The 55,599-nt window shown below is 67.1% G+C and carries 54 protein-coding genes (2 of these 54 cut by a window edge); 19 read left to right on the plus strand and 35 right to left on the minus strand.

Annotated features, from left to right (window positions below):
* The 4 genes from ABB30_RS09015 to ABB30_RS09030 form a co-directional block, all read left to right on the plus strand.
* Positions 1-489 carry the 3' portion of a hypothetical protein gene (locus tag ABB30_RS09015; protein ID WP_152980664.1) on the plus strand. The gene continues 99 nt to the left of window position 1, outside the view, so the window shows 489 of its 588 coding nt (coding positions 100-588); the start codon falls outside the window, past its left edge; it ends in the stop codon at positions 487-489.
* On the plus strand, positions 486-1,814 hold the full coding sequence (locus ABB30_RS09020) for an XVIPCD domain-containing protein (RefSeq protein WP_152980665.1): 1,329 nt from the start codon (positions 486-488) through the stop codon (positions 1,812-1,814). Before ABB30_RS09015 ends, ABB30_RS09020 begins: the two co-directional genes overlap by 4 nt.
* A gap of 149 nt (positions 1,815-1,963) precedes the next feature.
* Positions 1,964-3,178: a leucine-rich repeat-containing protein kinase family protein gene (locus tag ABB30_RS09025; protein ID WP_057637969.1), complete on the plus strand. Its 1,215-nt coding sequence runs from the start codon at positions 1,964-1,966 to the stop codon at positions 3,176-3,178.
* Positions 3,179-3,316: 138 nt separating this feature from the next.
* Positions 3,317-4,084, plus strand: a complete 768-nt coding sequence (locus ABB30_RS09030; RefSeq protein WP_057638028.1) for a nuclease-related domain-containing protein — start codon at positions 3,317-3,319, stop codon at positions 4,082-4,084.
* A 60-nt stretch (positions 4,085-4,144) separates the two neighbouring features.
* Here ABB30_RS09030 and ABB30_RS09035 read toward each other — a convergent pair whose 3' ends face one another.
* The 3 genes from ABB30_RS09035 to ABB30_RS09045 form a co-directional block, all read right to left on the minus strand.
* Positions 4,145-4,702, minus strand: a complete 558-nt coding sequence (locus tag ABB30_RS09035; protein ID WP_057637970.1) for an ankyrin repeat domain-containing protein — start codon at positions 4,700-4,702, stop codon at positions 4,145-4,147.
* A 55-nt stretch (positions 4,703-4,757) separates the two neighbouring features.
* Positions 4,758-6,284 (minus strand): catalase, encoded by a 1,527-nt coding sequence (locus ABB30_RS09040; RefSeq protein ID WP_057637971.1) that lies wholly within the window; start codon positions 6,282-6,284, stop codon positions 4,758-4,760.
* 152 nt (positions 6,285-6,436) lie between these two features.
* Complete coding sequence (locus ABB30_RS09045; protein ID WP_057637972.1) at positions 6,437-7,012, minus strand: DUF2058 domain-containing protein; 576 nt, start codon at positions 7,010-7,012, stop codon at positions 6,437-6,439.
* A gap of 71 nt (positions 7,013-7,083) precedes the next feature.
* Here ABB30_RS09045 and ABB30_RS09050 point away from each other — a divergent pair, with 71 nt between their 5' ends.
* Both ABB30_RS09050 and ABB30_RS09055 read left to right on the plus strand, forming a co-directional pair.
* On the plus strand, positions 7,084-7,590 hold the full coding sequence (locus ABB30_RS09050; protein ID WP_057637973.1) for a M48 family metallopeptidase: 507 nt from the start codon (positions 7,084-7,086) through the stop codon (positions 7,588-7,590).
* Positions 7,591-7,652: 62 nt separating this feature from the next.
* On the plus strand, positions 7,653-8,357 hold the full coding sequence (locus ABB30_RS09055; RefSeq protein WP_057637974.1) for an RNA pseudouridine synthase: 705 nt from the start codon (positions 7,653-7,655) through the stop codon (positions 8,355-8,357).
* Between the two features lie 34 nt (positions 8,358-8,391).
* Here the strand turns inward: ABB30_RS09055 and ABB30_RS09060 are convergent, their stop codons facing one another.
* Both ABB30_RS09060 and ABB30_RS09065 read right to left on the minus strand, forming a co-directional pair.
* On the minus strand, positions 8,392-8,706 hold the full coding sequence (locus ABB30_RS09060) for an AzlD domain-containing protein (protein ID WP_057637975.1): 315 nt from the start codon (positions 8,704-8,706) through the stop codon (positions 8,392-8,394).
* Positions 8,706-9,377, minus strand: a complete 672-nt coding sequence (locus ABB30_RS09065) for an AzlC family ABC transporter permease (RefSeq protein ID WP_083489779.1) — start codon at positions 9,375-9,377, stop codon at positions 8,706-8,708. The genes ABB30_RS09060 and ABB30_RS09065 overlap by 1 nt, the downstream gene beginning before the upstream one ends.
* 85 nt (positions 9,378-9,462) lie before the next feature.
* Between ABB30_RS09065 and ABB30_RS09070 the strand changes: the two genes are divergently transcribed.
* Both ABB30_RS09070 and ABB30_RS09075 read left to right on the plus strand, forming a co-directional pair.
* Positions 9,463-11,016, plus strand: a complete 1,554-nt coding sequence (locus tag ABB30_RS09070; protein WP_057637976.1) for a phospholipase D family protein — start codon at positions 9,463-9,465, stop codon at positions 11,014-11,016.
* A gap of 66 nt (positions 11,017-11,082) precedes the next feature.
* Complete coding sequence (locus ABB30_RS09075; protein ID WP_057637977.1) at positions 11,083-11,907, plus strand: proteasome-type protease; 825 nt, start codon at positions 11,083-11,085, stop codon at positions 11,905-11,907.
* Between the two features lie 12 nt (positions 11,908-11,919).
* Here ABB30_RS09075 and ABB30_RS09080 read toward each other — a convergent pair whose 3' ends face one another.
* From ABB30_RS09080 to ABB30_RS09100, 5 genes are all read right to left on the minus strand, one after another.
* Entirely contained in the window at positions 11,920-12,861 is a 942-nt protein-coding gene (locus tag ABB30_RS09080; protein WP_057637978.1) for an alpha-E domain-containing protein, read from the minus strand.
* Entirely contained in the window at positions 12,861-14,309 is a 1,449-nt protein-coding gene (locus ABB30_RS09085; RefSeq protein WP_057637979.1) for a circularly permuted type 2 ATP-grasp protein, read from the minus strand. The genes ABB30_RS09080 and ABB30_RS09085 overlap by 1 nt, the downstream gene beginning before the upstream one ends.
* A gap of 100 nt (positions 14,310-14,409) precedes the next feature.
* Positions 14,410-15,441, minus strand: coding sequence for an HDOD domain-containing protein (locus ABB30_RS09090; RefSeq protein WP_152980666.1), 1,032 nt, complete (start codon positions 15,439-15,441; stop codon positions 14,410-14,412).
* 68 nt (positions 15,442-15,509) lie between these two features.
* A complete protein-coding gene (locus tag ABB30_RS09095; RefSeq protein ID WP_083489780.1) occupies positions 15,510-16,682 on the minus strand; it encodes an MFS transporter in 1,173 nt (390 codons plus the stop codon).
* Between the two features lie 173 nt (positions 16,683-16,855).
* Positions 16,856-18,982: a M13 family metallopeptidase gene (locus tag ABB30_RS09100; RefSeq protein WP_057637982.1), complete on the minus strand. Its 2,127-nt coding sequence runs from the start codon at positions 18,980-18,982 to the stop codon at positions 16,856-16,858.
* A 223-nt stretch (positions 18,983-19,205) separates the two neighbouring features.
* Between ABB30_RS09100 and ABB30_RS09105 the strand changes: the two genes are divergently transcribed.
* Positions 19,206-21,008, plus strand: coding sequence for a DUF885 domain-containing protein (locus ABB30_RS09105; RefSeq protein ID WP_057637983.1), 1,803 nt, complete (start codon positions 19,206-19,208; stop codon positions 21,006-21,008).
* Between the two features lie 67 nt (positions 21,009-21,075).
* Here the strand turns inward: ABB30_RS09105 and ABB30_RS09110 are convergent, their stop codons facing one another.
* Positions 21,076-21,702 (minus strand): YiiX/YebB-like N1pC/P60 family cysteine hydrolase, encoded by a 627-nt coding sequence (locus ABB30_RS09110; protein WP_057637984.1) that lies wholly within the window; start codon positions 21,700-21,702, stop codon positions 21,076-21,078.
* Between the two features lie 25 nt (positions 21,703-21,727).
* Positions 21,728-22,108, minus strand: a complete 381-nt coding sequence (locus ABB30_RS09115) for a nuclear transport factor 2 family protein (protein WP_152980667.1) — start codon at positions 22,106-22,108, stop codon at positions 21,728-21,730.
* 225 nt (positions 22,109-22,333) lie between these two features.
* Here ABB30_RS09115 and phaZ7 point away from each other — a divergent pair, with 225 nt between their 5' ends.
* Both phaZ7 and ABB30_RS09125 read left to right on the plus strand, forming a co-directional pair.
* Positions 22,334-23,482, plus strand: a complete 1,149-nt coding sequence (gene phaZ7 / locus ABB30_RS09120; protein ID WP_083489790.1) for an extracellular native short-chain-length polyhydroxyalkanoate depolymerase PhaZ7 — start codon at positions 22,334-22,336, stop codon at positions 23,480-23,482.
* A gap of 62 nt (positions 23,483-23,544) precedes the next feature.
* Positions 23,545-24,594 carry a GGDEF domain-containing protein gene (locus tag ABB30_RS09125; RefSeq protein WP_275452399.1) on the plus strand — a complete coding sequence of 350 codons (1,050 nt, stop codon included), beginning with the start codon at positions 23,545-23,547 and terminating at the stop codon, positions 24,592-24,594.
* Positions 24,595-24,600: 6 nt separating this feature from the next.
* Here ABB30_RS09125 and ABB30_RS09130 read toward each other — a convergent pair whose 3' ends face one another.
* Together ABB30_RS09130 and ABB30_RS09135 are read right to left on the minus strand one after the other, a co-directional pair.
* Complete coding sequence (locus tag ABB30_RS09130; protein WP_057637985.1) at positions 24,601-25,710, minus strand: DUF1615 domain-containing protein; 1,110 nt, start codon at positions 25,708-25,710, stop codon at positions 24,601-24,603.
* 86 nt (positions 25,711-25,796) lie between these two features.
* Positions 25,797-26,456 (minus strand): LysE/ArgO family amino acid transporter, encoded by a 660-nt coding sequence (locus tag ABB30_RS09135; RefSeq protein ID WP_057637986.1) that lies wholly within the window; start codon positions 26,454-26,456, stop codon positions 25,797-25,799.
* Positions 26,457-26,578: 122 nt separating this feature from the next.
* On the opposite strand from ABB30_RS09135, the gene ABB30_RS09140 reads away from it, so the two are divergent.
* Positions 26,579-27,484 (plus strand): LysR family transcriptional regulator ArgP, encoded by a 906-nt coding sequence (locus ABB30_RS09140; RefSeq protein WP_057637987.1) that lies wholly within the window; start codon positions 26,579-26,581, stop codon positions 27,482-27,484.
* A 57-nt stretch (positions 27,485-27,541) separates the two neighbouring features.
* Here the strand turns inward: ABB30_RS09140 and sstT are convergent, their stop codons facing one another.
* On the minus strand, positions 27,542-28,750 hold the full coding sequence (gene sstT, locus ABB30_RS09145; RefSeq protein ID WP_057637988.1) for a serine/threonine transporter SstT: 1,209 nt from the start codon (positions 28,748-28,750) through the stop codon (positions 27,542-27,544).
* 106 nt (positions 28,751-28,856) lie between these two features.
* Positions 28,857-29,783: a M14 family metallopeptidase gene (locus ABB30_RS09150; protein ID WP_057637989.1), complete on the minus strand. Its 927-nt coding sequence runs from the start codon at positions 29,781-29,783 to the stop codon at positions 28,857-28,859.
* A gap of 115 nt (positions 29,784-29,898) precedes the next feature.
* On the opposite strand from ABB30_RS09150, the gene ABB30_RS09155 reads away from it, so the two are divergent.
* On the plus strand, positions 29,899-30,672 hold the full coding sequence (locus ABB30_RS09155; RefSeq protein ID WP_057637990.1) for a hypothetical protein: 774 nt from the start codon (positions 29,899-29,901) through the stop codon (positions 30,670-30,672).
* A 91-nt stretch (positions 30,673-30,763) separates the two neighbouring features.
* Here the strand turns inward: ABB30_RS09155 and ABB30_RS09160 are convergent, their stop codons facing one another.
* The 3 genes from ABB30_RS09160 to ABB30_RS09170 form a co-directional block, all read right to left on the minus strand.
* The gene (locus tag ABB30_RS09160; RefSeq protein ID WP_057637991.1) at positions 30,764-32,443 is read right to left on the minus strand and encodes a PA domain-containing protein; all 1,680 of its coding nucleotides are present in this window, start codon (positions 32,441-32,443) and stop codon (positions 30,764-30,766) included.
* Positions 32,440-32,859, minus strand: coding sequence for a post-PEP-CTERM-1 domain-containing protein (locus tag ABB30_RS09165; protein ID WP_057637992.1), 420 nt, complete (start codon positions 32,857-32,859; stop codon positions 32,440-32,442). Before ABB30_RS09165 ends, ABB30_RS09160 begins: the two co-directional genes overlap by 4 nt.
* A gap of 203 nt (positions 32,860-33,062) precedes the next feature.
* A complete protein-coding gene (locus ABB30_RS09170) occupies positions 33,063-33,938 on the minus strand; it encodes an acyltransferase (RefSeq protein ID WP_057637993.1) in 876 nt (291 codons plus the stop codon).
* A gap of 438 nt (positions 33,939-34,376) precedes the next feature.
* Here ABB30_RS09170 and ABB30_RS09175 point away from each other — a divergent pair, with 438 nt between their 5' ends.
* Complete coding sequence (locus ABB30_RS09175; protein ID WP_057637994.1) at positions 34,377-35,474, plus strand: Glu/Leu/Phe/Val dehydrogenase dimerization domain-containing protein; 1,098 nt, start codon at positions 34,377-34,379, stop codon at positions 35,472-35,474.
* A 59-nt stretch (positions 35,475-35,533) separates the two neighbouring features.
* On the opposite strand, the gene ABB30_RS16505 is transcribed toward ABB30_RS09175, so the two are convergent.
* Positions 35,534-38,344 carry an autotransporter serine protease gene (locus ABB30_RS16505; protein WP_057637995.1) on the minus strand — a complete coding sequence of 937 codons (2,811 nt, stop codon included), beginning with the start codon at positions 38,342-38,344 and terminating at the stop codon, positions 35,534-35,536.
* A 185-nt stretch (positions 38,345-38,529) separates the two neighbouring features.
* On the opposite strand from ABB30_RS16505, the gene ABB30_RS09185 reads away from it, so the two are divergent.
* From ABB30_RS09185 to ABB30_RS09200, 4 genes are all read left to right on the plus strand, one after another.
* Complete coding sequence (locus ABB30_RS09185) at positions 38,530-39,705, plus strand: thiolase family protein (RefSeq protein ID WP_057637996.1); 1,176 nt, start codon at positions 38,530-38,532, stop codon at positions 39,703-39,705.
* 124 nt (positions 39,706-39,829) lie between these two features.
* A complete protein-coding gene (locus ABB30_RS09190; protein ID WP_083489784.1) occupies positions 39,830-40,099 on the plus strand; it encodes a hypothetical protein in 270 nt (89 codons plus the stop codon).
* 154 nt (positions 40,100-40,253) lie between these two features.
* Positions 40,254-40,595: a hypothetical protein gene (locus tag ABB30_RS09195; protein WP_057637997.1), complete on the plus strand. Its 342-nt coding sequence runs from the start codon at positions 40,254-40,256 to the stop codon at positions 40,593-40,595.
* A 90-nt stretch (positions 40,596-40,685) separates the two neighbouring features.
* A complete protein-coding gene (locus ABB30_RS09200) occupies positions 40,686-41,078 on the plus strand; it encodes a hypothetical protein (protein ID WP_152980668.1) in 393 nt (130 codons plus the stop codon).
* A 55-nt stretch (positions 41,079-41,133) separates the two neighbouring features.
* Here ABB30_RS09200 and ABB30_RS09205 read toward each other — a convergent pair whose 3' ends face one another.
* From ABB30_RS09205 to rlmD, 8 genes are all read right to left on the minus strand, one after another.
* Positions 41,134-42,375, minus strand: a complete 1,242-nt coding sequence (locus ABB30_RS09205; RefSeq protein WP_057637999.1) for an FAD-dependent oxidoreductase — start codon at positions 42,373-42,375, stop codon at positions 41,134-41,136.
* Positions 42,376-42,459: 84 nt separating this feature from the next.
* Positions 42,460-42,666 carry a cold-shock protein gene (locus ABB30_RS09210; protein WP_057638000.1) on the minus strand — a complete coding sequence of 69 codons (207 nt, stop codon included), beginning with the start codon at positions 42,664-42,666 and terminating at the stop codon, positions 42,460-42,462.
* Between the two features lie 87 nt (positions 42,667-42,753).
* Positions 42,754-43,500, minus strand: a complete 747-nt coding sequence (locus ABB30_RS09215; RefSeq protein WP_057638001.1) for an S-methyl-5'-thioinosine phosphorylase — start codon at positions 43,498-43,500, stop codon at positions 42,754-42,756.
* Between the two features lie 120 nt (positions 43,501-43,620).
* Positions 43,621-44,175 carry a hypoxanthine-guanine phosphoribosyltransferase gene (locus tag ABB30_RS09220; protein WP_057638002.1) on the minus strand — a complete coding sequence of 185 codons (555 nt, stop codon included), beginning with the start codon at positions 44,173-44,175 and terminating at the stop codon, positions 43,621-43,623.
* Positions 44,175-45,182 carry a beta-N-acetylhexosaminidase gene (gene nagZ / locus ABB30_RS09225; protein ID WP_057638003.1) on the minus strand — a complete coding sequence of 336 codons (1,008 nt, stop codon included), beginning with the start codon at positions 45,180-45,182 and terminating at the stop codon, positions 44,175-44,177. The genes ABB30_RS09220 and nagZ overlap by 1 nt, the downstream gene beginning before the upstream one ends.
* Positions 45,183-45,252: 70 nt before the next feature.
* Positions 45,253-45,948 (minus strand): DsbA family oxidoreductase, encoded by a 696-nt coding sequence (locus ABB30_RS09230; RefSeq protein ID WP_057638033.1) that lies wholly within the window; start codon positions 45,946-45,948, stop codon positions 45,253-45,255.
* A gap of 42 nt (positions 45,949-45,990) precedes the next feature.
* Positions 45,991-46,494 carry a CYTH domain-containing protein gene (locus ABB30_RS09235; RefSeq protein ID WP_057638004.1) on the minus strand — a complete coding sequence of 168 codons (504 nt, stop codon included), beginning with the start codon at positions 46,492-46,494 and terminating at the stop codon, positions 45,991-45,993.
* Positions 46,495-46,498: 4 nt separating this feature from the next.
* Complete coding sequence (gene rlmD / locus ABB30_RS09240) at positions 46,499-47,836, minus strand: 23S rRNA (uracil(1939)-C(5))-methyltransferase RlmD (protein ID WP_057638034.1); 1,338 nt, start codon at positions 47,834-47,836, stop codon at positions 46,499-46,501.
* Between the two features lie 112 nt (positions 47,837-47,948).
* On the opposite strand from rlmD, the gene ABB30_RS09245 reads away from it, so the two are divergent.
* Entirely contained in the window at positions 47,949-48,647 is a 699-nt protein-coding gene (locus ABB30_RS09245; RefSeq protein ID WP_425477391.1) for a response regulator, read from the plus strand.
* Between the two features lie 13 nt (positions 48,648-48,660).
* Here the strand turns inward: ABB30_RS09245 and recO are convergent, their stop codons facing one another.
* From recO to ABB30_RS09280, 7 genes are all read right to left on the minus strand, one after another.
* Entirely contained in the window at positions 48,661-49,386 is a 726-nt protein-coding gene (recO, locus tag ABB30_RS09250) for a DNA repair protein RecO (protein WP_245626469.1), read from the minus strand.
* A 7-nt stretch (positions 49,387-49,393) separates the two neighbouring features.
* A complete protein-coding gene (era, locus tag ABB30_RS09255; protein WP_057638006.1) occupies positions 49,394-50,290 on the minus strand; it encodes a GTPase Era in 897 nt (298 codons plus the stop codon).
* Positions 50,287-50,946, minus strand: coding sequence for a ribonuclease III (gene rnc / locus ABB30_RS09260; protein ID WP_057638007.1), 660 nt, complete (start codon positions 50,944-50,946; stop codon positions 50,287-50,289). Before rnc ends, era begins: the two co-directional genes overlap by 4 nt.
* Positions 50,947-50,956: 10 nt before the next feature.
* The gene (locus tag ABB30_RS09265; protein ID WP_057638008.1) at positions 50,957-51,334 is read right to left on the minus strand and encodes a DUF4845 domain-containing protein; all 378 of its coding nucleotides are present in this window, start codon (positions 51,332-51,334) and stop codon (positions 50,957-50,959) included.
* A 35-nt stretch (positions 51,335-51,369) separates the two neighbouring features.
* On the minus strand, positions 51,370-52,185 hold the full coding sequence (lepB, locus tag ABB30_RS09270; protein ID WP_057638009.1) for a signal peptidase I: 816 nt from the start codon (positions 52,183-52,185) through the stop codon (positions 51,370-51,372).
* A gap of 56 nt (positions 52,186-52,241) precedes the next feature.
* Positions 52,242-54,035, minus strand: a complete 1,794-nt coding sequence (lepA, locus tag ABB30_RS09275) for a translation elongation factor 4 (protein WP_057638010.1) — start codon at positions 54,033-54,035, stop codon at positions 52,242-52,244.
* Positions 54,036-54,186: 151 nt separating this feature from the next.
* On the minus strand, positions 54,187-55,599 hold the 3' portion of the coding sequence (locus ABB30_RS09280) for a DegQ family serine endoprotease (RefSeq protein ID WP_057638011.1). It continues 114 nt past the right edge of the window; only the last 1,413 of its 1,527 coding nucleotides appear in the window; its start codon lies off the right edge, out of view; its stop codon occupies positions 54,187-54,189.

Consider the following 55,599-nt stretch of genomic DNA (forward strand, 5'->3'; position numbering starts at 1 on the left):
CTGACCCTGGACAACCCGCCGGGCCCGTTCGCGGTGGTGGAAGGCGTGGCCCAGTACGACGTGGTCAACGAAGAACAATGCGGCCACATCAACCCACTGAGCGGCACCGCCGAGCGCATCACCCACCAGCAGGCCATCGCACTGCAAGCCGTGGGCGAGAACCGCTACCGCGCCACCCTGTACCGCGACCTGATGCGCGATGAGGATTACTACGGCCGTGGCGTCTGCCAGTGGCAGTTCAGCGGTGCCGGCGCCCTGCTCAAGGCCAGCGGCGCCGACGGGGAAACCCGCTTCACCGCCTTCATCGATGCCCAGGCCATCGACCAGGGCCACAGCGCCACCCGCCATTACCCGGCCGCCGATTACCCGCGTGTGCCGGGCATGGATGACTATGGCCAGGCCGGCAAGGCCGATGCCGACAGCTATGTCCCGGCCCTGCGCGCGCAGCTGTTCACGGCCACCCTGCAAGCCAACAAGGCAGGTCAGTGATGCCCGACAGCCGCGCCTATGCCGCCCTGGCCAATGATGCCTATACCGACCGCCGCGTTGGCCAGAACCTGGCCGGCCACGAAAAACCGGTATCGCTGGCCGGGGTCAAATACGACATCCTCGAACATGCCGACAACCCGAAAACCGGCTACCAGGGCACGATCTACCGCAGCCAGCAGGACGGCGCGATCATCGTCGCCCACCGCGGCACCGAGCAGATCTTCAAGGACGGTGTGCTGGCCGATGGCGGCATGGTGCTCACCCGCAACAACCTGCAGGTGCCTGACGCCATTGCCCTGACCAAAAGGGCCATGGCCCATGCAGACAAGATCGGCAGCGAGGAAGGCCGCACCCCGGAAGTCAGCGTCACCGGGCATTCGCTGGGCGGCACCCTGGCCCAGGTCACCGCGCACGAGTTCAACCTCAAGGGCGAGACCTTCAACGCCTATGGCGCGGTCAGCCTGAACCGGCGTATCGGCGAAGGCGAAGGCAAGGTCACCAACCATGTCATGGCCGCCGACGCGGTCAGCGCGGCTTCGCCGCACTATGGCCAGGTCAAGATCTACGCCACCCAGAAGGAAATCGACACCCTGTACCAATCCGGCTTCCGCGAAGCCGGCTGGGCCCAGGCACTGATGCCCGATTCACCGGTGCTGGCGGCGGCGCGCTCGCTGGGCTCGCACAAGATGAGCCAGTTCGTCGGCGAGCAGTCGGTGCTGGAACGCCCGCAGGCGCAGGCCCTGGCCAAGGCCAATGCCGGGCTGATCGAAGACTACCGGGAGAAGGTCGGCGAGCTGCGGCAGAGCATCACCGAGGGCTCGCGTGGCCTGCCGGGCAAGGTGCTGGACACCATCGATGCGATCCGTGGCCCGGCCGCGCCCGGTGCCGGCCTGCGCAGCGCGGTACAGCACGAACCCAACAGCAGCGTGCTGATGAGCGACCCCGCCCATCCCGGCAGCCGCCTGTTTGCCCAGGCCCAGCAGGGCGTGCACGGCAACGATGCCCGGGTCGGCCGCACCCCGGACCAGATGAGCGACCAACTGGCCGGTTGCCTGGCCAGCCGCATGCACGCCGCCGGTGGCCAACGCATCGATGCGGTGCTGCTGAGCAACGATGCCAGCCGCACCTTTGCCGTGCAGGGCAACCCCAACGACCCGGCCCATCTGCGCGTGGCGGTGGAAACCACCGCGGCCATGCACACGCCGCTGGAGCACAGCAGCCAGCAGCTGCTGGCCCAGAACCAGCAGGGCAAGGCCCAGGAACAGGCCATGGCCCACAGCCAGCAGTCCGAACAGCAGGCCAATCCTGTCCGCCACATGGGCTGAAAGCCCGCTGCAGGCAGGCCATCAACATCGGCACCGCAAGGTGCCGTTGTTGTCTGTGCGCGGGCGCTGCGACCGGCGGTTGTCGCGCAGCGCGTGCTGGCCGTTCAACGCCGTCGATGCCGGCAGCCGCGCCATTACACTGTGCCGGCATGCATACCCTTGACGACTTGAACAGCGGTGCCCTGGCCGGTTCCCGCCACGTACGCCTGACCCATCTGGGTCTGCGCCAGTTTCCCCGCCAGCTGTTCGACCTGGCCGACAGCCTGGAGATCCTGGACCTGTCCGGCAACCAGCTCAGCGAACTGCCCGACGACCTGTCTCGCCTGCATCGCCTGCGCATCCTGTTTTGTTCAAACAACCCCTTCAGCGAACTGCCTGCCGTGCTGGGGCAATGCCCGCAGCTGGAGATGATCGGCTTCAAGGCCTGCGCGATCGAGCATGTTGCCGCTGACAGCCTGCCGCCGCTGCTGCGCTGGCTGATCCTCACCGACAACCGCATCACCCGGCTGCCGGCCAGCCTGGGCCAGCGGCCGCGCCTGCAGAAGCTGATGCTGTCCTGCAACCGGCTCAGCGACCTGCCCGACCTGGCGGCCTGCCAGCAGCTGGAACTGCTGCGTCTGGCCGGCAACCAGTTCCACCAGGTACCAACCCCGCTGCTCGACCTGCCGGCACTGGCCTGGCCGGCGCTGGCCGGCAATCCCTTCAGTGCCGGCAGTGAGCAGGCCGCACTGGCCGACCCGGCACAGGCCGTATTGCCGTGGAAAAGCCTGCAGGTGGGTGAGCTGCTCGGTGAGGGCGCCAGCGGGCATATCCATCGTGCTGCGCACAGAAATGATGGCCACCAGATCGCGCTGAAGCTGTTCAAGGCTGCGGCCACCAGCGACGGCAGCCCGCAATCGGAGCTGGCTGCCGGCCTGCAAGCCGGCCAGCATCCCCACCTGCTCACGCCGATAGCCCGTGTCGATGGTGCGCCCGGCAATGGCCTGGCCGTCGCCCTGCCCTTGCTTGATGGCCACTACCGCCCCCTGGCCGGCCCACCGAGCTTTGCCAGCTGCACCCGCGATGTGTATGCCGAGGATCTGCAGCTGAGCCCGCAACAGGCCGAACAGCTGCTGCAGGGCATCCGCGCCGCCGTGCAGCACCTGCATGCACGCGGCATCGTGCATGGCGACCTGTACGCCCACAACATCCTGTGGAACCCGGACAGCGGCCATGCCCTGCTCAGCGACTTCGGCGCCGCCGTGCTCACCAATGGCCTGCCCGCCGCCACGCTGCAGCGACTGCAGGCCATCGAGTGGCGCGCCTTTGCCCATCTTGAAAACGAAGTCCGCCTGCGCACGGCAAGCCAGCCAACTGCCCGCTGAGTCTGGCAGCCCCCGGCCATCGCCCCTGTTGCGGGGCGGTTACGCTGCTGGCCCAGCCATCAGCGGCATGCCCTGCCGATGTACGCTTGGCAGGAGCCCGACACACACCGCCCTACACGTCATGCAAAGGAGTTGCTGATGCTGTCATTGCTGCTGCCCCTGTTCTTGCCCCTACTGGCTGTGCTGCTCCCTCTGGCACTGATCGCCGGCCTGCTCAGGACACCGCGCATCAAGGGCTATCTGGGTGAGCGCTGGATGCGCTTTCTGATCGATCGCCACCTGCCCGTACCGCACTACCACGCCCTGCACGATGTGACCCTGCCTACCGTGGATGGCAGCACCCAGATCGACCACCTGCTCATTTCCCGCTTCGGCGTTTTCGTGCTGGAAACCAAGAACATGCGCGGCTGGATATTCGGCAGCGAGCAGCAGGCGCAGTGGACACAGAAGATCTACCGCCACAGCGTGCGCTTCCAGAATCCACTGCGACAGAACTACAAGCACCTCAAGGCCGTGCAGGCCCTGCTCGAGCTGCCCGATGACAACGTGCATTCGGTGGTCAATTTTGTCGGCAGTGCCAGCTTGAGAACCATAATGCCGGCCAATGTCACCCGTGGCAGCGGCTTCATCGCCCACATCAAGTCATTTGGCCGCGTCGTGTTTGACGATGAGCAGGTCAAGACCATGCTGGCCCGGCTGCATCAGGGGCGGATGGCGCCCGGCCTGCAGACCCGGCAGCAGCATCTGCGCCATCTGCAGCAACGCAGCGACCCGCAGGCACAGCGGGGGTGTCCCCGCTGCGGCAATGCGCTGGTGCTGCGCACACGACGCAACGGCAACAAGGCTGGCCAACAGTTCTGGGGATGCTCGACGTATCCGCGCTGCCGGACCCTGCAAGCGCTGTAATGCCGTCAACAAAAACGGCCCGCAAGGGGCCGTTTTTCGCATCAGGGCAGTGCCCTGCACTCAGCGCTGCGGGGCGAACTCACCGCGGGCCAGAGACTCCACGCTGTTGCCGGCGGCGTCGCGGGCGTTCATGTCGGCCCCGCGCTGGCGCAGGTCGGCCAGGATTTCCGCCCGCTGGAACAGCGCGGCGTACATGGCCGGGGTCTGCCCGGCATGGTTGCGCTGGTTCGGCGCACAGTCGGCGGCCATCAGCTGGCGGGCAATCATCACCTCGCCCTTGAAGATCGCCCCGAGCAAGGCGGTGTTGCCGCGCTTGTCCTCGGCGCAGACGTCGGCACCGGCATTGATGAGCTGGGTCACCGCCGCCTTGCGCCCGTTGTAGGCGGCCAGGATCAACGCGGTATAGCCCTTGCCATCGGCACGGTCCAGGTCATAGCCACTGCTGATGAACTCGGCCAGCATCGCGGTATCACCGCGGCGCGCCGCATCGAACAGGTAGCCATCCAGCTGGGTCTTTATGTCGGAGGGCGCGACGGCATAACCGGCCTCGTCCGCCCAGGCATTGGCGCCTGCCAGGCTGATCAGCGCGGCCAGGCAGGGAGCAGAAAATCGCTTCATCGCACACTCCTTGGAATGGGTCCGGGCGAGCATGCGGCCGCCCGGAAGGTCAAGCTCAGTCAGCCAGCTTGGAGGCCAGCTCGCGCACGCGGGCGATATCGCCCTTGGCAACGCGGGTCAGGCCTTCGCCATAGGCGGCATCAGCCTTGTAGAAGTAGGACAGCATGGTGTGCTTGGCCGCATCCTCGGCACCGGCCAGGGCACCGCCCAGCGAGTTGATCAGGTCGGCCTGCATCTTGCGGTCATAGCTGCGGAACAATTCACCGGCCTGGACGAAGTTCTGCTCGCGGGCAATCTTGCGCTGCTGGGTCACGCCTTCCAGCGGCAGGTTGCTGTAGCGGGCAGCCACGGCTTCCGGACGCGGGTTCATGCTGCTCGGCTCGAAGTTCACCTCACCGGTGCGGGCACCGAAGTTCATCGCGCCATCGGAGTTGTTGGAGTTGACCTCCACACGCGGACGGTTGATCGGCAGCTGCTGGTGGTTGGCGCCCAGGCGGTACATCTGGGTGTCGGAGTAGGAGAACAGACGGCCCTGCAGCAGGCGGTCCTCGCTCGGCTCGATACCCGGGATGGTGTTGGCCGGGGCCATGGCCACCTGCTCGGTTTCCTGGAAGATGTTGGCCGGGTTGCGGTTCAACTCCATGGTGCCGATCTTGCGCGACGGGACCAGGTCTTCCGGCCAGATCTTGGTGGCATCGAGCGGGTCGAAGCTGAAGCCAGCCAGCTGCTCGGCTTCCAGCACCTGCAGGTACAGGTCCCACTTGGGGAAGTTGCCGGCGTTGATGGCTTCGATCAGGTCGCGCGACATGTGGTTGAAGTCGTTGGCCTGCACCGCAGCGGCCTGCTTCGGGTCGTGGTTGCGCACGCCCTGCTGGCTCTTCCAGCTGAACTTGACGTAGCGGAACTTGCCATCGGCATCGACCAGCTTGTAGGCGTGGACCGAGGAACCGTCCATCTCGCGGTAGGTCGCCGGGGTGCCCTCGTTGGAGAACAGCAGGGTCAGGGTGCGGGTTGCTTCCGGCACATGCTGGAAGAAATCGAACAGGGTCTTGTCGGTGCCGTAGTTCTTGTCCGGGTCCGGCTTGAAGGCGTGGACCATGTCGGGGAACTTGATCGCATCACGGATGAAGAAGGTCGGGAAGTTGTTGCCGACCAGATCCCAGTTGCCCTGCTCGGTGTAGAACTTGGTGGCGAAACCGCGCGGATCGCGCAGGGTTTCCGGGCTGTGGTTGCCGTGCACGACCGAGGAGAAGCGCACGAACACGGGGGTCTGCTTGCCAGCGCTGAACAGCGAGGCCTGGGTCAGATCGCCCAGGTCGGCCGAAGCGGTGAACACGCCGTAGGCGCCGGTGCCGCGCGCATGCACCACGCGCTCGGGAATGCGCTCGCGGTCAAAACGCTGCAGCTTCTGGATCAGGTGGACGTCCTGCAGCACGACCGGGCCGTTGGCGCCGGCGGTCTGCGAGTTCTGGTTGTCACCCACCAGCGCGCCGTTGTCGCGGGTCAGGTTGCCGGCGGTGGCGCCGGTGGTCAGCAGGGAGCCGGCCAGGGCCATCGCCACGAACAGGGTGCGATGCTTCATGAGGATTTCTCCAGTAGGGTGCGGCATAGGATCGCGACCACGACCACGGCTGGGAAATCGTTTGTTCACATGTTTGAAATAGGAAAACCCTATGCAAAAGGCCGCTCAATCGCAGCGATTGAACGGCCTTATCGCACTGGTGGCGACGCCACTCACCACATCAGGTCATCAGGCACCTGGAACTGGGCGTAGTAGGCATCATCCTCGGCATTGCCGGTGGACGGCTCCACATAATCACGGCCGGCGTTGTCCAGCACGATCAGCTCGGCCGCACGCTCGCGCACCTGCACCGCCGCCGCGCGCGGCAACAAGGCAAAGCCCTCGCCATCACGGGCGATCACCAGGGCGGCATCGATCACCTGCTGGCGCAGCGCCTCGCTCATCAGCAGGGTGCGCACCACCTCGCCGTCGTTGAAGCGGTATTCGGCCTCGCCCTTGGCGGCCACCTTCTTGTCGGCAATGATCTGCCGCGCCTGCGCGCGCAGTTCACCGGCACGCCGCTGCGCATTGCGCTCGGCGGCAATCTGGCGGTCACGCTCGACCTTCTCGGCACGCGCCTTTTCCGCCTCGATGCGGGCGGTTTCAGCCTCGGCGGCCAGCGCTGCGGCCTTGGCGTCGTGCTTGTCGGTGCGCGCCTTGGCCTGTTGGTTGGCCACCTGCGACACCTGGGATTTCTTCACCAGCCCGGCCTTGAGCAGCTGGGCCTGCAATGCATTGGCCTTGGCCATGATGCCTACCTCGTTGGATCTGGCGCCTATGATAGCCAGCGCACCACTGCCCGCGCTTGAACCAAACGCCGATGTCCACACCCCTGACCTACCTCAATGGCTACCCGCCGCATGTCCTGGACCAGGTCCGCCAGCTGATCGATGGTGGCCGTCTGGCCGAGTACCTGCAAAAGCGCTATCCCGAGCCACATGCCGTGCGCAACGACGGCCAGCTGTATGACTACGTGCAGGAGATGAAAAACCGCTACCTGCGCTCGGCCCCGCCGCTGGCAAAGGTCATCTATGACGGCAAGCTGCAGGTGGTCAAACACGCCCTGGGCACCCACACGGCCATCTCGCGCAACCACGGCGGCAAGCTCAAGGCCAGCCGCGAGATCCGCATTGCCAGCGTGTTCCGCGATGCGCCGGCGCCGTTTCTGGAAATGATTGCCGCCCACGAGCTGGCGCATATCCGCGAAGCCGACCACAACAAGGCCTTCTATGCGCTGTGCCGGCACATCAGCGCCGATTACCACCAGCTCGAGTTCGACCTGCGCCTGTACCTGACCCATCTGGACCAGCAGCGCGCCGACAGCTGAAATCCCCCATCGCAGCGCCGGCGCACTACACTCCCCGGCCCCGCAGCACGAAAGCCACCACCATGACCGACACCACCGAACGCCTGGACAAGCGCCTTGCCCGCCAGCTGGACTGCGCCCGTGGCCAGGCCCGGCAGTGGATCGAGAACGGCTGGGTGCGGGTGGATGGGCAGGTGGTCGAACAGCCGCAGGCCCAGGTCAGTGCGCAGCAGCAGGTGGCGGTGGATGACAACGCCGAGCAGCAGAAGGTGGAAATGGCCACCATGGTGCTGCACCAGCCGGCCGGGATGGCGGTGGACGCGCTGGCCGAGGCGGTGCGCCCGGAATCACAGCGCAGCGATGACCCCTCCGGCGTGCGCCGTCTGCAGCGCCATTTCCAGCACCTGCAGGTGGCCCTGCCGCTGCCGCCCTATGCCAGCGGCCTGGTCATCGTCAGCCAGGACGGCCGCGTGCTGTCCCACCTGGCCAGCCACGGGCTGGAGGTCGAACACGAATATCTGGTGGATGTCAGCGGCCAGGCCAGCACCTGGACCATCGGCAAGATCCAGGCTGCCCTGCGTGGCGCGCAGGCAGTGAAGATCAGCTGGCAGAGCGAGCAGCGCCTGCGCGTGGTCGGCAAGCGCCTGGACCCGGCGGTGTTGCGCCATGCCTGCCAGGAAAACGGCCTGGCAGTGGAAGCGATGCGCCGCCTGCGCATCGGCCAGGTCGGCCTGAGCAAGCTGCCGGCCGGGCAATGGCACTACCTGGCGGCCGGTACCCGCTTCTGAGCCACTGATGGCTCCAGCGCAGCCTGGGCCGGCCTCAGCCGATCCCGGCCCAGCGCAGGGCCGCCGCTGCGGCCGCGCCCAGCACCACCACCAGCAGGAACGGCAGGCGTGCCCACAGCGCCAGGGCCGCCACCAGCAGTGCGCCGATGCGTGCATCCAGCACCAGCTGCTGGCCACTGGCCACGGTGTTCATCACCGTCAGCGCCGCCAGCAGGCCGATGGTCAGACGCCCGGCAGCCGCCGCCACCGCCGGCTTTTCCAGCCAGTGCGCCGGCACCAGGTAACCACCCAGCTTGGTCACAAAGGCCAGCAGCCCGCCCAGCAACAACCACGGCCACAAGCCTTCCATCAGCGCTTCCCCTGCGACCACAGGCCCCAGCCGGCAGCCACCAGCGCGGCGATCAGGATCGGCAGGCCCGGCGGCACCAGCGGAATGGCCAGCACCGTCACCAACGCACACACCACCGCCAATGCGCCGGCCTGGCGCTGGCGCAGACGCGGCCAGAGCAGGGCAAGGAAGGCAGCCACGGCGGCGCCATCCAGGCCGAACTGACGCGGATCACCCAGCGCATTGCCGGCCCAGGCACCCAGTGCGGTGCACAGGTTCCAGACCACGAACACACCGATGGCGGCGGTCCAGAAGCCACGCCGTTGTTCGCCGGCATCGGCCTGGGCAGTTGCCGTGGCGGTGGATTCATCAATGGTCAGCTGCGCGGCCAGCGGCTTGAGCCAGCCGGCCGGGCGCAGCAGGGCATTGAGCTGCATGCCGTAGATCGCATTGCGCACCCCCAGCAGGCTGGCCGCGCCCAGCGCCGAGGCCGGTGCCCCGCCGCCGGCCAGCACACCGACAAAGGCAAACTGCGAGCCACCGGTGTACATCAGCAGGCTCAACGCCATGGTCTGCCAGAAATCCAGCCCCGCCGCCACCGACAGGGCACCGAAGGACAGGCCGTACAGGCCGGTGGCCACCGAGATTGAAAGCCCCATCCGCACGGCCGGGGATTGCCAGAATGATTTCATCTGCAAATGATGCCAACTTGCCCCGGGCAAAGGAACCGCAGCCATCCCGGCCACGATCGCCGCCCAACCGGTTTAGTATCGCGGCATGAGAAAACTGCACCTGCGACGCCTGATGTGGATCATTCCCCTGGTGCTGTTGTTGCTGATCGGCAGTGGCCTGCTGCTGGCCGACCGCCTGACCCCGGCCGCCAGCGGCCAGCCCTCCCACGCCCTGCCGGTGGCCGGCGATCCCACCACGCTGGACCGAGAGGCCGCGCCGCTGCTGCAGGCCCATCCCGGACAAAGCGGCGTGCTCTGGCTCAGCGATGGCCTGGATGCCTTCGCCGCGCGCAGTGTGATTTCCCAGCGCGCCGGGCGCAGCCTGGATGTGATGTATTACATCTGGAAGGACGACATCCCCGGCCACCTGATGGCCCACGAGCTGTACCAGGCGGCCGAACGCGGGGTGCGCGTGCGCCTGCTGCTCGATGACCTGAACATGCATGGCTTCGACCCGGCGATGGCGGCCATCGATGCCCATCCCAACATCGAGGTGCGGCTGTACAACCCGTTCCGCAACCGCGGCGGCCTGTGGCGTCTGGTGGAGATGGTGCAGCGGGTGTTCTCGATCAACCACCGCATGCACAACAAGGCCTGGATCGCCGACAACCAGGTGGCCATCATCGGCGGCCGCAACATCGGTGCGGAGTATTTCGACGCCCGCGAAGACGTCAATTTCCGCGACCTGGACCTGTTGCTGCTCGGGCCGTCGGTGGGCCAGGCCAGCGCCATCTTCGATGACTACTGGAACAGCCAGGCGGTGGTGCCCATTGCCGCGCTCAACCCGCATACCCGGCAGCAGCTCGATGCGCTGCTCCAGACCGTGGACATGGAAAGCCAGCTGACCCAGGCCGCGCCCTACCTGGCCCGGATCGGGCAGCGCCTGGCCGAGCCGACCCTGCGCCAGGACCATGTGATCCAGTGGTCAGACAGCGTGCGCGTGCTCTCCGACCCACCACTCAAACACCGCAAGGCCCAACGCGATGACTGGCTGGTGCAGGCCATTGTCGCCGACCTTGGCAGCAGCAGGCGGCAGATGCAGCTGATCTCGCCGTATTTCGTTCCCGGCCGCAACGGCAGCGAGCGCATGATCGCCATGCGCAGGCAGGGGGTGGCCATCGAGGTGGTCACCAACTCGCTGGCTGCCACCGACGTGGCCGCCGTGCACAGCGGCTGGAACAGCTACCGCAAACCGCTGGTGGCCGCCGGCACCACCGTGTACGAGCTCAAGCGGCGTGGCCCGCGCAGCGGCATCGTCCTGCCACTGGGTTCCAGCGGTGCCAGCCTGCACACCAAGGCCTATCTGGTCGATGGCCGGCGCGGGTTTGTCGGCTCGTTCAACCTGGACCCGCGCTCGGCCAACCTCAACACCGAGATGGGGGTGCTGTTTGACGATGACGCCCTGGGCGCGCGCCTGCAGCGTGAATTCGATTTTCTGGCCCATCCGGACCGCAGCTACCAGGTCAGCCTGGATGGCCAGGGCAAGCTGCAGTGGACCGACGGCGATGGCCAGCGCTACCACCATGAGCCGGACACGCGCTGGTGGCTGCGGGCCTGGGTCGGGCTGCTGGGCCTGCTGCCGATCGAATCACAGCTGTGAGCCGTTTGCCGGCCAACAAGCGGGCAATCTGGCACACTCCGGGCAACAGGATCGACAGGCACGACGATGACTTACTGCGTTGGCATTGAAGTGGGCGACGGGCTGGTGCTGGCCTCGGACACGCGGACCAGCGCCTCGTTTGACGATGTGCGCAGCCACCGCAAGATGCACACCTTCCAGATCGAGGGCGAGCGCGTGTTCGTGGTGATGTCAGCCGGCAACCTGGCCACCACCCAGCTGACCATCTCGCGCCTGCAGCACGACATGGATGCCAACGATGGCCGGCCGTCACTGCGCACGTTCAGCCACCTCTACCAAGCCGCCGAATACATCGGTGAAGTGCTGGCCGCCAGCCAGAGCCGGGTCAGCGCCGATGCCGCCAATGCCGGGGTCAGCGTGCAGTCCACCCTGATCCTGGGCGGGCAGATTGCCGGCGAACGCCCGGGCCTGTACATGATCTACCCGCTGGGCAACGCCATCGCCGCCTCGCCGGAAACGCCCTACCTGCAGATCGGCGAGGTCAAGTACGGCAAGCCGATCCTGGACCGCATGCTGACCAACCGCATGAGCCTGGGCGATGCCGCACGCTGCGCCCTGGTGTCGCTGGATTCGACCATCCGCTCCAACCTGTCGGTGGGGGCACCGATCGACCTGGCCATCATCGGCGCCGGCGATCTGCGCGTGAGCCACCAGCAGCGTCTGTACGATGACACCCCGCTGCTGGCCCGGGTCCGCGATGAATGGGGCCAGCGCCTGGCCAATGCGGTGCGTGACCTGCCGCGCTTTGACTGGGAACCTGCGCGTCCGGCCGGCGACACCAGCCTGCCGCCGGTGCCGCCGCCGATGCACAGCATGAACCCCTGGGGCGCGACCGGGCAGAGCCAGCAGTAAGCCGCCGCTGGCCTACTGGCGGAAGTAGCCTTCGGCGATGGCCTGGTCCAGCGCGGCCACATGCAGCTGGATCTCGTCCATCAGCAGGGCCGGGTTGTTGGCCGCCTGCCAGACCGGATCGGCATTGCGCACCAGGCCCACCACCCGGTGCGCCTGGCGCTCCACTGCCGGCGCATGCGGCAGGCGTGGCACCACCGACAGCAGGCGGCTGAGGCAGAAATACACCGAGCGCGGGAAATCGTTGTCCTGCAGCAGGAAGCTCAGTGCGGCCTCGGCGCTGACCTGGCGCCGCATGTGGCGGCGGAACATCTGCATCCCGGCCAGCGAGCTGAGCACCGCGGCCCACTGCAGCGAGCGGTAGGCCTTCTCCAGCTCGTCGCCGTGGCGGGCACGGATCAGCCCGGAGGCACCGGCATCGATGATCCGGCTGGTCATGTCGGCCTGCTCCAGGCTGGCACCCAGACGCAGGAACTGGAAGCCGATGTCACGGCTGACATTGGCATTGAGCAGGCCGGACAGCTTCAGGCCGTCGTCTACGATGCGCGCGAACAGGTCACCCTCGCGCCCGCGTTCGAGCATCTGTGCCCCCTGCCCTTCCAGCAGCTGGTGCATGTCATTGACCGTGTCCCAGATTGCCTGCGGCATCACGTCGCGGATGCTGCGCAGCACGCTGCGGGCATTGTGGAACGAGCTGCGCAGCGAGGACGGGTTCTCCAGCGACAGCACCGAAAACGCCATGATCTGCGACTGCGAGTACTGCGCCTCGCTGCCGTGCTGCTGCACAAACAGCGCATCCACGGACAGCGTTCTCAGGATTGGCATCAGGTCGAAGGTGACCTGACGCGGCAGGTCCAGACGCAGCTGGCTGCAGGCGCCGAGCAGGCGCGCAGTGTTCTCCACCCGGCGCAGATACCGGCTGAACCAGTACAGGTTGTCGGCAACACGCGACAGCATCAGGCGCCCTCCTCGTCCATGTCCACCACCCAGGTGTCCTTGGCCCCGCCGCCCTGGGAGGAATTGACCACCAGCGAGCCTTCGCTCATCGCCACCCGGGTCAGGCCACCGGTGGTGACGTGGATGTCCTGGCGCGACAGCACGAACGGGCGCAGGTCCAGATGGCGCGGCGAGAAGCCGGCCTCGGTGACGATCGGCGCGGTGGACAGCGACAGGGTCGGCTGGGCCACGTAGTTGCGCGGGTCGGCCTGGATCAAGCCACGGAAGGTCTCGCGCTCGGCCGCGGTGGAGCGCGGCCCGATCAGCATGCCGTAGCCACCGGATTCATTGGCCGGCTTGACCACCAGCTGGTCCAGATGGTCCAGCACGTAAGCACGGTCGGCCGGATCATGGCACAGGTAGCTGGGCACGTTGGGCAGCAGCGGCTCCTGCCCCAGGTAGTAGCGGATCATCTTCGGCACATAGGCAAACACGACCTTGTCATCGGCCACCCCGGCGCCGGGCGCATTGGCCAGGGCCACCTTGCCGGCACGCCAGGAACGGATGATGCCGCGCACGCCCAGGGTGGAGTGCGGATGGAACACTTCCGGGTCCAGGAACAGGTCATCCACCCGCCGGTAGACCACATCCACCCGGCGCGGGCCGTACACGGTGCGCATGTAGGTGCAGTCGTCCTCGGCCACGAACAGGTCGCTGCCTTCCACCAGCTCCACGCCCATGGCCCGGGCCAGGTACATGTGCTCGAAATAGGCGCTGTTGTACATGCCCGGGGTCAGCAGCACGATCACCGGGCTGTCGCCCGGACGCGGGCTCAGCGCGGCCAGGGTGTCGTAGAGCTGGTGCGGGTAGTCATCCACCGGCAGGATGGCCCCGGTCTGGAACAGCTCGGGAAACACGCGCTTGGCCAGCGCGCGGTTTTCCAGCATGTAGGACACCCCGGACGGAATGCGCAGGTTGTCCTCCAGCGCGTACAGGGTGCCGTCGGCATCACGCACCAGGTCCGAGCCACAGATGTGGGCCCACACCCCCAGCGGCGGGGCGATGCCTATGCATTGCTGACGGAAATTGACCGAAGCGGCCAGCAGCTCGGCCGGGAACACCCCGTCGCGGACGATGCGCTGGGCCCCGTAGATGTCACCGATGAACAGGTTCAGCGCCTGCATGCGCTGGCGCAGGCCGGCCTCGGTGCGCTGCCATTCGCGGCGGTCGATGACCCGTGGCACCAGGTCGAACGGCAGGGTGCGGTCGACATTGCCGCCGTCCGAATACACGGTGAAGGTGATGCCCTGCTGGCGTGCCAGCAGGTCGGCTGCCTGGCGCCGGCGCTCCAGCTCGGCCGCATCCAGGCTGCCCAGGTAATCGACCAGGCGGCGCGCGGCCGGCCGGGCCTGGCCGTCGGCATCGATCAGCTCGTCGAAGGTGTGACTACGGTAATGCGACCAGTCCATCGCCAGCTTCCGTTGTCGGGAGCCGGCAACGGCCAGCCCTCACCGGGCCACGGTGCAACGCCGGATGGACTGCCGTCAAGCCGCTGCCGCTGGCGGCGACTCAGCTGTTTTCCTGGATCACGCTCAGGCGCTGCCAGACCCAGTCCACCGCATGCGCACTGGCATGGGCCGCCAACGCCTGACGGGCCTGCTCGGCATCGATCAGGCCATCCTCCACCTGCATCCAGGCCCAGGCCATGCGCCGGCCGAAATGCAGGCAGGCATGCATCTGCCCCGGCGTGCCTTCCAGAGCCTGGGCCAGGTTGTCGGGCAGCTCCCAGCGGTGCGAGATCTCCGCCGCGACCGCGTACTGGCTGGTCATCAGCAACTGCAGGCGTTCGGCCGCGGTGAGCGGCTGGTCGGCCAGCGCGGGCAGCGCGCGCAGCACCAGCAGGCAGGACAGCGCCGGCAACAGCGAGCCCAGCTGCAAGGGCAGCGGGTCGATGCGTTCGACGATGCGCGCATGGTCGGCCGCCGCGGCACTGGCCAGGCGGCCATGTCGCCACAGGGTCGAGGCAAAGCCACGCAGCTCGCGTTCTTCCAGGGCCAGCACCGGTTGCACCAGGGCCGAGGACAGCAGCCGTTCCAGGCCCTCCTGGCCGACCTTGACCACCACCCGCTCCAGGCTTTCCAGCGGCTGCAGGCGGCGGCGGTGGGCGGCACTGTTGGCAATGCGCATCAAGGTGGCCGCCAGCACCGGGTCCTGGCCGATGATGCCGGCCAGCTTGCTGGCCGTGCTGCCCGGATCGTTCAGGGCCACCATCAGCTGCGGCAGCAATTGCGGCCGGCGCGGCAGGGCCTGCCCGGACAGGGCCCCGGCCTGCAGCCGGGCCCGGGCCTGGGCCACGGCCGGGCCATCGACCACGGCCAGCGGCAGCGGCTGGCCGGCGCTGTCCAGTGCCGACCACAGCAGTGCCTCATCGCTCTGCCCCAGCTGCTGGGCCAGTGCCTGGGCCTGTTCCTGCTCTTCCGGCAGGCTGGGCATGCCTGCCCGCGTGCGCGACTGCACCGGGACAGCCTGTTGCTGCCGCAGCCTGACCAGGCCGGCAATCAACACCACCACCAGCACAATCCCCGCTACCACCATCGCCATGTACCACTCCCCCAGCCTGTGTGCGCCTTACGCCGTGTGATCGGCCGCGCGCCAGCAAACTTGAGGGTTCATTGCGCCGGTCGTGCCAGGCGGGGGGCAAACACCAGGGCAAACAGCAGCCCGGCCAGCAACACCAGCACCGCGCCGCCGGCAAAGGCCACGTTCATGCCCACCCGGGCGGCCACCACCCCGGCCAGCACCATGCCCAGGCCGATACCCACATCCAGCGCGGTGAAATAGGTCGCCACCGCGGTGGCACGCTGGGCGTTGCTGCCCAGGTTGACGATCAGGGTCTGGTAGGCCGGATAGACCACGCCGAAGCCGGCACCGATGAACACCCCGGTGATGTAGAAACTGGCCGCGCCGGGCAGCAGCACCATCGTGCCCAGGCCCAGCACGATGGACACGGTGCCGCCATTGACCACCGCCACCACATGCCCGCCATCGACCAGGCGGCCGGAGAAGGTACGCGCGGCCATCATGCCGATGGCCATCAGGGTGAAGAACAGGCCGGTGCTCTGCGCTCCCACCCGCTGCCCGTAGACGGCGGCAAAGGCCAGCAGCATGCCGTAGGCCAGGCCGATCACGGCCAGGTTGCAGGCCAGCGGAATGCCGCGCACCAGCAGGAAGCGGTCCAGCGACAGCACCGCCGACTGCACCACCCGCGACTTGCGCGGGGCATGCACGAAGCTGGCCAGGACCAGGCCGCCGAGGCCGGCGACGATGGCCGCATCGAAGATCAGGGCAAACGGGAAATGGTCCATCAGCCACAGCCCGGCCATCGGCCCCATGGCCATGGCCAGCGAGCTCATCAGGCCGAAATAGCCGATGCCCTCGCCACGGCGCTGGCTGGGGATGATGTCGATCGCCTGGGTGTTGGACGCGGTGGACAGGATGGCAAAGGTCAGGCCGATGCCGATGCGCACGAACACAAAGCCCATCACCGAGGCCGCCAGCAGGTAACCGGCCGTGCACAGCACATAGGCCGCCAAGGCGGCGATGTAGGCATGCTTGGCGTTGAAGCGCTCGACAATGAAACCGGAGAACGGGCGCACCAGCAGCGCGGCGATCACGTAACTGGCCAGGATGCCGCCGGCAATGGCTTCGTCCACGCCCAGCTCGTCCATCAGGTAGAACGGCAGGGTGGGCATCAGCACATAGAAGGAAATGCCGAGCAGGAAGTTGGCCGCGCAGGCCAGGGCGAAGCTGCGCGTCCACAAGGGGGGCTTGGGGAAGGTCATCGCGCCATGGTAGCCCGTGCACGCTGAGCCAGAGCCATCGCGCCAGACCTGGATGCGCTGCGCTGCGACCACGCAGCGCCGGGCGCTGATGGCCCGACCTCCCCTGGCCTGCACCGCAAACGACAACGCCCCGGCCGATGGCCGGGGCGTTGTACTGGCACGGGCGCGGACGCTTACCAGATGCGCACGCGGTCTTCCGGTGCGATGTAGTGCTTGTCACCCTGCTTGATGCCGAAGGCGTCGTACCAGCCATCGATGTTGCGCAGCGGGGCGAAGGCACGGATGTGGCCCGGCGAGTGGGTGCCGTTGACCAGCTGCTGGCGCAGGGCCTCGTCACGCCACAGGGTGCGCCAGACCTGGGCCCAGCCCATGAACAGACGCTGCTCGCCGCTGAAACCGTCGATCACCGGGGCCGGCTTGCCGTCCAGCGAGCGGCGGTAGGCTTCCAGGGCGATGGTCAGGCCACCGAGGTCGCCGATGTTCTCGCCCATGGCCACGCGCGAATTGATGTGCATGCCCGGCAGCTGCGGGAACTCGAAGGCCTCGTACTGGGCACCCAGCTTGGCGGCCTGGGCCTCGAACTTGGCCGCATCCTCGGCCGTCCACCAGTCACGCAGGAAACCCTTGCCGTCGGACTTGCGGCCCTGGTCGTCGAAGCCGTGGATGATCTCGTGGCCGATCACGCCGCCGATGCCACCGTAGTTGACGGCCGGATCGGCATCCGGGTCGAAGAACGGCGGCTGCAGGATGGCGGCCGGGAACACGATCTCGTTCTTGACCGAGTTGTAGTAGGCGTTGACCGTCTGCGGGGTCATGCCCCACTCGTTCTTGTCCACCTGCTGGCCCAGGCGCGCGCGGCGGTAATCCCACTCGAAAGCACGGGCGCGCAGGGCATTGCCGGTGATGTCGCCGTTGCGCACTTCCAGCGCGCTGTAGTCACGCCACTGATCCGGGTGGCCGATCTTCAGGCCGAAGCCGGCCAGCTTGTCGGCGGCCTCGGCGCGGGTGGCCGGGCTCATCCACTCCAGCTGCTTCAGGCGCTCGCCCATGGCCACCTTCACGTTGGCGACCAGGGCGTCCATCTTGGCCTTGGCATCGGCCGGGAAGTACTGGGTGACGTAATCGCGGCCGATGGCCTCGCCCATGATGCCTTCGGCATAGCCGACCGCATGCTTCCAGCGCGGCTTGGGCTCGGGCTGGCCGGCCAGGAACTTGGCGCGGAAATCGAACTCGGCATCAACGAAGGCCTTGGACAGCAGCGGTGCGGCATCGTCGATGGCGTGGAAGGCCTGCCAGGCCTTCAGGGTATCCAGGTCCGCCTTGGCAAAGGCCTGGGCCATGGCCGGGATGGCCGAGGCCTGACGCAGCACCACGCGCTGGGCCTGGCCGACGCCAGCAGCATCAAAGAAGGTGTCCCAGGCAAAATCCGGGGCCTGCGCGGCCAGTTCGGCGCGGGTCACCGGGTTGTAGGTCTTGTCGCGGTTGCGGCTTTCGGCACGGGTCCAGTGGGCGCTGGCGATCTCGGTTTCAAAAGCCAGCACCTTGGCCGCATTGCCGGCCGGGTCATTCCAGCCGCCCAGCTCCAGCATCTGGGTCACATAGGCCAGGTAGCGCTCGCGCTGCGGGGCAAACTTCTCGTCCACGTACATGGCACGGTCGCCCAGGCCCAGGCCGGACTGGCCCATGTACAGGGTGTAGCGGTCCGGATCGCGCTGGTCATCGGAGACCGACACGCCGAACAGGGTGACGCCGAAGGAGGTGTTGCGCTTGCCCATCAGGCCGGCAATGGCGGTCTTGTCACCGGCAGCACCGATCGCGGCCAGGGTCGGTACCAGCGGGGTGGCACCGGCCGCCTCGATGGCGGCCTCGTCCAGGAAGCCGCGGTACAGGGCGGCGATCTTGGCCGCATCGCCATCGGTAGCCGGGTTGCCCAGCGCATAGCCTTCCAGCTGCTGGTGCACGCGGGCCTCGGACAGGTCGCGCAGGATCATGAAGGCGCCGTAGGAGGACTTGTCCGACGGGATCGGGGTGTTTACGGCCCACTTGCCACTGACATAGGCGAAGAAGTCATCGCCCGGCTTGACGCTGGTGTCCATGCCGGCGGTGTCGATGCCCCAGCTGCCCATGCGCTGGGCGGCGATCGGGCCACCGGCGCTGGCGCCGCCCTGGTCATCGGCAGCAAACAGGCTGCTGATGGTGCAGGCATCGTCCAGGCAATCGCGGGTGGTGTCATGGGCGGCCAGCGGGCCGGAAACGGCCAGCGCCAGGCCGGTTGCCAGGCTGAGCAGGGTCTTGTTCAAGCAGAACTCCTTGGAGGGATAGCGGCCGGCAGACGCACCGGCAACGGTTGTATTCCTTGTAACCATCCTGGCCATCCAGCGGCAGTGCCGATGGTTGGGCCACGGGCGGCCACACAGCCTGTCTTTTTACCGCAAACCCGCCCGCACATGACCTGCGGCCCATGCCCGGGGCCGGCGCAACGGCCACGATCGGCAAGCCCTGCCCTTCACCGGAGCCGTTTCCATGACCCCACGCACCACCTTGCTGCTCGGCAGCCTGCTGCTGGCCTGTGGCCTGCCCGTCAGCGCCGTCGCCATGACGCCCGCGCCAGCCGTGGCCGCCAACCCGGCACAGGCGCTGGACGCCCTGTTTGCCGGCTTCACCGACCGCTGGATGGCCGCCAACCCGACCGCCGCCAGTTCCAGCAAGTACTTTGACGGGGCGCTGCAGGCGCGTCTGGACCGCCAGATCACCGGCCGTGATGCTGCCACCCGCGCCGCCAGCCGTGCTCTGGCCGCCGAGGGCATCGCCGCGCTGCAGGCCATCGACCTGGACGGCCTGGATGCCGAACGCCGGCTCTCGGCCGAGCTGATGGCCCAGCAGCTGCAGCAGGTGATCGATGGCGAGCGTTTCGAGCACCTGCGCTTTCCGCTGCAGCAGATGAGCGGGGCCAATGTCTCCCTGCCCAACCTGCTCACCGTGATCCACCCGCTGGCCACGGCCGACAACCTGGACAGCTACCTGGCCCGTCTGGCCCTGCTCCCCGCGCACATGGACCAGGCCAGCGAGCAGGCGCGGGCCATGGCCGATGCCGGGGTATTGCCGCCGGACTTCATCATCGACGCCACCCTGGCGCAGATGCGCAGCTTCATCGCCGCCCAGCCGGCGGCCAATCCGCTGGTCACCACCCTGGCCGAACGCGGCGCGCGCATCGACGGCCTGGCCCAGGGCCAGCATGCCGCTGCGGTGGACAAGGCCACCGCCCTGGTGCGCGATGCGGTCTACCCGGCCTGGCAGCGCGCGATCGACGAACTGCAGCGCCAGCGTCCCTTGGCCAGCAGCGATGCCGGGGTCTGGCGCCTGCCCGACGGGGCGGCCTACTACGCCGCACAGCTGAAGAACTTCACTTCCACCGCGCTGTCGGCCGAGGACATCCATGCCATCGGCCTGCGCGAGGTGGCCGCCATAGAAGCGCAGATGGATGGCCTGCTGCGCCAGATCGGCCGCAGCGAAGGCTCGGTCAAGGTCCGTATCGCCCAGCTGCAAAAAGACCTTGCCTACCCGGACAGCGACGCCGGCCATGCGGCCTTGATGGCCGACATCAACCGCTACATGGCCGATGCCGATGTGCGTGCGGCCAAGTTCTTCGACCTGCTGCCCAAGACGGCCGTGATTGCCCAGCCCTACCCGCGCTACCGCTGGGCCGCGGCGGCAGCCAGCTACACCGCACCGCCGCTGGACGGCTCACGCCCGGGCGTGTTCCAGATGCCGCTGCGCCCGGACCGGCTGACCAACTTCGGCCTGCGCACCCTGACCTACCACGAGGCCGTGCCGGGGCATCACTACCAGCTGGCGCTGGCGGTGGAAAACACCGGCGTGCCGCGCTTCCGCCAGGTCCGCGCCTTCGGTGGCACCGCCGCCTTCAGCGAGGGCTGGGCGCTGTATGCCGAACAGCTGGCCGCCGATGACGGCTGGTACGAAGGTGATGTGGAAGGCCTGCTCGGCCAGCTCGATGCCGCCCTGTTCCGTGCCCGCCGCCTGGTGGTGGACACCGGCCTGCATGCCAAGGGCTGGACCCGCCAGCAGGCCATCGACTACGGCATTCCGCCCTCGGAAGTGGAGCGCTATGTGGTCAACCCCGGCCAGGCCACCGCCTACATGATCGGCAAGCTGGAGATCATCCGCCTGCGTGACAAGGCCAAGGCCGCACTGGGGGACACGTTCGACCTGCGCCAGTTCCACAACGTGGTGCTGACCACCGGGGTGGTGCCGTTGCCCCTGCTGGAACAGCGCATCGACGCCTGGATTGCGCAGACCCGGGCCTGAGCCCGGCGGCACGTCCTGGCCGCAACGCGGCCCGGGCGTGCCAAGGATGTGCAGGTGCTGCGTAGCGTCAGGGGGCAGCCACCGCCCGCACCGGCACCGCCGTGGGCGCAGATGCCCCGGCCAGCGGTTGCAGGCCGGAGATGGCACGCAAGGCATCCGGCGTGACCACCGGCTCGTCCAGCAGCGGCGCGCTGACCGTGGCCAGACGCTGTGGCTGGCCGCCAGCGGCCAACGCACGCAGGACCAGCTCGCTGCAGTACAGCGCGCCGGCATCGGAAAGCACAAAGCGCATGTCGAACGGCTTGCCGTGCTGTTCCTGCAGCCAGGCGCGCAGCGCCGCCGCATCCAGTCCGGGCAGGCGGTAACTGGCCGCATCACTGGCCAGGGCCGGGGCAAGAAAATCGGCCAGCAGCTCCTGGCGTACCCCGCCGGGGCTGCCCGGCTCGTCGGGCATGGCATGCACGATTGTGACCTGCCCGCCCTCGCGCAGGACCATGCCCACATGCGAAAAGCGGCTGGCCCGGCCCTGGCGCAGCACCAGCGAACTCATCAGGTCACGCCCGCGGCGGAACACCAGGTCGCCATCGCGCAACTGCCCGGCCTGGGCCAGTACCGCCTGCTGCTCGCTGCTGGTGGGCAGACCGGCCGGCCCGGGAGCCGGGCGGCAACTGCACAGCAGCGCCGCCAACAGCATCAAAGGCAGGCAGGTCCGTCGCACCTTACTTGCCGATGCCGATCTTCCAGGCATCGTTTTCCTGCACCAGCATCACGTCATCGTTCTTGGCCGGGCAATCGCCCTTGAAACTGATCGCCGCGCTGCCACGGCGCACTTCGCCTTCGCCGCTGAGGGTGACTTCCACCTTGTCCAGGCCACCGCAGTCGGCCATGTTCTTGGCGCCTTCGGCCAGGGCCATGTCCAGCTTGCCGTTGCCCAGCATCTCGGTGATCTGGGCCGACAGGTAGCCCTTGGCGGTATCGGTCTTGCCGGCATCCAGTGCCTTGTAGAACCCCTTGACCGTGGCTTCCGGGCCCGAGGAACAAGCCGCCAGCAACGCCATCGAACAGACCGCAACCACCAGACCAGTGCGACGCAACATCATGAGAAATTCCTTTGAGTGACCAAGCGCCTGCCTCAGTGCAGACGTACGTCACATTATGCCCCTGTTCAGGGATTTGGAAATCAGGACAAACCCTACCTGCCCCGGCAAGCCTTCCCTTTCGGCCAATGGCAGCCACTGCCATACCGGCGCACCCTGCCTGTTGCCGCCCCCATGCGGTTGGAAACCGTCGGCCCTGCCCACCATCCCGCCGAGGAAACAACCACCATGCGCCCATCTCCATTCCACCGTGTCCGCGCCCTGCTGCGCCGCCCCGCCCTGCGTTGCACCGGGCTGATCTGCGCCGCCCTGGCCCTGTCCAGCCTGCCGGCCGCACCGGCCCAGGCCCTGAGCTGCGGCAGCAACAACGGCTATACCTGCACCGGCAGCAGTGACCAGTACGCCGGCGGCTTTGCCCCCGGCGTCGGCCATGGCGGTTTCGGCGGCGGCAGCTGCAGCGCCAGCCGCACCCCGGTGGTGTTCATCCACGGCAATGGCGACAGCGCGATCAGCTTTGACATGCCACCGGGTGCGGTGAGCGGATACACCACGCCGGCACAATCGCCGTATGCCGCGTTCAAGGCTGCCGGCTACAACGACTGCGAGCTGTTCGGCATCACCTGGCTCAGCGCCAGCGAACGGGCCAGCCCGCAGGGCAACTACCACAAGCCAGCCACCTACCAGACGCTGAAGACCTTCATCGACAAGGTCCGTGCCTACACCGGCAAGGCGCAGGTGGACATCGTGGCCCACTCGCTGGGCAGCTCGATGGCCATGGCGATGATCCACAAGCACGCCTATCAAGCCAGCGTGCGCCGCTTCATCAATATCGCCGGCGGCATCCGCGGCCTGCAGACCTGCCGCTTGACCGGCTATCAGTCCGCCCTGGCCCAGACCTGCAATGCCGAGGCATATGTGTACCCGTATGACCACTACACCTTCGGCCTGTATCCCAGCACCGGGGTGGGTTTTTATGGCTACAACCGCTGGACCGGCACCGGCAGCTCCAGCCTGCGCAGCCTGCCGGCCAGCTGGTCGGGGATCCGCTTCTACACCCTCACTGCGGGCCTGCGTGACCAGGTGCACTGCTTCACCACCAGCTGGGCAGCGACCTGCGATGCCGGCGCCCTGTATGCCCCGGCCAGCAATGTGATTGCCCAGCTGGACGTGGGCGTGGGCAGCACCGCCTACCTGTACGACTGGGACTGGGCCGATGGCAGCCCTCTCAACCTGGCCGGCGGCGATTACAACGGAGTCGGTCATTTCCGCTCACTGGCCAATACCGGGGCAATCCAGGTGCGCATGCTCGATACCACCTGCAGCAGCGATTGCGCCGCCACTTACAGCCCGATGAACGGGCCGGCCGCCGTACGCTGAATTTTGACCACGACAGGCCGATCATGCGGGTATTACCCGTTCCGGCCCGGAGATCGCCTGTCGTGAACCCCGCCATTCCCCTGCCTTCACCGGCCTTCGTTGGCCCGCTGGCCGATTCCCTGCGCCATGCCCGCTCGCTGGAAGAACTGGTGCGCCCGCTGCTGGAGCTGCTGCAGGCGGTGACCGGGCTGGATTCGACCTACCTGACCCGGGTCGATGAAACCGCCGGCGTGCAGCAGATCACCCACGCTTACAACACCAGCGCGGCCCTGCACATGCCCGAACAGCTGATCGTGCCGTGGGCCGACACCCTGTGCCGGCGTGCCCTGCTCGAACAGCTGCCCTGCACCAACGAGGTGGCCACCCACTGGGGTGACAGCGCGGCGGCCAGCGAACTGGGCATCGGCACCTATGCCTCCACCCCCGTGCACACCGCCGATGGCCAGCTGATCGGCACCCTGTGCGCGGCCAGTGCCGGCCGGGCCGACATTGCCGAAGGTGCCGAGCGCCTGCTGCGCATGTTTGCCGCCCTGATCGGCCAGCACATCGAACGCGAGCGCCTGATCGAGCAGCTGCGCATCGCCCACCAGGCCCTGCAGCTCACCGCCGACACCGATGCCCTGACCGGCCTGCCCAACCGCCGCGCGCTGATGCAGGAGCTGGACCGCCGCCTGCTGCAGCATGCCCAGGCCGATACCCAGCTGCTGGTCGGCTTCATCGACCTGGATGATTTCAAGCAGATCAACGACCGCTGGGGCCATGCCGCCGGCGACCGCTTCCTGAGCCAGATTGCCCAGCGCCTGCGTCAGGCCCAGCGTCCGGAGGACTACTGCGCCCGCTTGGGCGGCGATGAGTTCGTGATCCTGGTCAGCCTGGGCCATACCTTCGCCGATGAGCAGCACGACACGGTCATCGATCAGATCGAGCAACGCCTGGAGGCGATGACCTGCGGCCACTTCCAGCTCGGCGCGGACATCAGCCTGGACTACCAGGGCCCCAGCATCGGCCTGATCCGGGTGGGCGGCAGCAGCAATGCCACCGAGGTGCTGACCCTGGCCGATGCGGCGATGTACCAGCGCAAGCAGCTGCGCCACGCCCAGCGCACGGGCTGAGCCGGCTCAGCCGGCCGGGGTGGCCAGCGCCATGCAGCGCTGGTAGCGCTCGTAGACACGCGTGGCAAACCAGGCCGTGGTCAGCTGGCGGGTGATCTTCGGGCTTTCCAGGGTGATGCCGGGCAGGCTTTCGCGTGGCAGCGCACTGCCCTGGCGGCGTTCGGCCAGGTTGAACACCGCGGTGAACAGCGGGCTGTCATTGAAGTGCAGGCTGTTGCCGCGCTCCAGCTCGCGCCGGATCTGCGCCGCATCCATGCCCAGCTGGGCAGCCAGGCTGCGTACGGCGACCTCGGTCTGGCCGGGCTTGTCCAACGGCGCGCCGGGCACCAGCAGGTCCCCGTCCAGGGCCAGGGTACGGCCGCTGGCCACTGCCACCGCGTGCTGGAAGGCCGCATTGCGGCTGGCATACCAGCCGGCGTTGTAATCGGCGAAACGGTGGATCTTGCGGGTATAGGGCGTGGCATAGCCGAGCAGGTGGGCGATGCCGAAATAGACCCCGCCACGACGGGTGAACACTTCCTGGCGGGCATCGCGGCCGGGATACGGATAGCCGTCCATGCGGGCCTGGGCAAAGGCGATGGAGACCTGCATCGAACCGCCGGTCTGCACCGGGTTGTGATCACCCAGCAGGCGCGCGCCCAGCGGCACCCGGCCGATGATTTCCTGGTACAGCTCGCTGAGCAGGCCTTCGCTGCGTACCGCATCCAGACGCTGGCCATAGGTCCGCCCGTCCAGCGAGGCCACATTCAAGGCCGCACTCAGGGCCAGCTTGGGAATGCGCTTGGCCCGGGCCCGGCGTTCGAGCTCGCCACGCGCAACCCGGCCCAGATCGGCCACCGGCGGATCAACGTTGAAACCGGATTCCTGCTCGATCACCGCCAGGGTGGCGCAGATGTTTTCATCATTGCCGGCGATGCCCTGGGCGTGGAAGGCGGTCTGGATGTCGGCGGCCCAGCCGGCACGCTCATCCAGCTTGTCCGGCAGGCGGGCGGCAATGCGCTCGCGCAGCAGGTCGGTCTGCGAGCGGCTGGCCGGCGGCGGCGTGGTCGCACAGGCCGCCAGCAACACCAGTGCCAGCAGCGCCGGCACACGCAACAGGACAGAAGAAGCTTTCACGAGCCACCAACGCAACCAGAACCGTTCACACGCTGACAGCGCCGGCAGGGATGGTCAAGCAATCCGGGGCAATCGGCCTGTCCGGGTCAAACCGTGGCCACCGGCGCCGCCTCGGGCAGGCCGCCGATGGCCAGGCCCAGGGCCAGCACGCACAGGATCACCGCAATCGAGCCATCCAGCACCCGCCAGGTACGCGGCTTGGTGAACAGCGGCGCCAGCGCGCGCGCGCCCAGGCCCTGGGCAGTCAGCCAGATCAGGCTGGCAGTGGCCACGCCGGCAGCAAAGCTCATCCGCGCGGCACCGAAATTGTCGGCAATCGAGCCGATCACCACCATGTCCAGCCAGAAGTGAGGGTTGATCACCGAGAACCCGGCCGCGGCCAGCACCATCGCCTTGCGTGAGTTGCCCTCGGTGTCATCGGCCTGCAGGCCGCTGCTGCCGGCAATGGCACGCCGCGCCGACTGCAGCGCATACCACAGCAGGAAGGCCACACCGCCCCACAGCAGCACACCGGTCAGCCACGGCAGGGCATCGGTGAGCCGGCGCAGGCCGGCGACACTGGCGAAGATGAAGGCCGCATCGATCACCGCACAGGTGGCGATGATGGCCAGGATGTGGTTGCGGGCGATGCCCTGGCGCAGGATGAAGGCGCTTTGTGCGCCGACCACGGCAAACAGGCCGATACCGGTGGCCGCACCACTGACCCAGGCCGCCAGGCCGGGGGTAGCGAAGGTTTCATTGAACATGGGAAGACCTGCAGATTGCGGGGGTGCGGCGTGTACCCAGCCGCTGGACTGGAGCCATTCTTGCAGTGCAGCACAGGGAAGTTAAGCTAAACTTCTTTAACCAAATTAAGCAGAGCTAATGTATGCGTTTCGATCACGCTCAGCTTCGGGCCCTGGCTGCTGTAGTACGCGAGGGCAGTTTTGAACGCGCTGCCCTGGCCCTGCATGTCACCCCGTCGGCAATCAGCCAGCGGATCAAGGCGCTGGAGGACCGCGTCGGCCGCCTGCTGGTCCAGCGCACCACCCCGGCCAGCGCCACTGCCGAAGGCCAGATCCTGGTCCGCCTGGCCGAACAGACCGCCCTGCTCGAACACGAGGCACTGGCCCGCATCGGCATCGATGACGATCAGCTGCCGCGCTCCTCCATTGCCGTGGCGGTCAACCACGACAGCATGGAAACCTGGTTTCCCGAGGCTGCGGCCCTGTTCGCCGCCGACAGCAGTGCCACCCTGGACCTGCATGTGGAAGACCAGGACCACACCGCCGACCTGCTGCGCCGGGGCGAGGTGCTCGGCGCGGTGACTACCCTGGCCGAGGCCGTGCAGGGTTGCCAGATCCATCCGCTGGGCAGCATCCGTTATGCGGCCACCTGCACCCCGCAGTTCCACGCCCGCTACTTTGCCAAGGGGGTCACGGCCGCCGCACTGGCCCAGGCCCCGGTGCTGGTGTTCAACCGCAAGGATGACCTGCAGGCCCGCCATGCCCGCCGCCTGGCCGGCACCGATGCGCCGCTGCAGCCACCGGTGTGGTGGATTCCCTCCACCCGCGCCTTCGTCCACGCCAATCTGGCCGGACTGGGCTGGACCATGAACCCGCTGCCGCTGGTGCGCCGGCATCTGGAAGCCGGCCGCCTGGTCTACCTGCGCCAGCGCGTGTACGAAGACATCCCGCTGTACTGGCAGCACTGGAAGGGCGATGTGCAGGGCATGGCCAACCTGACCCGGGCCGTATTGCAGGCCTCCCGTGCGCTGGTGCGCAAGCGGCGCTGAACCGGCAAACGACAACGGCCCGCAAGCGGGCCGTTGTGCACATCCAGCGTTGTCTTCTCAGCCGGCGCGCTGCTGCTCGCGCTGGCATACCGCCGCGGTGAACACCACATCGGTGGAGGAATTGAGCGCGGTTTCGGCCGAGTCCTGTACCACCCCGACCACGAAACCCACCGCCACCACCTGCATGGCCGTGTCGTTGTCGATGTTGAACAGGCCACAGGCCAGCGGGATCAGCAGCAGCGAGCCGCCCGGCACGCCCGAGGCCCCGCAGGCACCGATGGCGGCCAGCACGCTGAGCAACAGGGCCGTCGGCAGGTCCACGGCAATCCCCAGGGTGTGCACTGCGGCCAGGGTCAGCACCGAGATGGTGACCGCCGCGCCGGCCATGTTGATCGTTGCGCCGAGCGGAATGGCCACCGAATAGGTCGGCTCGTGCAGGCCGAGCTTTTCGCACAGGCGCATGTTGACCGGGATGTTGGCCGCCGAGGAACGGGTGAAGAAGGCGGTGATGCCGCTCTCGCGCAGGCAGGTCAGGACCAGCGGATACGGGTTGCGCCGGGTCACCAGCAGCACGATCAGCGGGTTGACCACCAGGGCCACGAACAGCATCGCCCCGACCAGCACCGCCAGCAGGTGGGCATAACCGGCCAGCGCCCCCACACCGGTGGAAGCCAGGGTCGAGGCAACGATGCCGAACACGCCCAGCGGGGCCAGTACGATGACCCAGCGCACCACCGTGGTGATCGCCCGCGACAGGTCACTGACCACGGCACGGGTGGTATCGCCGGCATGGCGCAGGGCCACACCCAGGGCCACACCCCAGGCCAGCAGGCCGATGTAGTTGGCATTGACCAGGGCATCGACCGGGTTGGAGAACACCTGCATCAGCAGGGCCTGCAGCACCTGACCGATGCCGGTGGGCGCGCTGGCCTCCTGTTCGGCCACCAGCAGGGCCAGACGGGTCGGAAACAGGAAGCTGGCCAGCACCGCGACCAGGGCGGCGGCCACGGTGCCGATCAGATAAAGCCCGAGGATGGGCTTGATATGGCTGCCGCCGGCGGCGCGCTGGTTGGCAATGGACGCGGCCACCAGAACCAGCACCAGCACCGGTGCCACCGCCTTCAAGGCGGAAATGAACACCGTGCCGAGCAGGCCCACCGCCTGCCCCGCCTGCGGCCAGACCAGGGCGAGCACGACACCGGCCAGCAGGCCGATGATGATCTGGGCAATCAAGCCGGGACGGAACGCTTGTGACGCGCTGGACATCGTTGGCAACTCGGGCAGTGGTAACACCCCATTGTGCCTGCAACGCGTGCCAGCGCACCTGCCGTCAGTCACCGCACCGGCCAGCGGACGGTACGGTGGACGAGCCTCAGCCGTTGGCCAGGGCGTAATCCAGCGCGGCACGCACCGCTGCCACCTGGGCATCGTTGCACTGCTGCGGCGTGGCCTTGGGGCTGTCCGGGTAGACCTCGGTGGTGGTCACGAACGGGGCATCGGTCATGCCACCGCACAGGCCGATGGAACGGCCCGGGTAATTGATCACCCCGTGCGCCACTACCTTGTCACCAATGATCTCGCCCTTCTCGTCGGCCGGGGCGATATGGGTGATGGCCTCCACCGCGGTGATGATGGCCTGCTGGAAGCCCGGCGCCGGACGGTCGCTCTCGCCCACCAGGTAGAAACCATCGGGAATGGTGCCCGGCTCGTACGGCTTGCCATCGCGTGCGGCCAGGGCCGGACGGAACTCGCTTTCATCGGTATCGGTGGTTTCATGCAGGTCGATGTGCACCAGCACCGGCTCGGCCAGGGTCTGCAACAAGGCCAGCACGGCGGCCGCTTCCGGGGCCGGGCTGTTGGCGGTGAACGAACGGTTCGGGTCCACCGTCCAGGCATTCCAGCGCTGGATGCGCTCATAGCCCCACGGGCTGACGCAGGGAATCAGCAGCAGGTTCAGGCGACCGCTGTAATCGGCGCCGTGCTGCTCGGCAAACTGCAGGGCGCCATGCACACCGCTGGTTTCATACCCGTGCACACCGCCGGTGACCACGGCCACCGGCAACGCGCTGTCCCAGTCCTGGCTGCGCAGGGCCAGCAGCGGGTAACGGCCATCTTCGCCGCAGTCCAGCTCGCCGTAGTTGACCACCTCAAAACGCGAGGCCAGTGCCTGGATGCGGCTCACCACTTCCTTGGCATGGCTGCGCTGGACACGCTGCAGCGCGCGCCACTGCGCCTTTTGTGCATCGCCCCACGGCTGCCCGGCGGTACCGATGGCGTTGATCTGTTCGATGGAGGTCATTGCTGCATCCTGGAAAACAAAAAAACAGGGTAGCACCGGGCCGCACCGGCATTGCAGCGGCTCAAGCCGCTGCCGATGCGGCCGTTAATGACCGATCCACACCACGAACACCGCAATGAATTTCCGCCCCCTGCTTGCTGCAGCCGTCCTGAGCCTGACCTTGAGCGCCTGCGCCGGCCCGATGGACCGCGCGCTGGTCACCGACCAGGGCGATGCGGCCTATTTCCAGCGTCTGAACCCGCTGTTTGCCCAGATGACCCCCGAGCAGCAGGAGGCCTTCAACTGGTCGGTATCGGATCTGACCATCGGTACCATCCACCAGCGCTACCCCGGCGCCAGCGCGCGCGAGGTGATCGCCGGCGAGACCGCCCTGATCCTGCAGACCTACCCGGAGCGGATCGCCGCCCTGCAGCCCTCGCTGCAGCAGTTCCAGCAGGCCCGGGCGCAGCTGGCGCAGTTGCGCAGTGACAACATCCAGTTCCGCATCGAACAGGATTTCCATGGCTCGCAGCCCTACCTGAAGGCGGACTTCCACAACGGCTCGACACTGTCGTTCAGCACCACCGGCTGGGTCGCGCAGCTGTACCTGGATGGCGCGGACACCCCGGTGGCCAGCTATGAGTTCACCTTGAACCACCGCAACCGCGGCGGCCTGCTGCCCGGCGAAGATGAAAACCATGACATCCACCTGGGGTTTGTCACCGGCGATGCCGACTGGATGACCCTGGAGGTGCGCAACGCCCGCCAGCGCCGGATCCAGATCGTGCCGGTCCAGCCCGGCACCACCGACCTGGGCGAGCGCCCGTATGCGCTGCACGATCCGCAGCCGGAAATCGATCGTCTGCAGGCAGTGATCGCCGCCGCCGAAAAGTACCGCGCCGTACCTTGAGCCGCCCCGGCCGCGACAGGCCGGATGTGCCGCAATGGAAACGGGCGCCTTGCGGCGCCCGTTGTGGTTGTACTGCCACCACGCTACGGCGTCAGAGCGTGCCCGCCTTGGTCGCGCAGGTACGTACCTTGAGCCGGTCAGCCGAGCTGATCAGCCCCAGGTCACGCAGCTCATCGGCCAGGCCGTTCATGCACGACAGGTAACGCACGCGGTTGCCATTGGCCGAGACCCGGCAGATGTTCTCGTTGGCCACCAGGTTGGCACCAATGAACAGGCCCGGGTTGGTGAAGCGGGCAATCCCTGTATCGCAGCCATTGATCTTGGTGCTGCTGGTATCCAGCTGCCAGCCGATGTCCTTGAACACCCCCAGGGTCAGGTCAACGATATAGGCGCCGTTGGTGGACGGCGTATTGGCCGGCTCCATCAGGGCGTCGGGCTTGAGCACGGTTTCAAAGTGCGAGAACGAGGAGCCGCTGGCCACCGTAGCCGGTGCGTACAGCAGCGCACGCCCTTGCGTATCGGCACCGGCATATTGCCCGGCCACCGTACCCAGGCGCGCCTGCAGGTTGCCGCCCGCCAGGATCTGGGTCGCCCCGGCCAGGTTGACACTGATGGCCGGGATGGTCGCCGTCACGCTCGGGTCCTCGGCCATGCCCGGTGCGGTGCCCGGATCACTGGAACTGGCCACGTTGCCGATGATCACGCCGATCGCGCCGGCATTCTGCGCATTGACCGTCTTCGGCTCGAACGAACAGGTGCCACGGTTGATGTAGGCGATCTTGCCGGTCAGGCTGCCCGGTGCCAACGGCTCGCAGGCATCGGCGGTATCGCCGACCCCGTCATTGACCACCACCAGCGGCGCGTTGAAGTTGGCCGCGGTGGCCGCCGGCCCGAACGAGGCTGCGCCGAAGAACTGGGTCACCAGCGGCGATGCGCCACCGCTGACCTCCAGCACCAGGGCCGGATCCAGCCACAGCGGCACCTGGGCGGTGGTGGCTGCGCCACGCCAGGCCGGTGCGCCGCGGGTGCGGATGGACAGCGCACGCTGGGCCGGGGTGGTGGCCGGGTCATCGAAAACACGCCCGGTCAGGTTGTCGATCGCATTGTTGGTGTAGACGTCGCTGTAGCCGCGGTAGGCCGTGATGCCGGTGCGCTCGCCCAGCACGCCGGTGGTGTAGCCGACGAAGCCGGAAAAACCCATGCCGTGGGCGATTTCATGGATCACCACGTCCAGGAAGTTGATCTTGCCGTCCGGGGTGTTGCCGTCCAGGCCGTAGTACCAGCCCGAACCGGTCATGCACGGGGTGCCGTCCGGGTTCTGCCCGCCGAGGTTGGCATTGAAACGGCTGGTGATATCGGTGGCCGCCGTCGGGTTGATGTTGCTGCCACTGACCGCATTGCCCAGCGCGCCGTGGAAGATCATGCCCGGCGCGGTGCCGGCCGGCGGGGCGGCAGCCACCCAAGAGGCACCAGCCGAGCCCAGGGTGCCACCGGTGGCGGTACAGGCCAGGGACTGGAAGCTGGCACCGACCTTGACCGGCACCGTGCTGGTCAGCGAGGTGCCCAGCAGGTCGGCGGCAAAGCGGTAGACGATCTGGCGTTGCTGGCCAACGGTGGTGCCGGGGTTGCCCCCCACCGGGTTGGCCGCGGTCGGGTCATTGAGCCCCTGCCCGGCCGGATCCTGGTTGACCACCTGGATGGTCACCGCAGCCTGGGCGCCGGCAGAAGCCAGCAGCAGGCCGAGTGCACAAGCGAGCGCACGCTGGTTCATTCACTGACCTCCTGGGTTGCGTGGGCATGGCCGTCGTCAGAGGACTCACTGATCACCACCTTGCCATCCGCGCCGATCTGCGCGGTCATCGAATGCATGGCCGACAGCGGCAAGGTGGCCACGCTCAGCCCGTTGGGCAGGACCCTCAAGGTCTTTTCAGCCTCGGCTGCGGTCTGCGGCATCGCCGCCCAGGCCGCATTGGTGGTGCTGCGTGCCTGCACGCTGGACTGCTGCTGGGCCTTGCTGGAAAGTTCGGCAACTTCGGCATCGCTGAGCTGGCGCAATTTGCCGGTGCGGGCATCGATACCCGCCACCATTGCCTGATCGGCTGCGGGCTCCGGGGCCGGCTCGGCGGCCATGGCACCGGCACTGCACAACACTGCACTGACTGCGAACAACAACACGGGGCGTTTCATCGGGAATGCTCCACAGCTATCAAGCCGGAAACCACACCTGCCAACTGCACCTGCCACACCACGTCCGGCGACCCGTCGTGCCGCAGCAGTGTGACCACAATCACGGCATTTATGCAATATTCATTCCAGTACGCCAGCGCATGGAAACGCGACCCGCAGGCAACAAAAAAGGGAGCCTGCGCGGCTCCCTTTCCTGGCTCCAGTCAGTCCAGCAACTGGCTGATCTGGCGGTCCTTTTCTTCCCAGACCATGTTCATCCAGCGCTGGAAGCGGACCCGGAATTCACGATCGCCCTGGTAGTCGCCGCCGACGAACTCGGCCGGAATCGGACGCTGCCGCACCACCACCTTCACCTCCGGCACGCGGTTGCCGATCAGATCGATCATCGACGGCCGCCCGCCCGGATAGACCACGGTCACATCGACGATGGATTCCAGGCCCGTGCCCATGGCATCAAAGACGAAGGCCACACCGCCGCTCTTGGGCTTGAGCAGGTGCTGGTAGGGCGATTGCTGGCTGGCATGCTTGGCTGCGGTCATGCGCGTGCCTTCGACAAAGTTCATCACCGCCACCGGGATGTCGGCGAACTTGGCACAGGCCTTGCGCGTGGTTTCCATGTCCTTGCGCCCCAGCTCCGGGTTGCGCGCGATCTGCTGGCGGCTGTAGCGGCCCATGAACGGGAAATCCAGCGCCCACCAGGCCAGGCCCAGCACCGGCACCCAGAACAGGGAGCGCTTGAGGAAGAAGCGCAGCAGCGGGATCTTGCGGTTGAAGGCCTTCTGCAGGACCACGATGTCCACCCAGCTCTGGTGGTTGGCCATGACCAGGTAGTGACCATCGCGGCGCAGGCCGGCCGGCAGCTCGATCTGGAAACGGGTACGGGTGAAGGCATCGATCATCGCCGTGTTGACCGCAATCCAGCTCTCGGCCAAGCCGGTCAGCACCGGGTTGAAGGCCCGGCGCAGGCGGTCAGAGGGCGCAATCGCCTTGATCAGGGCCAGCAGTACCAACGGCGGCACATGCACCAGGGTGTTGAGGGCAATCAACGAAACAATGACGACAACACGCAGCCACACCATGGGGCACCGTAGATCCGAGACTGAAAAACGGTGCACAGGGTACAACGAGCACCCCGTTCCTGGCTTGCGTGCACAGGGCGGACATGCCTGATCGCCGCCCCCTGCGCCAGCACCGGCCTGCAGCGCCCGGGCATCGGTAACGGCACGGTAACGCCGGGGCCGGCAGCATGGGTGCATGGATTGCCCGGCCAGCGCCCTGCCCGCAGATCGTCCCGTCAGCGCCACGGCGGCCATCGCACCCTGCCTGCGGCCAGTATCCGCGGCGCACGGCCCGGCCGCGGTCCTTGCCGTTGCCGGCGACTGCCCGCATGCACATGCATGCCTGGCCCGAGTGCGCCTACAATGCCGCCGTCAGCGACACCGCCCCTGCGGCAGGTGGTCGCTTTTTTTCTTCCCGCCAGCCCCGCACGCCGATTCGCCTCCGGAGCCGTATCCACGATGATCTTCGACATCCTGAGCACTGCCGGCCACGAACAGGTCGTCTTCTGCCACAACCCCGATGCCGGCCTGCGCGCCATCATCGCCCTGCACAACACCACCCTGGGCCCGGCCCTGGGCGGTGTGCGCATGCGGCCGTATGCCAGCGAGGCCGATGCGCTGGCCGACGTGCTCAACCTGAGCCGGACCATGACCTACAAGAACGCCATGGCCGGGTTGAATGTGGGCGGTGGCAAGGCGGTGATCATTGGCGACCCGAAGGCCGACAAGACCGAGGTGCTGTTCCGTGCCTTCGGCCGCTATGTCGATGCACTGGGCGGGCGCTACATCACCGCCGAGGACGTGGGCACCGATGTCACCGACATGGAGCACATCTATCTGGAGAGCGCCTTTGTCACCGGCGTCCACCAGGCCCACGGCGGCTCCGGTGATCCGGCCCCGTTCACCGCCTACGGGGCGCTGCAGGGCATGCGTGCCACCAGCGCACGCCGCCTCGGCCATGAGGACCTGTCACGCCTGCGGATCGCCGTGCAGGGCCTGGGTCATATCGGCATGGAGCTGGTCAAGCTGCTGCGCGACCATGGCGCCACCCTGCTGGTCAGCGACCTGGACCCGGCCCGGGTGCAGCGTGCGGTCAATGAGTACGGCGCCACCGCCATCGCCCCGGAGCAGCTGCTCGACACGCCGGCCGACCTGTTTGCCCCCTGCGGCAAGGAAGGCGCCCTGACCGCCGACAACGTGGCCCGGCTGCAGGTGCAGATGGTCTGCGGCACCGCCAACAACCAGCTCGGCGATGACCAGGCCGGCGCCCTGCTGGCCGAGCGCGGCATCCTCTACGCACCGGACTATGTGGTCAATGCCGGTGGCGTGATGAACGTCTCGCTGGAACTGGACGGCTACAACCGCGAGCGGGCGATGCGCCTGATCCGCTCCATCCATGCCAACCTGGGCAAGGTCTTTGACCTGTCCGAAAACCAGGGCTGCACCCCGCAGCAGGCAGCCGACCGTATCGCCGAACAGCGCCTGGCCGCGATCGGCAAGCTCAAGTTGCCGCTGGGCCGCGCCACGCCACGCATGAGCCGCCTGCGCGGCGAGTGAGCCACATCAACAAAAAGCCCGCTGTCGCGGGCTTTTTGTTTGCTGGCCACCACCAATACTCAGAAGCGCCCCTGCCACTGCACGCTGGCCCCGTGCCCGGCGGCCAGTGCCCCCAGACGCTGATGCCAGCCCAGGCTGAGCCAGCCGGCCTGCGGCCCCAATGGCCGGGCCAGCTGCACCCCGATCACCCCATGCGATTGCCCCAGTGCCGAGGTATCCAGCGCCGACCACGCATCCACACCGGTATAGCGCGCCAACCACGGTCCGCCCTGGCGCGACAGCACCTGCTGCCACTGCAGCTGTGTCTGCAACTGCCAGCCGGCCAGCTCGGTGGAGGCGCCCAGGCCAGCATTGGCACTGACGCGCTGCACATCCAGGGCATTGCCCTGCAGGCCCAGGCCGACCGCATCGGCCTCGCTGAAGCCATCGCTGCGCAGCTGCTCCCAGGCCAGGCCCAGCCACGGCTGCCACTGCCAGCGGCCATGCTGCCAGCGCTGCCCGGCCTCCACTGACAGGCTGTGCAGGCTGGCCTGGTAGCGCGAGTGGGCATCGAGGATCTGGCTGCCCAGCTGCAGCTGGCGGTCCATGCGGCGGTCGATCCGGCCACTGCTGAGGCTGGCCAGCCAATGGCTGCGGCCCTGCTGCCCGGCCAGCCACAGGTGCCCCTGCTGCTGCCGGTCCAGGCTGCGGTCGCGTGCCTGTGCCGTGGTCAACTGGCTCTGTGCCACGGCCAGGCCCACCTGCAGCCCGTTGCCCAGGGCCACGCCCTGGCCCTGCATCCAGCCATCGGCCTGCCAACCCACACCGACCTGGCTGCCGTTGAGCGCTTGTGCCGTTGCCAGCCGCCAGCTGCCATCGGCCCGTCCTGCGCCCACCTGGCCGGCCAGGGCCCGGCGCTCCAGCGCCAATGCATCGAAGCTGGCCGCCAGGGCCTGCCCGTGCAGCTGCCCGGACAGGCTGTCCAGGGTCTGCGCGGCGGCGGCCTGTGAACCGATGGCCTGGATGTCCCCGGCCGCCCGTACCAGTCCGTCAGGCACCTGTACGTCACTTGCGCCAGCATCAATGCGCTGGAAGGCCGCCTCCAGCCGCTGGGCCGACCCCAGGCTGGCCGGGGTGATGGTGCCCAGCGCCGAGGCTGCAGCCACCACATCCAGCCGGTTCAACCACAGGCTGACCCCATCGGCGCGGTAATCCAGCCGGCCATCCAGAAATACCGTGGAAGCCGGCGCGCTGAGCGTGCTGAACTGCCCGGTCACGCCACCGCCAGCACGCAGGATGTCGTAGTACGTGCCCATGCTGACGTAATCACGCTTGCCGGTGATGCTCACCGTACCGCCTTCCAGACTGGCCTTGCCGGCCACCGCCAGGTGTTCACCGGCCTTGAGGATCAGGGTGGCGCCACTGCCATGGGTGTAGTCACCGCCGACCGCCACGCTCAGGCCGGTGCCCGGATTCAGATGCAGGCTGCCGCGGTTGTGGATGCTGCCACCCGCCGCCGTGCCCAGCAGCAGCCGCGCCGGCGCGTTGATGTCCACCGTGGTGTTGCCCAGACGGCTGGCCGCCACGGTGCCGCCCAGCAAGGTGGTGGCACCGGTGTAGCTGTGGCTGGCCGTGCCCAGGTCCAGATAACCATCACCGGACACGCGCAGGCCACCGGCGCCACTCAGTGCATTGCCCCAGGTCGAGGTGGACGAGCCCAGGTTCACCGCCAGCTCGCCGAAATCCAGCCGCTGCGGACCCTTGATGGCCGCAGCGATGTTGAGCAGGCCATTGCCGAATACCGCATCGATGCCGGGGCTGCCCAGGTCGGTGGCCGTGCCCAGCAGGGTCTGGCGCACCGCATCGTTGCTGAAATAGGGGAAGGCCTCCCAGACCAGCGCCGCCGCTCCTGAAACCAGCGGTGCGGCATACGAGGTGCCACGTCCATAGTAATAAGCCATGCCGGTGCCGCTGCTGGCCGCCGGATCGATGTAGGCCGCCGTGCCTGGTGCGGCCAGGCAATAGCGCGCCGCCACGCCACAGGCATTGGAGTAACTGGCCAACTGGTCCGGGTTGGCCGTATCCAGGGCGGCCACGGTCAGCCAGCCACGTTCCAGATCGGCGGCCGGCAGGCTGCCGTTGGGACCGGTCTGGCTGGGCAGTGCGGCCATGTCCGAGGGGTTGGCACGGCCGTCATTGCCGGCAGCAAACACCACCAGGCCATCGTTGTTGAAAATGAAGGGCCGGTACTCACTGGCGATCGGCGCGGTGGCATTGCGGTTGGTCCAGTACAACCCGCCCCAGGAGTTGTTCATGATGCGCATGCCGGCGGCGATCAGGTCGTTGTGGATGGGCAAAAAGCCCAGCGCACCGTCCACCTCGTTGCCCTTGCCCGAACCATCATCGGACGGTGCCTTGTCGGCGATGATGCGCGCCGACAGCACCCCGGCGCCCGGGGCAATGCCCCCCGGAAAGCTGCCGACCGCCGCGCCGGCCGCCAGCTGGGCCACCACCGTGCCGTGGCCGACCACATCGTCCACCTTCAGGTTGTTGGTGCTGCTGTTGATGTAGGCATAGTTGGTCAGCACCCGCCCGGCCAATGCGGGATGGTTGCGGTTGACCCCGGAATCGACAATGCCGATGCGTATCCCCTTGCCGCTCAAGCCGGCCGCATGCGCCGCATCGGCACCGGTAATGGCCAGATGCGCATCGAAGGCCGGCTGCGGATAACTGGGGGCCGGTGCGGGAGCCGGAGCCGGGGCTGGCGCCGGCGGAATCGACGCCGGCGGTGGATCGGCGCGGGTGTTGCCGCCCCCGCCGCCACAGGCGGACAACAACAGGCCCAGGCTGCCCGCCAGCACAGCCAGTGAAGTATTGCGCTGCTCGTTCATTGCTCCTTCCCCAGGTATGGACAGCGGCCTTCGCGCTACGCCAGCGCAAGCTAGGATGTTGCCGTCGCGACCTGCCTATACTGCGCGATCTTTGCCGACTTTGGCAGGACTGTGCCGTAAGTCCAATGGCCCTGCACCGGTGCAGGGATCACTATCTTTTGCTTGCTCTGAACGGAAACTTCGCAATGACCCAGATCGTCATCACCGCCGCCAAGCGCACTGCCATCGGCTCCTTCCTTGGCCAGTTCAACGGCGTCCCTGCCACCACCCTTGGCGCGGCGGCCATTGCCGCTGCCGTGGAGCAAAGCCAGCTGCCGGCCGCACAGGTCGATGAGGTGATCATGGGCTGCGTGTTGCCGGCCAACCTGGGCCAGGCCCCGGCCCGCCAGGCGGCCATCGCCGCCGGCCTGCCGCTGGCCACCGGTGCCACCACCATCAACAAGGTCTGTGGCTCGGGCATGAAGGCCATCATGATGGCCAGCGACCTGATCACCGCCGGCTCGGCCAAGGTCGTGGTCGCCGGCGGCATGGAGTCCATGTCCAACGCCCCGCACCTGATCCCCAACTCGCGCACCGGCAACCGTTACGGCAACTTCCAGGCCATCGACCACATGGCCCATGACGGCCTGACCAATGCCTATGACGGCCAGCCGATGGGCGTGTTCGGCGAGGCCTGTGTGGCCAAGTACGGTTTCAGCCGCGAAGACCAGGACGCCTGGGCCATCCAGTCGGTCAACCGCGCCCAGGCCGCCGCCGCCAACGGTGCGTTCAATGACGAAATCACCCCGGTCACCGTGGCCAGCCGCAAGGGCGAGGTCCAGCTGGCCAGCGACGAACAGCCGGGCAAGAGTGACACCAGCAAGATCCCCGGCCTGCGTGCGGCCTTCAAGAAGGACGGCACCATCACTGCGGCCAGCTCCTCCTCCATTTCCGATGGCGCCGCCGCGCTGGTGCTGATGGCCGCCGATACCGCGGCCGCACAGGGCATTGCCCCGCTGGCCCGTCTGGTCGCCCAGGCCACCCATTCGCAGGAGCCGGAGTGGTTCACCACCGCTCCGATCGGTGCGATCGAAAAGGTTTTGGCCAAGGCCGGCTGGAATGTTGCCGAGGTTGACCTGTTCGAGATCAATGAAGCCTTCGCCGTGGTGGCCATGGCGCCGGTCAAGGAACTGGGCCTGGATCCGGCCAAGGTCAATGTCAACGGCGGCGCCTGCGCACTGGGCCATCCGATCGGTGCTTCCGGTGCCCGCGTGGTTGTGACCTTGGTCAATGCTTTGCGCAACCGTGGCCTCAAGCGTGGCGTCGCCTCGCTGTGTATCGGCGGCGGCGAGGCTACGGCCATTGCCATCGAATTGATTTGATTGGGAATTAGCACCAACCCAGAAATATGAATAGGGGCACGCTTGACACCCGATTTTGCCTCGTCATCATTGTCTACGCCGCGCGAAGAGCGCAGCCCCACCAAACCACTTAAGGATTACTCTCATGAGCATCAACAAGCTGCTGATCGCCCTGGCCCTGGGCCTGGCTCTGACCGCCTGCGCCAAGCAGGAAGCTACCGAAACCGCCGCTGTCGAAGCCCCGGCTGCTGAAGTCGCTGCTGAAGTCGCCGCTCCGGAAGCTCCGGTTGCTGAAGAAACCACCGCTGCTGACGCCACCGCTGCTCCGGCTGCTGAAGGCGAAGAAGCTGCTGCTCCGGCCGCTGAAGGTGAAGAAGCTGCTGCTCCGGCCGCTGAAGAAGCCCCGGCTGCCTAATTTGTTGGCCAGCCTTGCGGCTGGCGACAAAGGCAAGCATGAACCGTCGACCAATGGTCGGCGGTTTTTTTTTTGCCCCAGTCATCTTCTTGACATCTTCTGAATGTGCACCTGCCTAGGATGCGACCCGTCCCCCAACCCACTTGGAGTCGCAATGAAGACCCTGAACATCGCACTGATTGGTTTTATCGCCCTGGGCCTGGCTGCCTGCTCCAAGCAGGACCGCGCTGCCGAAGCTGCGGCTGACGCACGTGAAGTTGCCAACGAAGCACAGCAGACCGCCAACGAGCTGAAGGCCGAAGGCGCTGCCACTGCCGAAATCGCCCAGAACGCTGCCGACACCGCCCACAATGCGGCCGACCAGGCACTGGACCAGGCCCACCAGGCCGCCAATGCCACCACCGCCGACGCTGCCGACGCCGCCAAGGACGCCGCCCAGGCTGCCGAGGATGTGGCCAAGGAAGCCAAGAGCGCTGCCGAAGAAGCCAAGCCGTAACGTCCCACGCTGCAATCACGGCCGCCGGGACCTCCCGGCGGCCGCTTTTGTATTCCTCTCCATCCCATACCCCTTGATCGAGGCATTGCCATGAAGCACACCACCGCCCTGCTGTTCGCTGCCACCTTTGCCTTGGGCCTGACCGCCTGCAACCAGCCGCAGGCCGAGAAGGCTGCCGACAACATCGAAGCGGCCGGCGAGAATGCCGCTGCCGCCACCCGCGATGCCGCCGACAACGCTGCCCAGGCCACCCGTGAGGCTGCCGCCAATACCGAGCAGGCGCTGGACAACGCGGCTGCCAACACCGAGCAGGCACTGGACAACGCCGCGGCCCACACCCGCGAAGCGGCGCAGAACACCGGCGATGCCGTACGTGATGCTGCTGCCCGTGCCGCCCAGAGCACGGCCAACGCCGCCCAGAACGTCGCCGACAAGGCCCAGCAGACCGCTGACAAGGCCAAGGATGCTGCCCACGATCATTGATCGTTGTCAGGCGCTGCAACCGAAAACCGCCGTCAGCTCGCTGACGGCGGTTTTTTCATGCCTGTCGTTGCTGCAGGTGGGCATCCATGGCGGCGATGAAATCCTCGCCCAGTGACAACTTGCCGAGCACGCCCTGCTGGGTCCCGGTCAGTACCCGCAGCAGGTGCTGGCGGCCCAACGGCATGCTGCCCAGCGGGCCCAGCAGCAGGTCACGCGCTGCAGCCAGACGGTTGTGGTCAGACTGGAACAACGGGGTGAGCCAGCGGCTCCAGAACTGGTAGATCCAGACATGGGCCTGGCGCAGGCGCTGGTAATTGGCCAGTGCCTGATCAAGGTCAGTGCTCTGTTGCAACTGGGTGGCCAGGGTCCAGGCATCGAGCAGGGCCATGTTCACCCCCTGCCCCAGCTGCGGGCTCATGGCATGGGCACTGTCACCAGCCAGCACCAAGCGGCCACGCGACCATGCACTGACCACCGCATCGCGGTAGCCGGCACGCAACAGCTGGCCATGGGTCTTGACCTCCTCCAGGCGCTGCGCACATTGGGGCCACAGCCCGGCCAACTCCTGCTTCCACGCGGTCAGCGGCTGCTCCTCCCAGGCCTGCTGGCTGTCACTGCGCAGGGACCAGAAAAAGCTCAACCGCGGCACCGGATCCCCCGGACGGGTGCCGACCGGCAACAGTCCGGCCATCTTGTGCGTACCGGCATAGCGCTGGCGCAACTGCGTGGCGTGTTCCCAGCCGCTGGCATCGAGCAGGCACCAGCGTGCGCCCCAGGGATAGGGCTGGTCGCGTTGCGCAGGCCCCACTTGGCCGCGCAGGCCCGAATTGGCCCCGTCTGCCGCGATGATCAGATCAAACGGACCGTGGCGGACACCGTGTTGGTCGTGCAGGTAACGCAGGGTCGGGTCCAGCGCACTGATCCGGGTACCGGCGTGCAGTTGTCCGCGTGGCTGCCAGGCCGCATCCAGCAGTTCGAACAACGCGCCGCGCTGCATGCCCAGGCCGAACAGGCGTGCATCCAGACGCGCATAACGGATGTCCATCACCGTGCGTTCGCTTGCCGACTGCCCGAACAGCTGGTGCACCACCGCGCCATGGGCAAAGGCGGCATCCAGCAGGCCCATCTGCCACAGCACCTGCAGGCCACTGGGCTGGAGCAGGAAGCCGGCGCCGACCGGCCCCGGCTGGGCAGCCTGCTCGAACACTTCCACCTGGATCCCGGCCCGGCCCAGCAGCACCGCCAGTGCCTGCCCTGCGGTGCCATAGCCGATGATGGCGACCTTGCCTGTACGCATCCTGCCTCCTTGCCGCCGCGCCCGGCGCGGCCAAAAAAAACCCCGCCTGTTGCCAGACGGGGTGGTTGTCAGCAATCGAATGGATTATTCGACCACGACAATGTTCGACGCCTGGGCACCCTTCGGGCCATCGGCCACGTCATAGCTCACGCGCTGGCCTTCCTGCAGCGAGCGAAAGCCCTTGGCATTGATCGCGGAGAAGTGCGCGAACACGTCGGCGCTGCCATCTTCCGGCGAGATGAAACCAAATCCCTTGGCGTCGTTGAACCACTTGACGGTACCGTTCGGCATGGTAATGCGTGACCTTTACAGATGAATGGGTGATGTACGAAATTCAACGTACGGCCAAAGTATGCAAAAGCATCACGTACGAATCAATCACTGGTTTACCAATTCACTAACAATTGCTGGCAGGCCGGCCGACGCAACTGCCACATTGGCTAGGACTTCGGCCATGGTGATCTCCTCGTCCCCGGCGCAACCGGCAGCCCAATTGGCCACGATCGCCAGGCAGGCGTAGTCCAGCCCGGCCTCGCGTGCGAGCCCGGCTTCGGGCATGCCGGTCATACCGACCAGGTCACAGCCATCACGGCGCAGACGCTCCACCTCGGCATTGGTTTCCAGACGCGGCCCCTGGGTGGCGCCGTAGCAGCCGCCATCGACCACACTGACCCCCGCACGTGCGGCGGCAGCCAGCACCTGGGCACGCAGGGCCGGGGTGTAGGGATGACCGAAGTCCACATGCAGCACCTCGCTGCCGGCCTCCTCGCAGAAGGTGGAGATGCGGCCCCAGGTGTAGTCGATCAGCTGGTCCGGGCAGCCCAGTACCTGCGGGCCCCAGTTCTCGCTGATGCCGCCGACCGTGTTCAGGGCCAGCACACGGGCCACACCCAGCTGCTTGAGGGCGGCGATGTTGGCGCGGTAGTTGATCTTGTGCGGCGGGATCGAATGCCCTTCGCCGTGGCGGGCCAGGAAGGCCACGCGCTGGCCGCCCAGGCTGCCGATGCGGATCGGGCCGGACGGCGCACCGTAGGGCGTATCCACCTGCACGGTGGTGACATCATCGAGCTGGGCCAGCGCATACACGCCGGTGCCACCAATCACGGCCAGGGCAATGGGTTCCATAACACTCCAGACAGGGTCAAGCGGCCGCAAGCACTGCAGCCGGAAAAATCAGCAAAGGATGGTGCCGGGGCACCTGCAAACGGACAACGCCAGCCCTCAGGCTGGCGTTGTGGCGGCCTCTCAGGCCTGCTTCATCGCATAGATCGCCGGCAGGGTGCGCAGGTTCTCGTCGATGTCCATGCCGAAGCCGAACACGAAGCGATCCGGCAGCTCCACGCCCGGGTAGTCGGCCTTGACGTCGGGCAGGCAGCGGTCGTGCTTCTTGACCGTCAGCACGGCGATGCGCACATCGGTGGCGCCCTGTTCCAGGCACCACTGGCGCACCCCCTGCAGGGTGAAGCCTTCGTCCAGGATGTCATCGACCAGGATCACGCGGCGGCCGAACAGCGAGCTGACCGGGCGGTGCTTCCAGACCAGCTGGCCGCCGGTCTCGCCGTGGTAGCGCGAGGCCTGCAGGTAGTCGAACTGGACGTCCTGGCCGCGTTCGCCCAGGGCCAGGGCGAGCAGGCCGGAGAACGGCAGTGCGCCGTTCATGATCGACACGAACACCGGGATCTCGCCCTTGTAATCGCGGGCGATGGCGTCTGCAATGGCGCCGATGGCCTTGTCGATGGTGGGACGGTCAACCAGCAGGTCGGCCTGGGCCACCGCTTGTTCAAGAGTGAGTTTGGACATCAGACGGTTCTTCCAAGGGTTTCAAACAAAAGGGATTGTGCGCTGGAATGGCGGGCATCGGCGAGCAGGCCGCCCCAGCCCAGGGCGCCACGGCCCAGCAGCGCGGCCACCGCAGCCGTATTCAGGGGGCGCCCCTGCACCGCCTCCAGGGCCGGTTCGACCAGCTCCGGATGGCAGACCAGGACCAGGTCGCAGCCGGCATCCAGATGCGCATGCACGCGGGCGGCCACACCACCGGCCTGGAACGAGGCGGCCATGCCGATGTCATCGGAGACCACCACGCCACGGAAGCCGAGTTCACCGCGCAGGATCTCGTTGATCCAGCGCGCCGAGCAGCCGGCCGGCTTGTCATCGACCTGCGGGTAGACCACGTGGGCCATCATCACCGCGTCGGCACCGGCGGCAATACCGGCCGCGAACGGAATCAGGTCGTGCTCGCGCAGCTGCTGCAGCGAACGCTCATCGCGGGCAATGTCGACATGGGTGTCTTCCAGCACCGTGCCATGGCCGGGGAAATGCTTCAGGGTGGCCGGCATGCCGGCCTCGTGCATGCCGGCCACGTACGCGGCCAGACACTGCGACACCACCTGCGGGTCGGCATGGAAAGCACGGTTGCCGATGGCCCGGTTGCCATGGCCCAGATCGGCCACCGGGGCAAAGCTCAGGTCCAGGCCACTGGCGCGGATCTCGCTGGCCATCAGCCAGGCATGCTCGCGCACCCGGGCCAGGGTGGCGGCGGCATCCTGGTCGAAATCGGCGGCCAGCTGCTGCAGCGGCGGCAGCGCGCTGTAACCGTCGCGGAAACGCTGGACCCGGCCACCTTCCTGATCCACCGCCACCAGCAACGGGCGCGGGCTGGCGGCACGGATGGCGGCGGTCAGTTCTGCCACCTGCTGGCGCGAAGCAAAATTGCGCGCAAACAGGATCACCCCGGCCACGGCCTGGTGTTGCAGCCATTGCCGCTCGGTGGCGGTCAGTTCGGTCCCGGCGACGCCGATCACCAGCATTTGCGGATTCTCCAGTACAGCCGCACCGGTCGGTGCGGTCGGCCATTGTCGCAGATGCGGCCAGCCCCTGTCAGAGGCTGCAAGCGCCCGGCCCGCAAGCCTGTGCGCCAGGTTCAGCCACCGCTGGTGCCAGCTCGGCGGCAATCTGGCGCAGGGCCTGCACGAAGCCGGCCACCGGCTGCGCGCCGGCGATGGCCCAGCGCTGGTTGATCACGAAAGTCGGCACCGAGCGGATCCCGGCCTGCTGGCCCTGGGCCATTTCGGCCTGCAACTCAGCCAGCCCCTGGTCACTGCCCTGCCAGTCCTGCACCTGCGCCGCATCCAGGCCAGCGGCAGCGCCGGCAGCCATCAGCACCTGGATATCGGCCAGGTTCTGGCCATGGGCAAAGTGGGCACTGAACAGGGCCTCGGCCACGGCGTGGACATCGGCTCCCTGCGCCTGCGCCTGCTGCAGCAGACGATGCGCCGGCAAGGTACTGACCTTGACCTGCCCCTGGCTGAAATCCATGGCCAGGCCATCGGCGCGGGCCTGGGCCTGGACGTTGGCCAGCAACTGCTCGGTGCGCTGCGCGCCGCCGAACTTGGCCTCATACGCCTGGCGCAACGGCACCGGCATCAGACCGGCTGTCGGATCAAGCTGGAAGGCGCGCCAGTTCACCTGCACCGGGCCGAACTGCGGGCCCAGTTCGGCCAGTGCCGCCTGCAGGCGGTGCTTGCCGATCCAGCAATACGGGCAGGCCAGGTCGGACCAGATATCAATGGTGATCACAGCACCCTCCTCGGGCAGTGGCAGGCAGCCAGGACCGCATCAACCGCGTTCGGCCGCACTCCAGCGGCTGTACGGGCGATCGGCCAGGGCCAGGTTGTAGTAACGCTGCTCGTCGGTGACTTCCGCGCCGGCCCAGACCGGCTTGGCAAAGGCCTCATCGGGGTGGTCCAGCTCGATCTCGGCCACCACCAGGCCAGCGTTGTCACCCAGGAACTCATCCACTTCCCACAGGTGCAGGCCCACCTGGACCAGGTGCCGGCGCTTGTGCACCAGGCCACCGACACACAGTTCCAGCAACTGCCGCGCATCGGCCACCGGCAACGGGTATTCGAACTCCTGCCGGCTGTGGCCAAGCTCGCGCGACTTGATGTTCAAGCGTGCCGATTCACCCTCGATGCGCACGCGCACCGAGGCCTTCTGGGTACCCGATTCAATCGCACCGACATCATTGAGATAGCCCTGGGCCATCTCGATCACCGCATGGGCCTGGGTCTTCCAGGCGTCAGCGGTGACCAGGAACTTGCGTTCGATCTCGATGGCCATCGGCTCAGCGCTTCTCGAACACGGCAATCGATTCAACGTGGGCGGTATGCGGGAACATGTCCATCGCACCGGCACTGACCAGGGTATAGCCGCGCTCGTTGACCAGATAGCCGGCATCGCGGGCCAGCGAGCCCGGGTGGCAGCTGACATACACAATGCGCTTGAACTGCTCCAGCGGCAGCTGCTGCAGCACGTCGATGGCGCCGGAGCGCGGCGGATCCAGCAGCAGCTTGTCAAAGCCCTGCTTCATCCACTCGGCGTTGCGCTGGTCCTGGGTCAGGTCGGCAGCGAAGAATTCGGCGTTGTCCAGGCCGTTGCGCTGGGCATTTTCACGGGCACGAGCCACCAGGCCGGCATCACCTTCCACACCCACCACCTGGGCCACACCACGCGCCAGCGGCAGGGTGAAGTTGCCCAGGCCGCAGAACAGGTCCAGCACGCGTTCGCCGGGCTGGGCATCGAGCAGTTCCATGGCGCGCTGGATCATGGCCACATTGAGCTTGGCGTTGACCTGGATGAAGTCCAGCGGACGGAACACCAGCTCCACATTCCACGGTGCCAGGTGGAAGGACAGCTCCGCGCCGGCTTCCGGCCACAGCGGGTGCACGGTTTCATTGCCACCGGGCTGCAGGTAAATGGCAAAGCCATGCTCCTGGGCAAAGCCCACCCAGGCGGCCTTGTCGGCGTCGCTCAGCGGCTGCAGGTGGCGCACGGTCAGGGCAATGGCGGCATCACCACCGATGAACTCGACCTGCGGGATATCGCGCTTGCCGTCCAGGGTTTCGATGAAGGCCGACAGCACCGCCACCTTGGTCCCGATTTCCGGGATCACGGTATGGCACTGGCTGATGTCGGCCACAAAACGCGGGTCCAGCTCGCGGAAGCCGACCAGGGTCTTGTCCTTCTTTTCCACCCGGCGCACCGAAAAACGTCCCTTGCGGCGGTAGCCCCAGCTCTCGCCAACCAGGGCCGGCAGCACCTCACCCGGGCTGACATGGCCAATACGCTGCAGGTTGTCCATCAGCACGCGCTGCTTGGCCACGATCTGCTGGTCTTCGTCCAGGTGCTGCAGCACGCAGCCGGCGCACACGCCGAAATGCTCGCAACGCGGCTGCACCCGGTACGGCGACGGGGTGACCACCTCCACCGTGCGGGCTTCGTCAAAGTGGCGGCTGACCGCGCTCTGCACGGCCATCACCGTCTCGCCCGGCAACGCCCCGGTAATGAAGGTGACCTTGCCGCCCTCGCCATCACGGCGGGCGACACCACGCCCATCGTGGCTCAGATCCAGGATCTCGGTCTGGAAGGGGGTCTTGTCAATACGGGAGCGGGATCGGGCCACGGCGATACAGGAACTGAACAAAAGGGGGGCCATTGTCGCAGATGCCACCTGCCGGCGTTGCACGCGCACAGCCAGTGCCACAGAATTGACACAGCTGAAATGGATGACAGCCATGCAAGACCCCACCACACCCCCGCTCCGTCTGCTGCTGGTCGAAGATGACCTGGTCAGCCGCAGTTTCCTGCAGGCTGTACTGGAAAGCCTTCCCGCCCAGGTGGACTGGGCCGCCACTGCGCACGAGGCGCAGGCCCTGGCCGCGACGCACGAGCATGCCTTGTGGTTGATCGATGTGAACCTGCCCGACGGCCGCGGCAGTGACCTGCTGGCCAGCCTGCGCCGGCGTGCGGCCGATACCCCGGCCCTGGCCCATACCGCCGACCTCAGTCCGGTCCTGGCCACGCAACTGCGCGCGGACGGCTTTGCCGACGTGCTGGTCAAGCCATTGGGCCGTCAGGCCCTGCTCGATGCCGTGCGCACCGCCCTGCCTGCTGCGCGCCAGGCCAGCGAAAACCTGCCGACCTGGGATGAGCAGCGCGCATTGTCGGCATTGAACGGGCAGCAATCCCACATCAAGGCCCTGCGTGACCTGTTCATGGGCGAACTGCCCAGCGTGCGCAATGCGATCAGCCAGGCCATGGCCAGCGAGGATGCCGGCCAGCTGCGCCAGCAATTGCACCGCCTGCAGGCCAGCTGCGGCTTCGTCGGTGCGGCCCGCCTCGGCGCTGCCGCGGCCCAGTTGCAGCAGCAACCGCACAACCACCACGCCCGCAACAATCTCAACCAGGCCATCCAGCAACTGCTGGGCCAGTGAACCCCGCCGGCGTTCAGCGCGCCAGGCTGGTGGCCATCTGCCAGGATTGCAGCCCGCGCGGCCCCAGGTGATGGGCCAGCAGGCCGCGCATCGGCAGGCGCAGGCTGGCCAAGGCGCTCGGATCCGGACAGCGGTCAGCGGCCAGGGCCAACAGCGCGCCCCCCTCCACCACCGGATCACGGCTAGCGGCCGGGGCAAGACATACCCCACGCTCGGCATCCAGGCGGTAGCAGGCATCGGCCTGCAGCGCCTGGCCATGGTCATCACAGGACAGATCCATGCCGATGCCCAGCCCGGCCAGCAGGTCACGCTCGAAACGGCGCAGGGCCCAGGCCAGACCACGCCCCTCGCCCAACTGCTCACGCACCTCGGCATAAGCCCGGTACAGGTCGGGCAGCGGGTCCTGGCGCGGCACCAAGCGCAGGACCAGTTCGTTGACATAAAAGGCCGGCAGCAAGGCCGGCCCGAGCATGCGCGGTGCGGTATCCAGTGCCTCGGCACTGCGCAACTGGCCCAGTTCGCCTTTGGGCACATAGCCCAGCCCCAGCCATTGCCAGGGTTGCAACGCCGCCCGCAGCGGCTGCGCGCGCGACGCGGAAAGGCCGCGGGCAATGATGCCCAGGCGGCCATGGCGTGAACTGAGCACTTCCACCAGCAGGCTGGTTTCGCGCCACGGCCGGGTGTGCAGGACAAAGGCCGGCGTCTGCACCAGCTGTGCACTGGCATCCACACCGGCCACGGCAGGCTTACTCGTAACCGAAGGCCTTCAGTGCGGATTCGTCATCCGACCAGCCTTCACGCACGCGCACCCAGGTTTCCAGGAAGACCTTGGCGCCGAACAGACGCTCCATCTGGATACGTGCCTTGGCGCCGATTTCCTTCAGGCGGATACCGCCCTTGCCGATCACGATCGCCTTCTGGCCTTCGCGCTCGACCCAGATCACCGCACCGATGCGCAGCAGGTTGCCGTCCTCGGCAAAACGCTCGATCTCCACCGTGGTGGCATAGGGCAATTCTTCGCCGAGCTGGCGCATCAACTGCTCGCGCACCAGTTCGCCGGCCAGGAAACGCTGGCTGCGATCGGTGATTTCGTCCTCGCCGAACATCGGCGGGGCCAGCGGCAGCAGGGCCATCACGTCCTTGACCAGGGCTTCCAGACCCTTGTGCTTCTGCGCCGAAATCGGGTGCACGGCGGCAAAGTTGCGCCCTTCGCTGATCTGCGCAATGAACGGCAGCAGTTCACCCTTTTCCTTGATCCGGTCAATCTTGTTGACCACCAGCACCACCGGGATGCCGGCGTCCTCGAGCACCTTGCAGGCCAGGCCGTCCTCTTCGTCCCAGCGCCCGGCCTCGATCACCAGCAGGCCCACGTCCACGCCTTCCAGCGCACCACGGGCGGCGCGGTTCATGACCCGGTTCATCGCCCGCTTCTGCACCTTGTGCAGCCCGGGGGTGTCGACCATCACCAGCTGCCCTTCCGGGAAGGTGGCAATACCCAGCAGGCGGTGCCGGGTGGTCTGCGGACGGTTGGAGACGATGCTCACCTTGGCCCCGACCAGGGCGTTGGTCAGGGTGGATTTGCCGACATTGGGCCGGCCGATGACGGCAACGCTGCCGCAACGATGATTCGGGTTGTCGCTCACTTCGGTTCCAGTAGGGCCAGGGCAGCAGCGGCTGCCTGTTGCTCGGCGATGCGCCGCGAGGTTCCCTCGCCTTCGCTCGCCAGGGTCGGATCGACGAGGGTACACCGCACATGGAAGTGCTTGGCGTGATCGTCGCCGGACTCGGAAATCAGTTCATAGTGTGGCAGGGGTTTCTGCCGGGCCTGCAGCCATTCCTGCAGCCGGGTCTTGGGGTCCTTGTCCGGCTTGCCGGTCGCCGGCAACGCGGCAATGGACGCCTCGAACCAGGGCAGCACCACCTGGCGGCAGGCGTCAAAACCGGCATCCAGGTAGATCGCCGCGATCACCGCCTCCACCGCATCGGCCAGGATCGAATCACGACGGAAACCGCCGGACTTCAATTCCCCCGGGCCCAGCACCAGACGCGGGCCCAGCTCCAGCTGACGCGCAATCACCGCCAGTGCACCCTCGCACACCAGGGTCGAGCGGGCACGCGTGAGTGCCCCCTCGTCGGCCTTGGGCCAACGCTCGAACAGGGTCTGCGCCACCAGCATGTTGACGATGCTGTCGCCCAGAAACTCCAGGCGCTCGTTGTGCGGCACCCCGGCGCTGCGATGACGCAGCGCCTGTGCCAGCAGGGCCGGATCGGCAAAACGATGGCTGATCCGGTCCTTCATGTAAATCTGTTTAGTTGCCACCGCTTCGCGTCAGCTCCTGCTCTGCCTCGAAATGGCCAACCACGTCCAGGTTGCCCATCATCGGCTTGCGGACTTCGTAGTTGACCTTCATTTTCCAACCACCGGCGATGCGTTCGAACTTCACATCACGCGGCTTCACACTGTCGGAGTAGCTCATGTCCAGGCGGCGGAAGAACAGGTCCTGGGCACGCGCCGGATCCATGTTGCCACTGCCCGGCTCACCGGCCACGCCCTTCATTGCACTCTTGACCGCATAGAACTCCTGGTACATCGGCAACAGCTTCATGCCGACGAACAAGGCAAAACCCACCACCACCAGGATGGCCAGAAAGGACGTCAAGGTGATGCCCTGCTGCTTGCGATTCATCTCATCTTTCCCCGGAGAAACGGCCAGCGGCCGCGTTATTGAATGCGTGTCCCGATGCGCGAGGCATCAAAACTCCCCTTGCAGAACCAGTCCTGGCAATTGAGCCAGATCACGAAGGCCTTGCCGCGCAGCAGCTGGTCGGGCAGGAAGCTGGTCTGGGTCCAGAAACGGCTGTCCTCGCTGTGGTCGCGGTTGTCGCCCATCACAAAGTATTGCCCTTCCGGCACGACCCAGTCCCCCTGGCCGAACGGATGCACGAAGCGCTGGTCTTCCAGCACAGTGTGCTCCCGACCGGGCAGGTTCTCCACCAGCAGCGACTTGCCGGTCATGTCCGCCCCCGGCCCCTGGCCAACATAACTGCCCTTGAGCTGGTAGGTCACCGGCTCGCCGTTCAGGTACAGGGTATTGCCGTGGAAGCCAACGCGGTCGCCGGGCAGGCCGACAATGCGCTTGATCCAGTTCTGGTCCGGGTCATGCGGCGGCTTGAACACCACCACATCGCCCCGCTCCGGTTCCCAGGTGGGGATGAACTTGGCATTGGTGATGGGCAGGCGCAGGCCGTAGGAGAACTTGTTGACCAGGATGAAATCGCCGATCAGCAGGTTGGGCATCATCGAGCTGGACGGGATGCGGTACGGCTCGGCAATGAAGCTGCGCACCACCAGCACCACCGCCAGCACCGGGAAGAAGGAGCGTGACCAGTCCAGCAGGACCGGCTCGCTGCCATCGTCAAGCAGACCGGCCGAGGCCAGACGGCGCTTGCGCCAGTACAGGCGGTCAAACAACAGCACCAAGCCAGAGCCCAGGGTCAGCACGACCAGCGCGATCTCGAAAAACTTGAACAGTTGCATGCAGGTTCCTTGTCACCATCGAGCCCTGCCCCGGAAGGCCGGGGCAAGTGCCAGGCTTACTTGTTGTCCATCTGCAGCACGGCCAGGAAGGCTTCCTGCGGAATTTCCACACGGCCGACCTGCTTCATGCGCTTCTTGCCTTCCTTCTGCTTTTCCAGAAGCTTCTTCTTGCGCGAAACGTCGCCACCATAGCACTTGGCCAGCACGTTCTTGCGCATGGCCTTGACCGTGGTACGGGCTATGATCTGGGCGCCGACGGCGGCCTGGATGGCCACGTCGAACTGCTGGCGTGGGATCAGGTCCTTCATCTTCTCGCACAGCTCGCGGCCGCGGCGGTCGGCATGGCTGCGGTGCACGATCAGCGACAGGGCGTCGACCTTGTCACCGTTGATCAGCACGTCCACGCGCACGAACGGGCCGGCGTCAAAGCGTACGAAATGGTATTCCAGCGAGCCGTAGCCACGGCTGACCGACTTGAGCTTGTCGAAGAAATCCAGCACCACTTCGGCCATCGGCAGCTCGTAGCTGATCTGCACCTGGCTGCCCATGTAGTTGATGCCCATCTGGGTACCGCGTTTTTCCTCGCACAGCTTGATGATGCTGCCGATGTAGTCCTCGGGGGTGAGGATGTTGGCGCGGATGATCGGCTCGCGGATTTCATCCACGGTATTGATCGGCGGCAGCTTGGCCGGGTTGTCCATCATCACGATGGAGCCGTCGCTCTTGAGCACCTCGTAGACCACGGTCGGCGCGGTGCTGATCAGGTCCAGGTTGTACTCGCGCTCCAGACGCTCCTGCACGATTTCCATGTGCAGCATGCCCAGGAAGCCGCAACGGAAGCCGAAGCCCATCGCCTCGGAGCTTTCCGGCTCGAAGCGCAGGGCGGCATCGTTCAGGCGCAGCTTGTCCAGCGCTTCGCGCAGGTCCGGGTAGTCCTCGGCATCGACCGGGAACAGGCCGGCGAACACGCGCGGCTGCATTTCCTGGAAGCCGGGCAGCGGTTCCGGGGCCGGGTCGGCCAGCAGGGTCAGGGTGTCGCCGACCGGCGCGCCGTGCACGTCCTTGATCGAGGCATTGATCCAGCCCACCTCGCCGGCGCGCAGGGACTTGGTTTCCTTGCGCTTGGGGGTGAACACGCCGACCTTGTCGACCTGGTGCCAGCGCCCGGTGGACATCACCTGGATCTTGTCACCAGCCTTGATCTCGCCCTGCATCACGCGCACCAGCGAGACCACGCCCAGGTAGTTGTCAAACCAGGAGTCGATGATCAGCGCCTGCAGCTTGTTGCTGCCACGGTCGGCCGGCGGCGGGATGCGGTGCACGATGGCCTCCAGCACCTCTTCCATGTTCAGGCCGGTCTTGGCCGACACGGCCACCGCGTCGGAGGCATCAATGCCGATCACTGCCTCGATCTCGCTCTTGGCGCGGTCGATGTCGGCGGTGGGCAGGTCGATCTTGTTGATCACCGGCACCACTTCCAGGCCCTGCTCGATGGCGGTGTAGCAGTTGGCCACCGACTGCGCTTCCACGCCCTGGGCGGCATCGACCACCAGCAGCGCACCCTCGCAGGCGGCCAGCGAGCGGCTGACTTCATAGGAGAAGTCCACATGCCCGGGGGTGTCGATGAAATTCAGGTAATAGGTCTGGCCGTTGCGGGCGGTGTAAGGCACCGACACCGACTGCGACTTGATGGTGATGCCGCGCTCGCGCTCGATCGGGTTGGAGTCCAGCACCTGGGCCTCCATCTCGCGCGCCTGCAGGCCACCGCACATCTGGATGATCCGGTCGGCAAGGGTGGACTTGCCGTGGTCAACGTGGGCAATGATGGAGAAATTGCGGATGAACTGCATCGAATCGTGGGACATGGGCGGCGGCGTGGCGAAGCGTCGTCAAAGATAACGGGGCATTATCGCACGCCTGCTGGCTGGCCGCTGCCCCGCCTGTACCGGACAGTCACACAGGGCCCGGGCTTCCCTGCCCGGATCCTGTGCCCACCACCTCTTATTGCCCGGCCTTGACCGCGACAAATGCGTTGGAACCACCGGCGCGGACCAGCAGCATGACCACGTCATCCTTCTTGTAGCCGCCCAGCTGGCGGTTCAGCTCGGCCACCGAACCGACCTTGTTGCGGCCCACCTGCAGGATCACCATGCCCGGGGCCAGTTGGGCCTGACGCGCGGCGCCGCCGCTGACCTGGGCGATACGCACGCCCTGGCCGGCGTCCAGCCCGGCCTGGCGGCGCTGCGCCTCGGTCAGCTCGACCACTTCCAGCCCGAGCAGGGCCACCGAACCGGTCTGCGGCGCGGCCGGGGCGGCACTGCGCTCCGGCGCACTGCCCGGACGCTGGGCATCTTCCTCCAGCACACCGAGGGTGGCGCTGAGCTTGCGCGGGCGTCCCTCGCGCAGCACTTCCAGCTCGACCTTGCTGCCCGGGGCCATCAGGCCGATGCGCGGCGGCAGGTCCGAGGCGCTGCCCACGGCCACTCCGTTGACCGCGCGGATCACATCGCCGGCCTCCAGCCCGGCCTTGGCGGCGGCACTGCCGGCCACGACCTCGTTGACCAGGGCACCGCGGCTGTCGGGCAGGCCGAAGCCCTGCACCATCTCGGCGCTGACCGCACCCACGGCCACACCCAGGCTGCCGCGGCTGACCTTGCCGCTGCTGCGGATCTGTTCCACCGCGCTCATTGCCAGGTCAATCGGAATGGCGAAGCTGATCCCCATGAAGCCGCCGGAAGCGGAGAAGATCTGCGAATTGATGCCCACCACCTGGCCGGACACGTCCAGCAGCGGCCCACCGGAATTGCCCTGGTTGATCGCCACGTCGGTCTGGATGAAGGGCACATAGCGCTGCTCGGCGCTGGTGCTGCGACCCACCGCACTGACGATGCCGGCGGTGACCGAGTGGTCCAGGCCGAACGGCGAGCCGATCGCCACCACCCACTGGCCGGGCTTGAGCCGGTTGGAATCGCCGATGGCCAGCACCGGCAGGTCCTTGGCATCGAGCTTGAGCAGGGCCACGTCGTACTGGGCGTCGGAGCCGACCACGGTGGCGGTGTATTCGCGGCGGTCCGACAGCTTGACCTTGACCTCCGAAGCGCCGTCGATGACGTGGTGGTTGGTCAGCACATAGCCGTCGGCGGAGATGATGAAGCCCGAACCCATGCCACGACCGCGGATTTCCGGCGCCCCGCCCTCCTGGCCCTCACCCGGGAAGCCGAATTCCGGGCCGAAGAAGCGGCGGAAGAATTCCGGCATCTGGTCCATGTCCGGGCCGCCACGGCGGGCCTGGCGGTTGCGCACGATGGTGGTTTCCACATTGACCACGGCCGGGCCGACCCGGTCCACCAGCTGGGTGAAGTCCGGCAACCCGCTGACCAGCGGCGCGGCCGGCGCGGCCGGGGTCGCAATCGG

Source organism: Stenotrophomonas ginsengisoli, from assembly GCF_001431485.1.
Classification (GTDB): Bacteria; Pseudomonadota; Gammaproteobacteria; order Xanthomonadales; family Xanthomonadaceae; genus Stenotrophomonas; species Stenotrophomonas ginsengisoli.

Excerpts from the sequence above, each read along its gene's own strand:
- ABB30_RS09025 (WP_057637969.1), top strand. The coding sequence starts at position 1,964 with ATGCATACCCTTGACGACTTGAACAGCGGTGCCCTGGCCGGTTCCCGC.
- ABB30_RS09030 (WP_057638028.1), top strand. The coding sequence starts at position 3,317 with ATGCTGTCATTGCTGCTGCCCCTGTTCTTGCCCCTACTGGCTGTGCTG.
- ABB30_RS09035 (WP_057637970.1), bottom strand. The coding sequence starts at position 4,702 with ATGAAGCGATTTTCTGCTCCCTGCCTGGCCGCGCTGATCAGCCTGGCA.
- ABB30_RS09040 (WP_057637971.1), bottom strand. The coding sequence starts at position 6,284 with ATGAAGCATCGCACCCTGTTCGTGGCGATGGCCCTGGCCGGCTCCCTG.
- ABB30_RS09045 (WP_057637972.1), bottom strand. The coding sequence starts at position 7,012 with ATGGCCAAGGCCAATGCATTGCAGGCCCAGCTGCTCAAGGCCGGGCTG.
- ABB30_RS09050 (WP_057637973.1), top strand. The coding sequence starts at position 7,084 with ATGTCCACACCCCTGACCTACCTCAATGGCTACCCGCCGCATGTCCTG.
- ABB30_RS09055 (WP_057637974.1), top strand. The coding sequence starts at position 7,653 with ATGACCGACACCACCGAACGCCTGGACAAGCGCCTTGCCCGCCAGCTG.
- ABB30_RS09060 (WP_057637975.1), bottom strand. The coding sequence starts at position 8,706 with ATGGAAGGCTTGTGGCCGTGGTTGTTGCTGGGCGGGCTGCTGGCCTTT.
- ABB30_RS09065 (WP_083489779.1), bottom strand. The coding sequence starts at position 9,377 with ATGAAATCATTCTGGCAATCCCCGGCCGTGCGGATGGGGCTTTCAATC.
- ABB30_RS09070 (WP_057637976.1), top strand. The coding sequence starts at position 9,463 with ATGAGAAAACTGCACCTGCGACGCCTGATGTGGATCATTCCCCTGGTG.
- ABB30_RS09075 (WP_057637977.1), top strand. The coding sequence starts at position 11,083 with ATGACTTACTGCGTTGGCATTGAAGTGGGCGACGGGCTGGTGCTGGCC.
- ABB30_RS09080 (WP_057637978.1), bottom strand. The coding sequence starts at position 12,861 with ATGCTGTCGCGTGTTGCCGACAACCTGTACTGGTTCAGCCGGTATCTG.
- ABB30_RS09085 (WP_057637979.1), bottom strand. The coding sequence starts at position 14,309 with ATGGACTGGTCGCATTACCGTAGTCACACCTTCGACGAGCTGATCGAT.
- ABB30_RS09090 (WP_152980666.1), bottom strand. The coding sequence starts at position 15,441 with ATGGCGATGGTGGTAGCGGGGATTGTGCTGGTGGTGGTGTTGATTGCC.
- ABB30_RS09095 (WP_083489780.1), bottom strand. The coding sequence starts at position 16,682 with ATGACCTTCCCCAAGCCCCCCTTGTGGACGCGCAGCTTCGCCCTGGCC.
- ABB30_RS09105 (WP_057637983.1), top strand. The coding sequence starts at position 19,206 with ATGACCCCACGCACCACCTTGCTGCTCGGCAGCCTGCTGCTGGCCTGT.
- ABB30_RS09110 (WP_057637984.1), bottom strand. The coding sequence starts at position 21,702 with ATGCTGTTGGCGGCGCTGCTGTGCAGTTGCCGCCCGGCTCCCGGGCCG.
- ABB30_RS09115 (WP_152980667.1), bottom strand. The coding sequence starts at position 22,108 with ATGATGTTGCGTCGCACTGGTCTGGTGGTTGCGGTCTGTTCGATGGCG.
- phaZ7 (WP_083489790.1), top strand. The coding sequence starts at position 22,334 with ATGCGCCCATCTCCATTCCACCGTGTCCGCGCCCTGCTGCGCCGCCCC.
- ABB30_RS09135 (WP_057637986.1), bottom strand. The coding sequence starts at position 26,456 with ATGTTCAATGAAACCTTCGCTACCCCCGGCCTGGCGGCCTGGGTCAGT.
- ABB30_RS09140 (WP_057637987.1), top strand. The coding sequence starts at position 26,579 with ATGCGTTTCGATCACGCTCAGCTTCGGGCCCTGGCTGCTGTAGTACGC.
- sstT (WP_057637988.1), bottom strand. The coding sequence starts at position 28,750 with ATGTCCAGCGCGTCACAAGCGTTCCGTCCCGGCTTGATTGCCCAGATC.
- ABB30_RS09150 (WP_057637989.1), bottom strand. The coding sequence starts at position 29,783 with ATGACCTCCATCGAACAGATCAACGCCATCGGTACCGCCGGGCAGCCG.
- ABB30_RS09155 (WP_057637990.1), top strand. The coding sequence starts at position 29,899 with ATGAATTTCCGCCCCCTGCTTGCTGCAGCCGTCCTGAGCCTGACCTTG.
- ABB30_RS09160 (WP_057637991.1), bottom strand. The coding sequence starts at position 32,443 with ATGAACCAGCGTGCGCTCGCTTGTGCACTCGGCCTGCTGCTGGCTTCT.
- ABB30_RS09165 (WP_057637992.1), bottom strand. The coding sequence starts at position 32,859 with ATGAAACGCCCCGTGTTGTTGTTCGCAGTCAGTGCAGTGTTGTGCAGT.
- ABB30_RS09170 (WP_057637993.1), bottom strand. The coding sequence starts at position 33,938 with ATGGTGTGGCTGCGTGTTGTCGTCATTGTTTCGTTGATTGCCCTCAAC.
- ABB30_RS09175 (WP_057637994.1), top strand. The coding sequence starts at position 34,377 with ATGATCTTCGACATCCTGAGCACTGCCGGCCACGAACAGGTCGTCTTC.
- ABB30_RS16505 (WP_057637995.1), bottom strand. The coding sequence starts at position 38,344 with ATGAACGAGCAGCGCAATACTTCACTGGCTGTGCTGGCGGGCAGCCTG.
- ABB30_RS09185 (WP_057637996.1), top strand. The coding sequence starts at position 38,530 with ATGACCCAGATCGTCATCACCGCCGCCAAGCGCACTGCCATCGGCTCC.
- ABB30_RS09190 (WP_083489784.1), top strand. The coding sequence starts at position 39,830 with ATGAGCATCAACAAGCTGCTGATCGCCCTGGCCCTGGGCCTGGCTCTG.
- ABB30_RS09195 (WP_057637997.1), top strand. The coding sequence starts at position 40,254 with ATGAAGACCCTGAACATCGCACTGATTGGTTTTATCGCCCTGGGCCTG.
- ABB30_RS09200 (WP_152980668.1), top strand. The coding sequence starts at position 40,686 with ATGAAGCACACCACCGCCCTGCTGTTCGCTGCCACCTTTGCCTTGGGC.
- ABB30_RS09205 (WP_057637999.1), bottom strand. The coding sequence starts at position 42,375 with ATGCGTACAGGCAAGGTCGCCATCATCGGCTATGGCACCGCAGGGCAG.
- ABB30_RS09210 (WP_057638000.1), bottom strand. The coding sequence starts at position 42,666 with ATGCCGAACGGTACCGTCAAGTGGTTCAACGACGCCAAGGGATTTGGT.
- ABB30_RS09215 (WP_057638001.1), bottom strand. The coding sequence starts at position 43,500 with ATGGAACCCATTGCCCTGGCCGTGATTGGTGGCACCGGCGTGTATGCG.
- ABB30_RS09220 (WP_057638002.1), bottom strand. The coding sequence starts at position 44,175 with ATGTCCAAACTCACTCTTGAACAAGCGGTGGCCCAGGCCGACCTGCTG.
- nagZ (WP_057638003.1), bottom strand. The coding sequence starts at position 45,182 with ATGCTGGTGATCGGCGTCGCCGGGACCGAACTGACCGCCACCGAGCGG.
- ABB30_RS09235 (WP_057638004.1), bottom strand. The coding sequence starts at position 46,494 with ATGGCCATCGAGATCGAACGCAAGTTCCTGGTCACCGCTGACGCCTGG.
- ABB30_RS09245 (WP_425477391.1), top strand. The coding sequence starts at position 47,949 with ATGCAAGACCCCACCACACCCCCGCTCCGTCTGCTGCTGGTCGAAGAT.
- rnc (WP_057638007.1), bottom strand. The coding sequence starts at position 50,946 with ATGAAGGACCGGATCAGCCATCGTTTTGCCGATCCGGCCCTGCTGGCA.
- ABB30_RS09265 (WP_057638008.1), bottom strand. The coding sequence starts at position 51,334 with ATGAATCGCAAGCAGCAGGGCATCACCTTGACGTCCTTTCTGGCCATC.
- lepB (WP_057638009.1), bottom strand. The coding sequence starts at position 52,185 with ATGCAACTGTTCAAGTTTTTCGAGATCGCGCTGGTCGTGCTGACCCTG.
- lepA (WP_057638010.1), bottom strand. The coding sequence starts at position 54,035 with ATGCAGTTCATCCGCAATTTCTCCATCATTGCCCACGTTGACCACGGC.